At 51.8% G+C, this 57,671-nt stretch carries 43 protein-coding genes and 12 pseudogenes (2 of these 55 only partly in view); 18 read left to right on the top strand and 37 right to left on the bottom strand.

What is annotated here, in order from left to right:
• From rseP to rpsB, 8 genes and pseudogenes are all read right to left on the bottom strand, one after another.
• Window positions 1-124: the start of an RIP metalloprotease RseP gene (rseP, locus tag L1889_RS05855; protein WP_238664338.1), read on the bottom strand. Its footprint begins 1,211 nt before the window's first position; only the first 124 of its 1,335 coding nucleotides appear in the window; the start codon lies at window positions 122-124; its stop codon lies off the left edge, out of view.
• Window positions 125-143: 19 nt separating this feature from the next.
• Window positions 144-1,343, bottom strand: a complete 1,200-nt coding sequence (locus tag L1889_RS05850) for a 1-deoxy-D-xylulose-5-phosphate reductoisomerase (protein WP_238664337.1) — start codon at window positions 1,341-1,343, stop codon at window positions 144-146.
• A gap of 59 nt (window positions 1,344-1,402) precedes the next feature.
• The gene (locus tag L1889_RS05845; RefSeq protein ID WP_238664336.1) at window positions 1,403-2,290 is read right to left on the bottom strand and encodes a phosphatidate cytidylyltransferase; all 888 of its coding nucleotides are present in this window, start codon (window positions 2,288-2,290) and stop codon (window positions 1,403-1,405) included.
• A gap of 10 nt (window positions 2,291-2,300) precedes the next feature.
• The gene (gene uppS, locus L1889_RS05840) at window positions 2,301-3,059 is read right to left on the bottom strand and encodes a polyprenyl diphosphate synthase (RefSeq protein WP_238664335.1); all 759 of its coding nucleotides are present in this window, start codon (window positions 3,057-3,059) and stop codon (window positions 2,301-2,303) included.
• A 23-nt stretch (window positions 3,060-3,082) separates the two neighbouring features.
• Window positions 3,083-3,643, bottom strand: coding sequence for a ribosome recycling factor (frr, locus tag L1889_RS05835; RefSeq protein WP_238664334.1), 561 nt, complete (start codon window positions 3,641-3,643; stop codon window positions 3,083-3,085).
• Between the two features lie 13 nt (window positions 3,644-3,656).
• Window positions 3,657-4,372 (bottom strand): annotated as a pseudogene (pyrH, locus tag L1889_RS05830) (UMP kinase).
• 106 nt (window positions 4,373-4,478) lie between these two features.
• Window positions 4,479-5,354, bottom strand: coding sequence for a translation elongation factor Ts (gene tsf / locus L1889_RS05825; RefSeq protein WP_238664333.1), 876 nt, complete (start codon window positions 5,352-5,354; stop codon window positions 4,479-4,481).
• A 125-nt stretch (window positions 5,355-5,479) separates the two neighbouring features.
• On the bottom strand, window positions 5,480-6,256 hold the full coding sequence (gene rpsB / locus L1889_RS05820) for a 30S ribosomal protein S2 (RefSeq protein WP_238664332.1): 777 nt from the start codon (window positions 6,254-6,256) through the stop codon (window positions 5,480-5,482).
• A 474-nt stretch (window positions 6,257-6,730) separates the two neighbouring features.
• Here rpsB and map point away from each other — a divergent pair, with 474 nt between their 5' ends.
• From map to L1889_RS05795, 4 genes and pseudogenes are all read left to right on the top strand, one after another.
• Window positions 6,731-7,543 (top strand): type I methionyl aminopeptidase, encoded by an 813-nt coding sequence (map, locus tag L1889_RS05815; RefSeq protein WP_238664331.1) that lies wholly within the window; start codon window positions 6,731-6,733, stop codon window positions 7,541-7,543.
• Between the two features lie 9 nt (window positions 7,544-7,552).
• A pseudogene (locus L1889_RS05810) lies at window positions 7,553-10,110 on the top strand ([protein-PII] uridylyltransferase).
• 20 nt (window positions 10,111-10,130) lie between these two features.
• Window positions 10,131-10,834: pseudogene (locus L1889_RS05800) on the top strand (MarC family protein).
• A gap of 84 nt (window positions 10,835-10,918) precedes the next feature.
• A pseudogene (locus L1889_RS05795) lies at window positions 10,919-11,409 on the top strand (disulfide bond formation protein B).
• Window positions 11,410-11,463: 54 nt separating this feature from the next.
• Here the strand turns inward: L1889_RS05795 and purF are convergent.
• From purF to aceE, 7 genes and pseudogenes are all read right to left on the bottom strand, one after another.
• A pseudogene (purF, locus tag L1889_RS05790) lies at window positions 11,464-12,952 on the bottom strand (amidophosphoribosyltransferase).
• A gap of 24 nt (window positions 12,953-12,976) precedes the next feature.
• Window positions 12,977-13,465, bottom strand: coding sequence for a CvpA family protein (locus tag L1889_RS05785; RefSeq protein WP_238664328.1), 489 nt, complete (start codon window positions 13,463-13,465; stop codon window positions 12,977-12,979).
• Window positions 13,462-14,247, bottom strand: a complete 786-nt coding sequence (locus tag L1889_RS05780) for an SPOR domain-containing protein (protein ID WP_238664327.1) — start codon at window positions 14,245-14,247, stop codon at window positions 13,462-13,464. The genes L1889_RS05785 and L1889_RS05780 overlap by 4 nt, the downstream gene beginning before the upstream one ends.
• A 52-nt stretch (window positions 14,248-14,299) precedes the next feature.
• Window positions 14,300-15,691 carry a bifunctional tetrahydrofolate synthase/dihydrofolate synthase gene (folC, locus tag L1889_RS05775; protein WP_238664326.1) on the bottom strand — a complete coding sequence of 464 codons (1,392 nt, stop codon included), beginning with the start codon at window positions 15,689-15,691 and terminating at the stop codon, window positions 14,300-14,302.
• A gap of 89 nt (window positions 15,692-15,780) precedes the next feature.
• Window positions 15,781-17,562, bottom strand: a complete 1,782-nt coding sequence (gene lpdA / locus L1889_RS05770; protein WP_238664325.1) for a dihydrolipoyl dehydrogenase — start codon at window positions 17,560-17,562, stop codon at window positions 15,781-15,783.
• Between the two features lie 9 nt (window positions 17,563-17,571).
• Window positions 17,572-19,271, bottom strand: a pseudogene (gene aceF / locus L1889_RS05765) (dihydrolipoyllysine-residue acetyltransferase).
• Between the two features lie 11 nt (window positions 19,272-19,282).
• Window positions 19,283-21,990: pseudogene (gene aceE / locus L1889_RS05760) on the bottom strand (pyruvate dehydrogenase (acetyl-transferring), homodimeric type).
• A gap of 253 nt (window positions 21,991-22,243) precedes the next feature.
• Between aceE and L1889_RS05755 the strand changes: the two are divergent.
• From L1889_RS05755 to L1889_RS05735, 5 genes are read left to right on the top strand one after another with little or no spacing between them, the layout of a single operon-like run.
• Window positions 22,244-24,001, top strand: a complete 1,758-nt coding sequence (locus L1889_RS05755) for a PAS domain-containing sensor histidine kinase (protein ID WP_238665868.1) — start codon at window positions 22,244-22,246, stop codon at window positions 23,999-24,001.
• On the top strand, window positions 23,998-24,621 hold the full coding sequence (locus L1889_RS05750; protein ID WP_238664324.1) for a response regulator transcription factor: 624 nt from the start codon (window positions 23,998-24,000) through the stop codon (window positions 24,619-24,621). The genes L1889_RS05755 and L1889_RS05750 overlap by 4 nt, the downstream gene beginning before the upstream one ends.
• A 2-nt stretch (window positions 24,622-24,623) precedes the next feature.
• The gene (gene folD / locus L1889_RS05745) at window positions 24,624-25,490 is read left to right on the top strand and encodes a bifunctional methylenetetrahydrofolate dehydrogenase/methenyltetrahydrofolate cyclohydrolase FolD (protein ID WP_238664323.1); all 867 of its coding nucleotides are present in this window, start codon (window positions 24,624-24,626) and stop codon (window positions 25,488-25,490) included.
• 12 nt (window positions 25,491-25,502) lie between these two features.
• Window positions 25,503-27,566, top strand: coding sequence for a M3 family metallopeptidase (locus tag L1889_RS05740; RefSeq protein WP_238664322.1), 2,064 nt, complete (start codon window positions 25,503-25,505; stop codon window positions 27,564-27,566).
• An 11-nt stretch (window positions 27,567-27,577) separates the two neighbouring features.
• A complete protein-coding gene (locus L1889_RS05735) occupies window positions 27,578-28,180 on the top strand; it encodes an SCO family protein (RefSeq protein WP_372871231.1) in 603 nt (200 codons plus the stop codon).
• 8 nt (window positions 28,181-28,188) lie between these two features.
• Here L1889_RS05735 and L1889_RS05730 read toward each other — a convergent pair whose 3' ends face one another.
• The 13 genes and pseudogenes from L1889_RS05730 to L1889_RS05670 all read right to left on the bottom strand — a co-directional run bounded on the left by L1889_RS05730 (window position 28,189) and on the right by L1889_RS05670 (window position 42,658).
• Window positions 28,189-29,583, bottom strand: a complete 1,395-nt coding sequence (locus L1889_RS05730; protein ID WP_238664321.1) for a dihydrolipoyl dehydrogenase — start codon at window positions 29,581-29,583, stop codon at window positions 28,189-28,191.
• A 69-nt stretch (window positions 29,584-29,652) separates the two neighbouring features.
• The gene (locus L1889_RS05725) at window positions 29,653-29,853 is read right to left on the bottom strand and encodes a heavy-metal-associated domain-containing protein (RefSeq protein WP_238664320.1); all 201 of its coding nucleotides are present in this window, start codon (window positions 29,851-29,853) and stop codon (window positions 29,653-29,655) included.
• Between the two features lie 139 nt (window positions 29,854-29,992).
• The gene (locus L1889_RS05720; protein ID WP_238665866.1) at window positions 29,993-30,577 is read right to left on the bottom strand and encodes a nitroreductase family protein; all 585 of its coding nucleotides are present in this window, start codon (window positions 30,575-30,577) and stop codon (window positions 29,993-29,995) included.
• A gap of 67 nt (window positions 30,578-30,644) precedes the next feature.
• A complete protein-coding gene (gene pdxJ / locus L1889_RS05715; protein ID WP_238664319.1) occupies window positions 30,645-31,379 on the bottom strand; it encodes a pyridoxine 5'-phosphate synthase in 735 nt (244 codons plus the stop codon).
• Between the two features lie 46 nt (window positions 31,380-31,425).
• Complete coding sequence (locus L1889_RS05710) at window positions 31,426-32,898, bottom strand: efflux transporter outer membrane subunit (protein WP_238664318.1); 1,473 nt, start codon at window positions 32,896-32,898, stop codon at window positions 31,426-31,428.
• A pseudogene (locus L1889_RS05705) lies at window positions 32,898-36,053 on the bottom strand (multidrug efflux RND transporter permease subunit). Before L1889_RS05705 ends, L1889_RS05710 begins: the two are co-directional and overlap by 1 nt.
• 5 nt (window positions 36,054-36,058) lie before the next feature.
• On the bottom strand, window positions 36,059-37,321 hold the full coding sequence (locus tag L1889_RS05700; protein WP_238664317.1) for an efflux RND transporter periplasmic adaptor subunit: 1,263 nt from the start codon (window positions 37,319-37,321) through the stop codon (window positions 36,059-36,061).
• A gap of 176 nt (window positions 37,322-37,497) precedes the next feature.
• Entirely contained in the window at window positions 37,498-38,292 is a 795-nt protein-coding gene (locus L1889_RS05695; RefSeq protein ID WP_238664316.1) for an ABC transporter ATP-binding protein, read from the bottom strand.
• A 13-nt stretch (window positions 38,293-38,305) separates the two neighbouring features.
• Window positions 38,306-39,187: pseudogene (locus L1889_RS05690) on the bottom strand (ABC transporter permease); the annotation flags it as partial.
• Between the two features lie 66 nt (window positions 39,188-39,253).
• On the bottom strand, window positions 39,254-40,222 hold the full coding sequence (locus L1889_RS05685; protein WP_238664315.1) for an ABC transporter substrate-binding protein: 969 nt from the start codon (window positions 40,220-40,222) through the stop codon (window positions 39,254-39,256).
• Between the two features lie 97 nt (window positions 40,223-40,319).
• Window positions 40,320-41,222, bottom strand: a complete 903-nt coding sequence (locus L1889_RS05680) for a spermine/spermidine synthase domain-containing protein (RefSeq protein ID WP_308217598.1) — start codon at window positions 41,220-41,222, stop codon at window positions 40,320-40,322.
• A complete protein-coding gene (locus L1889_RS05675; protein ID WP_238664314.1) occupies window positions 41,194-42,378 on the bottom strand; it encodes an acetyl-CoA C-acyltransferase family protein in 1,185 nt (394 codons plus the stop codon). The genes L1889_RS05680 and L1889_RS05675 overlap by 29 nt, the downstream gene beginning before the upstream one ends.
• A 130-nt stretch (window positions 42,379-42,508) precedes the next feature.
• Complete coding sequence (locus tag L1889_RS05670; RefSeq protein ID WP_238664313.1) at window positions 42,509-42,658, bottom strand: hypothetical protein; 150 nt, start codon at window positions 42,656-42,658, stop codon at window positions 42,509-42,511.
• 298 nt (window positions 42,659-42,956) lie between these two features.
• On the opposite strand from L1889_RS05670, the gene xth reads away from it, so the two are divergent.
• From xth to L1889_RS05645, 5 genes and pseudogenes are all read left to right on the top strand, one after another.
• Complete coding sequence (gene xth, locus L1889_RS05665; protein ID WP_238664312.1) at window positions 42,957-43,721, top strand: exodeoxyribonuclease III; 765 nt, start codon at window positions 42,957-42,959, stop codon at window positions 43,719-43,721.
• 43 nt (window positions 43,722-43,764) lie between these two features.
• Window positions 43,765-44,100, top strand: a complete 336-nt coding sequence (locus L1889_RS05660; RefSeq protein ID WP_238664311.1) for a hypothetical protein — start codon at window positions 43,765-43,767, stop codon at window positions 44,098-44,100.
• An 83-nt stretch (window positions 44,101-44,183) separates the two neighbouring features.
• A complete protein-coding gene (gmk, locus tag L1889_RS05655; RefSeq protein ID WP_238664310.1) occupies window positions 44,184-44,834 on the top strand; it encodes a guanylate kinase in 651 nt (216 codons plus the stop codon).
• A 31-nt stretch (window positions 44,835-44,865) separates the two neighbouring features.
• Window positions 44,866-45,069 (top strand): DNA-directed RNA polymerase subunit omega, encoded by a 204-nt coding sequence (gene rpoZ / locus L1889_RS05650; RefSeq protein ID WP_238664309.1) that lies wholly within the window; start codon window positions 44,866-44,868, stop codon window positions 45,067-45,069.
• A gap of 19 nt (window positions 45,070-45,088) precedes the next feature.
• A pseudogene (locus L1889_RS05645) lies at window positions 45,089-47,357 on the top strand (RelA/SpoT family protein).
• A gap of 96 nt (window positions 47,358-47,453) precedes the next feature.
• On the opposite strand, the gene L1889_RS05640 reads toward L1889_RS05645, so the two are convergent.
• The 4 genes and pseudogenes from L1889_RS05640 to L1889_RS05625 form a co-directional block, all read right to left on the bottom strand.
• The gene (locus L1889_RS05640) at window positions 47,454-47,636 is read right to left on the bottom strand and encodes a hypothetical protein (protein ID WP_238664308.1); all 183 of its coding nucleotides are present in this window, start codon (window positions 47,634-47,636) and stop codon (window positions 47,454-47,456) included.
• 67 nt (window positions 47,637-47,703) lie between these two features.
• The gene (locus L1889_RS05635) at window positions 47,704-48,390 is read right to left on the bottom strand and encodes an AzlC family ABC transporter permease (protein ID WP_238664307.1); all 687 of its coding nucleotides are present in this window, start codon (window positions 48,388-48,390) and stop codon (window positions 47,704-47,706) included.
• Window positions 48,391-48,409: 19 nt separating this feature from the next.
• A pseudogene (locus L1889_RS05630) lies at window positions 48,410-49,257 on the bottom strand (peptidoglycan DD-metalloendopeptidase family protein).
• Between the two features lie 68 nt (window positions 49,258-49,325).
• Window positions 49,326-51,287 (bottom strand): SurA N-terminal domain-containing protein, encoded by a 1,962-nt coding sequence (locus tag L1889_RS05625; protein WP_238664306.1) that lies wholly within the window; start codon window positions 51,285-51,287, stop codon window positions 49,326-49,328.
• A 224-nt stretch (window positions 51,288-51,511) separates the two neighbouring features.
• Here L1889_RS05625 and ugpQ point away from each other — a divergent pair, with 224 nt between their 5' ends.
• Both ugpQ and L1889_RS05615 read left to right on the top strand, forming a co-directional pair.
• Window positions 51,512-52,270, top strand: coding sequence for a glycerophosphodiester phosphodiesterase (ugpQ, locus tag L1889_RS05620; RefSeq protein WP_238664305.1), 759 nt, complete (start codon window positions 51,512-51,514; stop codon window positions 52,268-52,270).
• 20 nt (window positions 52,271-52,290) lie between these two features.
• Window positions 52,291-53,145 (top strand): 23S rRNA (adenine(2030)-N(6))-methyltransferase RlmJ, encoded by an 855-nt coding sequence (locus tag L1889_RS05615; protein ID WP_238664304.1) that lies wholly within the window; start codon window positions 52,291-52,293, stop codon window positions 53,143-53,145.
• A gap of 113 nt (window positions 53,146-53,258) precedes the next feature.
• On the opposite strand, the gene L1889_RS05610 is transcribed toward L1889_RS05615, so the two are convergent.
• Complete coding sequence (locus tag L1889_RS05610) at window positions 53,259-53,990, bottom strand: pseudouridine synthase (protein WP_238665864.1); 732 nt, start codon at window positions 53,988-53,990, stop codon at window positions 53,259-53,261.
• 35 nt (window positions 53,991-54,025) lie between these two features.
• On the opposite strand from L1889_RS05610, the gene L1889_RS05605 reads away from it, so the two are divergent.
• Window positions 54,026-54,586, top strand: a complete 561-nt coding sequence (locus tag L1889_RS05605) for a chorismate--pyruvate lyase family protein (protein WP_238664303.1) — start codon at window positions 54,026-54,028, stop codon at window positions 54,584-54,586.
• A 152-nt stretch (window positions 54,587-54,738) separates the two neighbouring features.
• Here L1889_RS05605 and L1889_RS05600 read toward each other — a convergent pair.
• The 4 genes and pseudogenes from L1889_RS05600 to L1889_RS05585 form a co-directional block, all read right to left on the bottom strand.
• Window positions 54,739-55,541: pseudogene (locus L1889_RS05600) on the bottom strand (aldo/keto reductase).
• Between the two features lie 54 nt (window positions 55,542-55,595).
• A complete protein-coding gene (locus L1889_RS05595; protein WP_238664302.1) occupies window positions 55,596-55,934 on the bottom strand; it encodes a P-II family nitrogen regulator in 339 nt (112 codons plus the stop codon).
• A 50-nt stretch (window positions 55,935-55,984) separates the two neighbouring features.
• Window positions 55,985-57,121, bottom strand: a complete 1,137-nt coding sequence (locus L1889_RS05590) for a mechanosensitive ion channel family protein (protein ID WP_238664301.1) — start codon at window positions 57,119-57,121, stop codon at window positions 55,985-55,987.
• A gap of 11 nt (window positions 57,122-57,132) precedes the next feature.
• On the bottom strand, window positions 57,133-57,339 hold the full coding sequence (locus tag L1889_RS05585) for a hypothetical protein (protein WP_238664300.1): 207 nt from the start codon (window positions 57,337-57,339) through the stop codon (window positions 57,133-57,135).
• A gap of 149 nt (window positions 57,340-57,488) precedes the next feature.
• On the opposite strand from L1889_RS05585, the gene argH reads away from it, so the two are divergent.
• A protein-coding gene (argH, locus tag L1889_RS05580; RefSeq protein ID WP_238664299.1) for an argininosuccinate lyase crosses the window boundary here: on the top strand, window positions 57,489-57,671 show its start. 1,233 nt of this gene lie beyond the right edge of the window; the window shows 183 of its 1,416 coding nt (coding positions 1-183); the start codon lies at window positions 57,489-57,491; the stop codon falls past the right edge of the window.

Genomic DNA, 57,671 nt, shown 5'->3' with positions numbered 1-57,671 from the left:
CAAATCCAAAAGAAAAACGCTCGATGTGAACGCCACAACGGCGGGCTATCCAGTAATGGCCAAGCTCGTGAATTGTAACTAACAGACCAATGGCAACAGCAAACGCCAATAAGGTAAATAACATGAACTATGCCCTTAAGAAATCAAGCCGCAGAGCTGCAGAGGCCACGGGCGATGATGCGCGATTCGTGATCAACACCCAGCACGGATTCCAGGCAGTCTAATGCAGGAGTATTCATGCCTACCACTCTTTCAATGCTGTTTGAGATAACACGCGGAATATCGTTATATGAAATTTTACGCTTTAAAAACAGATCCACTGCAACCTCGTTGGCCGCATTCAGGGTAATACATGCCGCCTGTGACGTTGCCAGAGCTTCAAAAGACAGCTTCAGACAAGGAAAGCGCTCGAAATCAGGCTCTTCGAAGTCTAGCCGGCCCATGGCAGTGAGACCCAGCAGCCCAACGCCGCTTTCTATACGTTCAGGAAAGCCCAGGCCATAGGCAATGGAAGTGCGCATATCGGGCTGGCCGAGCTGAGCGAGCACCGAGCCATCTATATATTCGACCATCGAATGAATCAGACTTTGGGGATGGATGACCACATCAATTTTGTCAGCCGGCATCGCAAACAGCCAATGAGCCTCGATGACTTCTAGCCCCTTATTCAGCATAGTCGCGGAATCGACCGAGATTTTTTTGCCCATGCTCCAGTTAGGATGCGCACAGGCCTGCTCTGGAGTGACGCTGGCCAGGTCATTAAGATCAAGAGTGCGAAATGGCCCGCCGGAAGCAGTTAGCAATAACCGACGTATGCTTTTGGGCGCTTCGCTAATAATGTGATGACGCGACGCTTCGGGCAGACACTGAAAAATGGCATTGTGTTCGCTGTCTATAGGAATCAGGCTGGCATTTCCTTGGCGAACCGCGTCCATGAATAAGCCACCAGCAGCAACCAGTGCTTCCTTATTCGCCAGCAGAATACGCTTGCCTGCCCTTGCAGCCGCCAGAACTGGCGCAAGGCAGGCGGCCCCCACAATAGCTGCCATGACAGTATCAACAGCTGAATCGGAAGCGGTTTCAATTAAGCCTGGTTCGCCTATACGAATTTCGGGCAAAGAGCCCTTGCCGTAGGCCTGTATAAATTGCGTGGCGGCGTCACCGTCGGGCACCACCACAACTTGCACCTGGTACTGCAGCGCTTGTTCGGCGAGCTTTTCCATGCGGCTGTATGCCGATAATGCGTAGACCGCCATTGTTTGAGAATGGCGGGCAATAACATCAAGGGTGCTACAGCCGATGGAGCCGGTAGAACCCAATATACATACGCGTTGAAAACTCATTAATACGCTTCTTTAATAAAGACTGGCTAGCGCCATGCGAATTCGACCGGCGAAGCCGCTTAGTTTGCTGCGACGCTGAGCATTTCGAGGAATGGACCACCAAGGACCAATGCAACAGGCGCGACAGGAAGGAGTGCGTCGATACGATCGAATACACCGCCATGGCCAGGAAGCAGGTTACTTGAATCCTTGACGCCAGCGCGCCTTTTCAGCAGTGACTCAAATAGGTCGCCCATGACCGAAAGTGCAGCCAGCCCTGCAGCTATTGCCACCACACCAAACCATGGCCAACGCATGGCTAAATCATGTGCATAGCTACCCTCGATCCGGCCCGTTAGAAACACGTAGGCAATAACGCCTAGCATTCCACCAAAAAAACCAGCCCATGTTTTCCCGGGGCTTATACGAGGAGCCAGCTTCTTCTTGCCCCACGCCTTTCCGGCAAAATACGCCGCAATATCAGCAACCCAGACAATGGCCATCATCGATAACAGGTAGATGCCACCACGATACATCAGCATTTCGTTCAACGAAGCCCATGCTATAAAAACCGCGAAAACACCAAAAATACTTAAAGCCACCTTGGAGGCCTGCTTCTGGGTCTGGGCAAAGCCGAGCATCAAGCTCACCCCTATGGCCCAATAAAGAACCACCAAAGGCAAAAACACAAGAAACACATGTGCCCTGGCTTCTTTGGCCCACACCTGCATATCCAATGACGGCTGCCAGCCATAAGCTAGGTACAGCATGCCGACAAACAGCAGCAGGCCTATCAGGGGAGCCATAAATCCGGATGAGCCAGACCATGTTAGTCTGAGCCACTCCCAAAGCGCACAGGCGGCGGCAAGCGCAAGCAAGACCGTCATGGGCCACAGCGAAGGCAGGAACATGGCCAAAACAAGAACTGCAATGAGCACAACGGCAGTGATAATACGCTGTCCAAGCATGGTCGCCTCGTTAGGGTTGGAGTGCGATCTGAGCGCTGGTACGCCCAAAGCGACGTTCGCGGTTGGCATACCATTGAAATGCAGCTTGCAGGTCTTTGGCGCCAAAATCAGGCCAATAGCTTTCTGTGAAATAAAGCTCAGTGTAGGCCAATTGCCAAATTAAAAAATTAGAAATTCGCTGCTCGCCACCTGTACGAATGAAAAGATCGGGTTCGGGGGCATAGGCCATCGACAGATAAGGCGATAGAGCGTTTTCATCGAGCAGCTCAGGCTGAGTGAGTAACTCTGGTCTGGATAGCAACAGTTGACGAGTGGCCTGCAAGATATCCCAGCGTCCACCATAATTAGCGGCAATCGTCAGCTGCAATGCCGAGTTGTGCTGGGTACGGTCTTCGGCGGCACGGATAAGATCACGCAGACGGGGTTCAAAGGCTCTTAGATCGCCCACCACACGCAAACGCACGCCCTGATCACTTAACTTGCCAACCTCTTTTTCTAAGGTCTGGACAAAAAGACGCATCAGCAACGAGACTTCTTCTTGGGGGCGTCGCCAGTTTTCAGAGCTAAAAGCAAACAAGGTCAGGTATTCAACACCCTGACGGCCGCAAGCCTCGACAACACGTCGAACGGCCTGCACGCCCCGCATATGCCCCGCTGTGCGCGGAAGCATTCGGCGTGTTGCCCAACGGCCGTTGCCATCCATAATGATGGCCAGGTGGCGCGGGATATCACTGCACACAGGGATTGATTGTGTCGAGCTAACAGACATCGCGTCCACCTGTATTGACGGTATTAAACCGTCATGACCTCAGCTTCTTTTACCGAAACTATTTTGTCGATTTCAGCAACAAATTTATCGGTAAGGCGCTGGATTTCATCTTGAAAACGACGTTCATCGTCTTCAGAGATCTCTTTGTCTTTAAGCATACGCTTAGCTGTGTCGTTGGCATCGCGGCGCAGGTTACGTACAGCAACCTTGGCGTCCTCGCCTTCAGAGCGCACTAAACGCGTAAGATCACGTCGTCGCTCTTCGGTAAGAGCGGGCATTGGCACACGTATGGTCTCGCCAAGGGAAATAGGGTTCAAGCCCAGGTCGGACTCACGAATGGCCTTGTCTACGACCTGGGCCATTTGCTTTTCCCATACCTGCAGGCTCAGGGTGCGTGCATCAAGAACACTCACGTTAGCCACCTGACTTACTGGCACGGGCGAACCGTAGTAGTCGACAGTGACGTGATCGAGCAAACCCGCATGAGCGCGACCGGTCCGGATCTTCCCCAAGCTGGTTTGCAAGGCTTCTATAGAACGATTCATCCGGCTCTCGGCCGATGTACGAATTTCTGACAGACTCATGTTTATTCCTGTATCAAACGTGTACCAAGGTACCTTCGTCTTCGCCACATACAGCACGGGTAAGCGCGCCGAGCTTGTTGATAGAGAAGACTTTAATCGGTAACTTCTGATCGCGACAAAGCGCAAAGGCTGTCGCGTCCATTACCTCAAGGCGACGAACAATGGCTTCATCGAAACTAATGCGCGAGTAGCGTGTGGCGCCTGGGTCTTTATTGGGATCAGCGCTGTAGATTCCGTCGACCTTAGTGGCCTTGAGGACGATTTCTGCCCCGACCTCTGCACCACGCAACGCAGCGGCGGTATCGGTGGTGAAAAAGGATTACCGGTTCCGGCTGCAAAGACCACCACCTTGCCTTCTTCGAGGTAACGCAAAGCCTTGGGACGGATATAGGGTTCGACGACCTGCTCGATATTCAAAGCTGACTGCACACGAGCATCCAAACCACGGTTTTTCAATGCATCTTGCAGAGCCAAAGCGTTCATCACGGTTGCCATCATACCCATGTAATCGGCGGTTGCGCGATCCATACCTTGGGCACCCGCAGCAATGCCACGAAAGATATTACCGCCACCAATCACGATCGCGACCTGTACTCCGAGCGCCGCGACGTCTGAGATTTCTTCTGTCATGCGCATGATGGTGGCACGATTGATGCCGAAAGCATCATCGCCCATTAGCGCTTCGCCGGACAGCTTAAGCAGTACTCGCTTATAAAGTGGGGTATTCATGGCAAGGGTTCCGAAATTAGGTACTGAAGAAATGTAAGACAGTCATGCGCAATGGCAGGTGCCATATTAAGGCACCTGCCAAGGTAAAACCAGATAACAGCAACGTTTAGTTGCCAGACTGTGCGGCAGCAACCTCAGCGGCAAAGTCTTCGGTACGACGCTCGATACCCTCACCAACCACATATAATGCGTAGCCGGAAATTTTGGCGCCTTGCTCTTTCAACATCTGTTCGACGCTAAGCTTGTCGTTTTTAACAAAAGGCTGAGAAAGCAATGTGACTTCTTTCAAGAACTTGGCGACGGAACCTTCAACCATTTTCTTGACGATCTCTTCTGGCTTACCGGATTCTGCTGCTTTTTGCGAAGCCACAGAACGCTCGGCTTCAATGTCGGCCGGGTTGACACCACTAGCGTCTAAAGCTTTAGGACGTGTAGCCGCGATGTGCATCGCCAGATCTTTACCGACGTCTTCGGAACCAGAAAAATCGACTAAGGAAGCAATGCGGCCACCGTGTACGTATTGAGCCAACTGATCATTGGTCTCAAAACGCTGGAAGCGACGAACCGAGATGTTTTCGCCGATACGTCCCACCAATTCGGCACGCACGCTTTCTACTGTGCCGCCAGCCAATGGCTTCTGAGCCAAATCTGCTACATCAGCCGGGTTGTTTTCGGTAACCAGCTTGGCGATTTGGTCAACAAAGTTGATGAAGTCTTCGTTTTTGGCTACGAAGTCTGTTTCACAGTTGATTTCAACAATCGCACCAACCTTATTGCCTTCAGCAATATATACCCCGACCAGGCCTTCGGCAGTAATGCGAGAAGCGGCTTTACTAGCTTTGCTTCCCAGCTTAACGCGTAAAAGCTCTTCGGCTTTAGCAAGGTCGCCATCCGTTTCAACCAATGCCTTTTTGCATTCCATCATGGGCGCGTCAGTTTTCTCGCGCAGTTCTTTAACCATCGATGCTGTGATTTGGGCCACGATTTTCTCCAATTCTGTAAAACACGCCCCGGCTGAACCGGGGCTGATGCGAAATCATAAGCGATGGCTGTTTAGGGATCATGACAACAACAGCCACCACCTGCATAAAGCAGGGTTTTAGCGAATTACTCTTCGCTGCCAGCTTCTTCCTGCTGAGCTTCAGCTGGAGCTTCAACTTCAACGAACTCTTCGCCTTCACGAATTTCTTCAACCAAGCCGCTAAGCGCCTGGTTGCGACCTTCGAGTACAGCATCAGCCATGCCGCGTGCGTACAACGCAATGGCTTTGGCCGAGTCATCGTTACCAGGAATCACTTTAGCCAAGCCTTCTGGGGAGTGGTTGGTATCGACAACAGCAACGACTGGAATGCCCAGGGTGCGTGCTTCTGCAATAGCAATTTTGTGGTAGCCGACGTCAATAACAAACAGGGCGTCTGGCAGTTTGCCCATGTTTTTGATACCACCAATGGATTTATTCAGCTTTTCCATTTCGCGCTCGAACAGCAGACCTTCTTTTTTGGTCATGCGCTCAAGGCCGCCATCGGCAAGCTGAACTTCCATGTCTTTTAGACGTTTAATGGAGGTTTTTACGGTTTTGAAGTTAGTCATCATGCCGCCCAACCAGCGACTGTCGACGTAAGGCATGCCGCAACGCTCGGCTTCGGCTGCAACGAGTTCGCGAGCAGCACGCTTTGTACCAACAAACAGCACATTGCCACCACGACCAGCCAACTGGCTGATGAATTTCTGTGCATCCAGATAATTAACAACGGTTTTCTCGAGGTTAATAATATGAATACGGTTACGCTGGCCAAAGATGTATTGCTCCATCTTTGGGTTCCAGAAACGGGTCTGGTGACCAAAGTGGACACCGGCTTCTAACATTTCACGCATTAAAGACATGGTTTTCTCCGAGGGTTTTTTCTTGCACCTGCTCTGTATCCGGTAAGGACCCTACACACTGTGTATGTTCCCAGACACCCCGAGACGAGTGGCGCGCGATTTACTACTATTAAATAGTCAGGGCTGATTGCAATTGCGACTGCTTCACAACCCGGATCTACGATCTGGCGGCTACGACCGCCATACTAATTTGGTACTTTAGTACCTAAAGCCGAGCGCAAGGTTTACACTAAACAGAACCTTGGGCTTAAGCTAAACCTGCCAGGCAGCCAACTCTACTGTTGCTGCCTTCTTTATGTTGCAGTCTTTTACGCTGTGTCTCAATACAGACATTAAGCACTATTAAGCACATTAAACTACTACAACCAGCTATCCCTAATCCCCTAACCTAGAGCATAAAGATCCAAAAGCTATAGCTAGAATTTAGGAAAGCCTATAATTCTACTATTCTTTAACCTATATATTCAAGTCACTATGAGCATTATTGTCACAGACCCTACAGATTTAGACAAAATGCGTGCAGCATGTCAGGCTGCCGCAGCTACCCTGGATTTTCTCAGTGAGCATATCAAGGCTGGAATCAGCACCGCCGAACTTGACCGTCTATGTATGGATTTCATCACCAACACTTTAAACGTCAAGTCGGCCACTGTAGGTTATGCGCCTCCGGGCTACCCGCCGTTTCCTGGTTCAATCTGCACATCAATCAACCACGTTATTTGTCACGGTATTCCTAGCGACAAGGTATTGAAAAACGGCGATATCATGAACATCGACGTCACTGTAATCAAAGATGGATGGTTCGGCGATACCAGCCGTATGTATTACGTAGGCGAGCCTTCAATTTTGGCTCGCAGGCTAGTCGAAACCACTTACGAATGCATGTGGCTGGGTATAGAGCAGGTCAAACCCGGTGCCCGTCTGGGCGACGTGGCGCATGCTATTCAGCAGCATGCTGAAGGTCGAAATTATTCTGTGGTGCGCGAATACTGCGGGCACGGCGTAGGCCAGCAGTTTCACCAGGACCCCCAGGTCTTGCATTACGGAAAGGCCGGCACTGGCGAAGTCTTGAAGCCAGGCATGATTTTTACCATCGAGCCTATGATCAACGCCGGACGCCGTGATATCCGTACACTTCCCGATCAGTGGACCGTCGTCACCCGGGACCGCAGTCTTTCTGCACAGTGGGAGCACTCTATCTTAGTTACCGAAACCGGTTACGAAGTATTGACGGTGTCGCCCGAAATGCCTGAACCGCCGGCTTTCGTAGAAGGCTTCAAGCGCTAAAGGCCTCCAATGAGCTCGCCTGAAACTTACCGGAACAACTATCTAAAACATAGGCAGCGCGCACTCAGCCGCTATGAGAGAAACCGGCGTCCCGATTTGCTGCTGCGTCGGCTCAGCCATGTTGTAGACCGCTCCCTCCGGGCGTTACTAATGAGCTACTCCCTGCCCGCCCACGCAGCCTTATGTGCCGTGGGCGGGTATGGCCGTCAAGAGCTCTACCCCGAATCAGATATTGATATTCTGATTTTACTCAAGGAAGAGCCCGGGCAGGCTGATACCCAGCTTATCGAACGTTTGCTGGCGGCCATGTGGGATATCGGCCTCAAGCCCGCCCATGCTGTGCGTACACTGGGGCAATGCCTCGACGAAGCACAGACCGACATCGCTACCCAGACCTCCTTGCTAGAGCTACGCTGCATCGCCGGATTTCCAGGGGCCGCTGAAGAACTTAGTCAATGCCTTCATGATCAAATCGACCCCCAGGCATTCTATCTGGCCAAACGGGTCGAGATGCGGCAACGGCACCATCGCTATCATGACACCCCCTACGCCCTTGAACCGAATTGCAAAGAATCTCCCGGAGGCCTGCGCGACCTGCAGGTTTTGCAGTGGCTTGCCCAGGCTGCCGGTCTGGGACGAACCTGGAGTGACATTGCGGCCAGCAAATTACTGACCGAGGCAGAACTGCGCGCCCTACGACGCGTCAGCCTGGCTTTTATGCGTGTACGCATCGAACTTCATTTGCTCTGCGGACGAGCGGAAGACCGCCTGTTGTTCGACCTGCAGCCCAGGCTGGCTGAAGTCTACGGCTTTCAGCCCTCGCCCGGACGCCTGGCAAGCGAACACTTGATGCAGCGTTACTATTGGGCTGCCCGGGTGGTTTCACAGTTAAACACCATTTTGATGCAGGGCCTTGAGGAACGTTTGTTTTTTTCCAGCGAGCGACTTCCTACGACCATTGATAATGATTTCGAGATCACCAACAATCGGCTCGAACTAAAAGACGAACAGGCCATACAGCACAATCCTGGCCTGATTTTCACCGCATTCCTGCACTTGCAGCAACATCCTCAACTACAAGGCATGAGCGCGAGAACCTTAAGAGCACTGTGGCATGCCCGCCGCTTGATTGATGAAAATTTCCGTCTTAGTGCAAAAAACAGATCATTATTCATACAGGTTTTCAAGCAGCCCAGAGGAGTCGTTCAGGCCTTGCGCCTAATGACCATGCTTAATATTCTGCCTCGCTATCTGCCTGTTTTCCGGCGAATCGTAGGTCAGATGCAGCATGATTTGTTTCATGCCTATACCGTTGATCAACATACGTTGATGGTCATACGTAATTTACGTCGTTTTACAATGGCCGAACATGCGCACGATCACAGTCTGGCAACCCAGCTAGCTACTGACTTTGATAAGTACTGGCTGCTTTATATTGCCGCCTTATTTCACGATATAGCAAAAGGCCGTGGCGGAAACCATTCAGCCTTGGGCGCCGTCGATGCCGAACGCTTTTGCCATCAACATGGACTAAGTCTCGAAGACACCGCATTGGTCGTGTATTTAGTAAAAGATCACTTAAGTATGTCGCTCGTGGCGCAAAAACGTGACATCAGCAATCCGGAAGTTGTTGCTGAATTTGCAAGGCATGTAAAAAGCACAAAAAACCTAACCGCATTATATTTACTGACGGTAGCCGACATACGGGGCACAAGCCCAACAATATGGAACTCGTGGAAAGCCAAGCTTCTTGACGATCTCTATCATCTTAGCCGACGTGCCTTAGGCGACGATAACTTTCAGACCAGTACAGTCTTGGCCCAACGAAAAAGCGTAGCAATAACTTCACTCTTGAAGAAGGGCATTAACCAAGGCGATATTGACAACTTCTGGTCAGTCCTTAATCTTGATTATTTCTTACGCCATGACAGCAGCGATATTATCTGGCATACCGCCTCGTTATACGGTGCGTTGCTCAACCCTGCGCCTGTCGTCTACTCTCGCCCTTTGGGCCGGGGGAAACTCGTCAAGTACTGGTATACACCCAGGACCGCCCTGATCTTTTCATGGAAATCTGTGCGTTCTTTGACCAGTACTCACTTAGCATTCAAGATGCCCGCATCTATACAACCACCCACGGATGGGCACTTGATAGCTTTGTGGTCCTGGTGCCACAGATATTATTGAACGATGCCAAGCTGGATCACAAGCTTAAAATCGATTTTGAACGCGCCTTGGTAGCTCCTGCAGACGAGCCCGCATCTCTGGATAAGCAGTACGTAGGAGCAAGCTCAACACAGGCTCGTACATTTCCCATTACCCCCTCTTTTGAGCTGAGTCCGTACCAAGATGGCCACATTTGGCGTTTAAGCATCGTTACCGCCGACCGCAAGGGCTTATTGTTTAACTTGGCTCGCGTATTCGTACATCATCAGATAGACTTGAAATCCGCAAAAATCATGACCCTGGGCGAACGCGTTGAAGATAGCTTCCTGCTCCAGAGCGAACGCTTGCACAATGCAGCGATTTTGCGTCAATTCGAACGTCAAATCAGTGACGCCATTTAACGCCTTACGCGTGCCCCACCATGAATAGCTCAACCTTATTTTTCGATTTTGGTCGCAGTTTTCTGTTTACCGTCGCCACCTTGCTGCCGATGCTGAATCCGCCGGCGGCTGCTCCTATTTTTCTGACTCTCACTGAAGGGGCGACCACCTCGGCACGCACTGAGCTGGCCAAACGGGTGTCGATCAATATTTTCATCATGCTTGCCGTGGCTACGGTGGCTGGCAATATCGTGTTGAATTTTTTGGTATATCGCTTCCCATTATCCGGGTCGGTGGCGGGCTGCTGGTTATTGCAACGGCATGGAGGCTCGTCAGTGCCACTGACTTCGATGCCAGTCATGCGCAGGACATGGCCGGGCAATACTCGTGGGAGCAGGTACGATCCAAAGCCTTTTACCCCCTGACCTTCCCTATGCTGTGTGGCCCGGGGTCGATTTCTGCCGCTCTGACCGTAGGCGTGACCCTGCACGACAATTCGGCAGTAGTGAGTGCCACCAAACTGGCAGGCGCCCTGCCAGGGCTCGCCGCAGCTGCATTTGTGGTGTATTTGTGTTTACGTTTTGCATCGCAGTTTTTATACAAGCTGGGTTCAAACGGAACCGCTGTCGTCATGCGTCTTTCGGCTTTTATACTATTGTGCCTAGGCGTACAAATTGTCTGGGATGGTTTGCACGAACTAATTCTCAACCTGCTAATCCAAGTATCCAACACAACCGGCCGCTAGCTTGCGGCCAGGCGGATACTAAAAGCAGCTTACTCTCAAACACTACAACGCCTTTGCCCTTCTTCATTTTAATAACAGCAGATCATGACTTTCAATCCCCGATTTAACTACTTTCTCGTCGCTATCCTGTGTTTTAGTGCGGTGATTATTGCATTGATTTCACAGCATGGCTTTGGGATGCGGCCGTGCGCCTGGTGCGTGTTGCAGCGCCTGTTGCTGTTAGTTGTTGGTGGCTGCGCCTTGGCGGCGGCACTGCTTACGGGCGGCTTGAAGGCAGTGGCAGCTAAGCTGCTGGCCGGCCTAGGAAGTGTTGCAGCACTCGGGGGGATAGTAGCGGCATGGTATCAATATAGCGTGGCGTCAAACAGCTTCTCATGCGACCTGAGCCTGGCAGATGCCATTATGAGCAAATCTGGCCTGGAGTCAGGTCTGCCTTTTTGTTTGGTATTTACGCAACTTGCATTGATGCCCGCGTACACTTGCTAGGTCTTGAGTACGCGCTATGGGGGATGGCAATATTTGTCCTTACCCTTGCGCTGCTGCTTTATACCAGCATTCGTCAGCGCTCAAACTAAATAAAAAAAGCGACAGCAATTTGCTGTCGCTTTTTAGATAGCCGCTACCCGCTTTTAATCGTCCAGTGCCGCTTGCTGCTGCCTCTTGACGGCTTCATTCGCATGAAACAAGGACTCTAGATACGCCTCGTCGATATCGCCCGTAACATACTGGCCATTAAAGCAAGAGGAATCAAATTGTCCTATCTTCGGGTTGATGTCACGCAAGGACTGCTCCAGATCGCTTAAGTCTTGGTAGACCAAGCCATCAACACCTATTTCTTTGGCTATTTGCTCTACATCCCGGCCTGAGGCAATAAGCTCACGATGCGTAGGCATGTCGATCCCATATACGTTAGGAAAGCGTACCGGCGGCGCCGCCGAGGCAAAGAACACCTTGTTTGCACCCGCCGAGCGCGCCATTTCCACGATTTCCCGACTGGTGGTCCCCCGAACGATAGAATCATCAACAAGAAGCACATTCTTGCCCTTGAACTCCATTGGTATAGCACTCAGCTTTTGTCGAACTGATTTTTCCGTACCGCTTGGCCGGGCATGATAAATGTACGGCCAATGTATCTATTCTTGATAAATCCTTCACGATAGCTCAGGTTCAAGCGAGATGCCAGCTGCATCGCAGAGGGGCGTGATGAATCAGGAATCGGCATGACAACATCAATATCGCCAAGCCTCAAGGTCTTGGCAAGTTTGTCCCCTAGATATTCGCCCATGTTCAGACGGGCGTCGTAGACAGAGATTTGATCTAAGGTTGAATCGGGACGTGCAAAATATACGTATTCGAATACACAAGGCACCAGACGCGGCTGGTCGGCGCATTGCCGACTGCTCAGGTTTCCGTCTAAATCAATGAAAATGGCTTCGCCCGGGTTGATGTCGCGCACCAGATCAAACTCGCAGCCTGTTAAAGCGACAGACTCTGAGGCGACCATCCACTCTACTCCCAGATCAGTTTCGCGCTTGCCTAAGCATAGCGGGCGTATTCCATTTGGATCCCTGAACGCAACCATGCCGAAACTCGCAACCTGAGCAATAACAGCATAGGCACCCTTGGCCCTTCGGTGCACGGAACTTACCGCTTTGAAAACCGCGTCATCAGTCAAATCGGCCTGGGCTGCAGCTAGCTGTAGCTCGTGGGCGAAGACGTTCAGCAAAACTTCGGAATCGGAGTTGGTGTTGATGTGCCTGCGATCCACACTGAAAAGCTCTTCACGTAAACTACGCCAGTTGGTCAGATTGCCGTTATGCACAAAGCTGATGCCAAAAGGAGCATTTACGTAAAAAGGCTGGGCCTCTTCAATGTTATCGGCCTCACCAGCTGTGGGGTATCTTACGTGACCAAGTCCGGCATTGCCAGACAAGCCACGCATGTTTCGGGTTCTGAATACGTCTCGGACCAGGCCCGGGCCACGGTGAGTGTGAAAAAGCTTTCGTTAAAGGTGCTGATACCAGCTGCGTCCTGGCCGCGGTGCTGCAAAAGCAGCAAGCTGTCATAGATCAGCTGATTGACGGGACCACGACCTGCGACCCCAACGACTCCACACATAATAAATATTCCCCTGCTAGGTGCTTAATAAGGTAGCCATGACGCCAAAGATGGCGGTATAAACTGTTTTAAATTCTGTACACCCTTGACTGCCGCACCCGAAAGCCTGGCTTCTTTCCACCAGGGCTCTTCTGGCAATTGGGTGTAACCTGCCAGGATAACCAGCAACAACGAGAAGACCAGTCCGCGCAGTAAGCCAAAAATAGCGCCAAAGCCATGATCAGCCAGACCCAGGCCAGTGTGCTCGATCAAAGCGGACAAGGTCATGTTGAGCAGGCCGAAAAGCAGTAAGGTGATGATAAACACTGCAGCGTAGGCAACGCCTGTACGCACAAGGGAGTTCTCAATAAAGCCGGACATCCAGCTCGCCGCCGTTGGACTCCACCAAATGGCGGCCATGAACGCCACTACGTAAGCAATCAGCGACAGAAGCTCTTTGAGCAGGCCGCGTGCCAAGCCCACCAGGCTTGATGCGGCCAGTATGCCCAGGATTAGATAATCAAAACTTGTCACTTAGTCGATATAAAACTGTTCTCGTAACCTAGGGACCGCAGACGCGTTTGCGCAGCCTGCGCGGCCTCGCGAGTTGGGAAAGGCCCCACGCGTAAACGATAAGTCGCTTTCCCGCCGGAGTTTGCGGTTTCTACATACGCATTGGTTACACCCGCTGACACCAGTTGGTTGCGTCGAGACTGGGCTTCAGTTTCGGAAGAGTAAGCCACAATCTGCAGAATGAAATTACCTTTTGGCGCAGCTGCTGGTGTGGCTCGTGCGGTTGTCGGCGGTGTACGTCCTTCGAGCAGGGCCAAAGCTACGGCGCCATCATCGGTACGCTCTGTAGCGCTGGGGCGCTTGGGCTCGGCAGGCTTTTCTGCTGCTGGCTTCGGAGCAGGCGTTGGCGCTGGCTTGGGCTCGGGTACTTTCGGTGGGGGCGATTCCTCTGGCTCAGGTAGCGGCGCAGTTACCTCGGGTTCGAGAATGGCAGGAGAGTCAATAAGCGTATCCGCTTCGTCCTGTACCGGGTCAAGAGGCTGAGGATTCGGAGCAGCCGGAGCTTGTGCCAGCTGCTCCGGAGGCTGGATTGCAGGAGGCGTAGGTATTACCGCGAGCATCTGATTTTGTTCAGGTTCCGGCTCATTTGAGGTCAGGAAAGGAACGACTAGAATCGCCCCTAACACCAAGACCAATGCGCCGATAAGCCGCCGACGGGCGCGACTACGCATTTCACGTATTTGAGCATCACTCGAAGTGCGGCGATTGGCACTGGACGACTCTTTGGTTGAAAACAGTCCCATTTAACTGAAATCCATTAAAAAAAACGACGCACCCCACAGGATGCAAGCAATATCATGCCGGATCACGCCCTAGATGCTCTAGCACCGGGCCTACCGTAGCAAATGATCCGAAAACCAGAATTCTATCATTGGGCTGAGCATCTTTTAGGGCTTGCTCGTATGCCTCTACCGAACTGTTAAAAACGAGTATATCGCTATCAAAATAGTTGATGCGACGGCCAGCAGCGGGTTTGACTGTAGGTTTATGCTCTTTTCCGGGAGCTCCGGAACGATCCACAATACTACGCTGGGTAGGCCCTAACTGTGTGGCGGCCTTAACCAAGGCTGACAGTTCTTGACCTTTGAGCCCACGGTTGCCTGTGAGCGAGGCACAATACCAAGCATCAATACGATCAATCAGTAGCCGAAGCACACCTGCCACATCTTTATCGTTAAGCATGCCAACCACTGCTAGTGTACGCCCGGTTGACGGCATTTGGTCCAGATTTTGTGCCAAGGCTCCTGCCGCGTGAGGGTTATGGGCCACGTCCAGCACAGTAGTCGGTTCGCCAGGCAATATCTGTAGTCGCCCTGCTACCGCTGCACGATGCAGCCCTTCCCGAACGGCTTGAGCCGGAACCAGTAATTTCAGACGCAAGGCTTCGAGTGCAGCGAGCGCAGCGGAAGCATTCAGCAACTGATTTATGCCACGTAACGACGGATAGGCAAGACCTGCACGCCGATGATCACGGCCGCCAAATGCCCATTGCTGTGCATCGCCGGAATAATTAAAGTCAGTACCAAACTGCCAGAAATCGGCACCAATTTTATCAGCATAGGCTTTTACTGAATCTGGCGGCAATGGATCGGCGCAGATAGCCGGTACCCCCGCCCTGAAGATATGCGCTTTCTCGAAACCCACCTGCTCACGTGAATCGCCTAGATAGGCTATATGATCAATATCGATACTGGTAATGATGGCGCAATCGGTATCCACCATATTGACAGCATCCAGTCTGCCTCCGAGTCCGACTTCCAGCACGCCGACATCGACGCCCTCTTGCTGGAACAGTAAAAGTGCACTAAGAGTGGCAAACTCGAAATAGCTAAGGCTGGTTGTTCCGCGAGCCTGTTCAATACGATGAAACTGCTCAACAATTTGAGCGTCGGTCGCCATCGCCCCATTAACCCGGATTCGTTCGTTGTAATGAACCAGGTGAGGAGAGGTATACACACCCGTCTTATAGCCTGCCGCCTGCAGGATTGCTTCCAATATGGCGCACGTTGATCCCTTGCCGTTAGTGCCACCTACCGTAATTTTGAGATATGGCGTCCGCAGATCAAGCTCCTTCGCGACGTCCTTAATGCGGGCCAAGCCCAAGTCAATTTCGCTGGGGTGCAAGGTTTCCAGATAATGAAGCCACTGATCAAGTGGACTGCTGGCATTCAAGTTGGGGTTAGGCATTTTATAGACTTCAATAAACAAAACGGCAGGTGCTGATAATAGCACCTGCCGTTAGGTTGCGTCAGATCAAACGTGGTTTCAATACGTGTTTACTTGCGACGCACAGGCGGTATGTCGGTGCATGCACCCAAGGCTGCAGCGGCCGCCATTCCCACCGACTCGCCCAGCGTAGGATGCGGATGAATGGTTTTGGCAATATCCACCGAATCTGCTCCCATTTCTATGGCCAAGGCCACTTCACTGATCAGATCTCCAGCCCCGGTTCCGACGATAGAGCCACCCAGGATGCGTTTGGTTTCAGCATCAAACAACAGCTTGGTGAAGCCCTCGTCGCGGGCATTGGCAATCGCACGGCCTGAAGCCTGCCAGGGGAAGAAGCCTTTTTCGACAGCTATACCATCAGCCTTGGCTTCTTCTTCGGTAATGCCGACCCACGCAATCTCTGGATCAACATAAGCTACCGAAGGAATCACACGGGCATCAAAGAAACTTTTCTGACCGGCGATAACCTCGGCGGCCACGTGAGCTTCATGTACCGCTTTATGAGCCAACATGGGTTGACCCACAATGTCACCAATAGCGTAGATATGAGCCACATTCGTGCGCTGCTGCTTATCAACATTAATAAAGCCGCGATCAGTAATAGCAACGCCGGCTTTATCAGCATCAATTTTGTTACCGTTTGGTGAACGGCCTACAGCTTGTAGAACCAAATCATAACGCTGAGGCTCTGCCGGGGCCTTGTCACCCTCGAAGCTTACCCAAATACCGTCATCCTTAGCCTCTGCAGAAACCGTGCGGGTGTTCAGCATAATGTGATCAAATCGATGGGCGTTCATTTTATCCCATACCTTGACCGCCTCACGGTCAGCACCTTGCATGAGATTGGACTGCATTTCAACCACATCAAGACGTGTGCCCAATGCTGAGTACACGGTGCCCATTTCCAGGCCGATAATACCGCCGCCAATGATCAGCATCTTGCCGGGAATATTGGCAAGCTCTAATGCACCGGTTGAATCGACAACCCGTGGATCCTTAGGCAGAAAAGGCAACTTAACCGACTCACTGCCTGCGGCGATAATCGCAGATTTGAACTTCAGCACCTGCTCGTCATCGCCCTCGGTACGCACTGCAAGATGATGAGGGTCAAGAAAGCGTCCGACGCCATTGACCACCGTCACCTTACGCGCGCGGGCCATGCCGGCCAAGCCAGTAGTCAGCTTGCCGATGACCTTCTCTTTGTATCCACGCATGGCGTCGATATCAATTTTGGCCTCGCCGAAGCTGATGCCTTGCGTGGTCATTTCCTTAGCAGCTTCGTACACCCCCACTGTATGCAACAGCGCTTTAGAAGGAATGCAGCCAACGTTCAGGCAAACGCCACCCAACGTTGGATAACGCTCTACCAAAGCGACTTTCAGCCCCAGGTCGGCAGCTCGAAACGCCGCTGAGTATCCACCAGGGCCCGAGCCCAAAACGACCACGTCGTACTCAGCATCGACATCCCCACTGTGAGTGGACGCAGACGGGGCCTCAACCGCTTTAGCCGCTGCAGGCGCCGCAGATGTCTGGACCTCAGGAGCGGGTTCAGTTTGCTTGGCTGGCTCTGATTGCTTGGTCTGCACGGTCTCCTGCGCTTCGATACGAACAATGGGCGAACCTTCGGAAACCTTGTCACCAAGCTTAACGAGCAGTTCTTTAACGACACCTGCTTGTTCGGCTGGAATCTCCATGGAGGCTTTATCGGACTCTACAGTGATCAGGCTTTGCTCAACGTCGATAGAGTCACCGACGTTGACCAGTAGCTCGATGACCGTAACGTCGCCGGAATCACCTATATCCGGAACCTTAAGATCTACTACGCTCATGTTTGCTCCTTAAAGCACGATTCGACGATAGTCGGCCAGCAGCTCTGCCAGGAAGGCATTGAAACGGGCAGCCGCAGCCCCATCAATAACACGGTGATCGTATGACAACGATAACGGTAGCATCAAACGCGGCTCGAACTCTTTACCGTTCCAGACCGGCTGCATCGACGAACGCGAGACACCCATAATGGCCACTTCAGGGGCATTGATGATCGGGGTAAAGTCGGTGCCGCCAATACCGCCCAATGAAGAGATAGTAAAACACCCTCCCTGCATTTGCGCGGCAGATAACTTCCCGTCGCGCGCAAGGCCCGCCAGTTCGTTCATTTCCTGACCAATTTCGAGAATGCCTTTCTTGTCAGCATCGCGAATAACCGGTACGACCAGACCGTTGGGTGTGTCGGCAGCAAAGCCAATATTGAAGTATTTCTTCAGAATCAGGTTATCGCCATCCAGCGAAGCATTAAATTCCGGAAATTTCTTCAGGGCAGCGACTACTGCCTTGATCAGGAAAGCCAGCATGGTGACGCGCGTACCGGCCTTTTTACCTTCTTCATTTAGCTGCTTTCGGAACGCCTCAAGGCTAGTGATATCTGCCTGTTCGTTATTGGTGACATGGGGAATCATGACCCAGTTACGATGCAGGTTAGCGCCTGAAATTTTCTTGATACGCGAAAGCGGTTTCGCCTCGAACTCACCAAAACGGCTGAAATCGACCTTAGGCCACGCCAGTACCTCGAGCCCACCCCCACGCCACCAGTTGGGGCTGCACTTGCGGAGCCGGCACCTTTAGCCAAGGCTTCTTTAACGTACTTGCGCACGTCGTCTGGAGTGATACGCCCCTTCGCACCTGACCCACTGACCAGACTGAGGTTAACGCCCAGTTCGCGAGCAAACAGTCGCACTGAAGGAGAGGCGTGAGGTAAATTGCGTAGCGGCACGTCGGCTTCAGCAAATGCCGAGGTTGGAGATTCGCGAACAGGAGACTCCGAAGCCGCAACACCCGCTTCAGAACTCACAACAGCAGGGGCGGCTTTTTCAGTTTTGGGTGCAGCAGCCACATCGTCAGACTGCTTTTCCGGGGCTGGCGCTGCTGAGGCGCTAACCCGTAGCTCAAGAATATCAGAACCCTGACTTACCGTATCGCCGACTTTGACACTAATGGCAGTGATCACGCCCGCATGCGAAGACGGGACTTCCATAGACGCTTTTTCGGTTTCCAGTGTGATCAGGCTTTGATCAGCCTCAACGGTATCACCTACCGAGACCAGCACTTCGATAACGTCTACATCGTGCGCATCGCCAATATCGGGTACGCGTACAGTGACCGGCTCTTCAGTAGCGGCCGGCGCTGCTTTTGCTTCTTTGGCCGGAGCCTGTTCCGCCTTTTCAGTGTCGGCCTCTGCAACTTTAGCCTCTTTTGCCGCTTCGTTTTCAGCCGGCTCTTCCTGCTTGGCTGAGTCTTGTGCAGCGGCATCGATTTCCAGAATTAACGAGCCTTGCTTAACTTTATCGCCAATATTGACCTTTAGTGCTGTCACGACACCTGCATGGGAGGATGGGATTTCCATCGACGCCTTGTCGGACTCAACAGTAATCAAGCTCTGGTCTACCTCGACGGTGTCACCGACAGCAACCAGCAGCTCAATAACATCGACTTCGCCATCATCGCCAATGTCAGGAACGACAACTTCAATAATATTACTCATTTATCTGGCCCTCAAGCGTGGTGCGGATTGGCTTTGTTCGGGTTGATACCATATTTTTTAATGGCGTCCGTCACTTTGCTCATGGGCAATTTGCCTTCGTCGGCCAAAGCGCGCAAAGCGCTCAGCACCACAAAATGACGATCAACTTCGAAGTGTTCACGTAGCTTGTAACGGTAATCGGAGCGACCATAGCCGTCGGTACCCAAGACACGGTAAGTGCGATCTTTAGGAACGAAAGAACGGATCTGATCGGCAAAGGCTTTAACGTAGTCGGTAGAAGCAACAATAGGACCGCTGGTTTCCAACAGCTTCTGAGTAACATACGGCACAGGCGCTTTCTTGTCTTCAGGGTTCAGCAGCGAGTGACGCTCGCAGTCCAAACCATCGCGGCGCAGTTCGGTGAAACTGGTAACACTCCAGACATCAGAACCTACCCCCAGTCTTTTTCAAGCAATTCCTGAGCGGCAATGACTTCGCGCAAAATGGTACCTGAACCCATCAACTGTACACGCAGATCGTCTTTTCCTACAGACTTGAACTTGTACATTCCACGCAGAATACCCTCTTCATCGCCCTCTTTGAGCCCCGGCTGAGCGTAGTTTTCGTTCATCAGCGTGATGTAGTAGTAGACATCTTCCTGGTTCTCGACCATCCGACGTAAACCATCCCGGATAACGACTGCCACTTCGTGCGCGAAAGTAGGATCGTAGGACACGCAATTAGGAATTAAAGATGACTGGATATGACTATGGCCATCTTCGTGCTGCAGGCCTTCGCCGTTTAGCGTGGTACGCCCCGCTGTGCCACCCAATACAAAACCACGAGCCTGCATATCACCTGCTGCCCAAGCCAGGTCGCCAAATCGCTGGAAACCAAACATGGAGTAGTAGATGAAGAAAGGAATCATGATTTTATTGTTGCTGGAGTATGACGTCGCAGCCGCAATCCATGAACTGAATGCACCTAGCTCATTGATGCCTTCTTGCAGCAATTGGCCTTTTTTGTCTTCGCGGTAATACATCACCTGGTCTTTATCGACCGGCGTGTACTTTTGTCCTACCGGAGAATAGATACCAATTTGGCGGAATAACCCTTCCATACCAAAGGTACGGGACTCGTCGGCCAGAATAGGCACAATACGCGGACCCAGGTTTTTATCACGCAGCAACTGGTTCAATACCCGCACGAATGCCTGGGTCGTTGAAATTTCACGGCCTTCAGCGGTTGCGTCCAGCGTAGCCTTGAACACTTCCAAAGCGGGTGTGGGTAGCGTTTCGTCAGCTTTCACACGGCGCTTGGGCAAATAGCCACCCAGGGCCTGACGGCGCGCATGCAGGTATTTCATCTCGGGCGAATCTTCGGCCGGTTTGAAGTACGGTAATTCTGCCAATTTATCATCAGGAATCGGGATATTGAAGCGATCACGGAATTCGCGAATGGCCTCTACATCAAGACTCTTTTGCTGATGACTCGGGTTTTTCGCCTGTCCTACGTGCCCCATGCCATAACCCTTGATGGTTTTCGCAAGAATCACGGTAGGCTGTCCCTCGTGCTTCACCGCCGCGTCAAAAGCAGCAAACACCTTGTTGGGATCATGACCACCACGGTTCAGACGCCAAATATCCTGATCGCTCATGCGACTGACCATTTCGAGCAGCTTGGGATGTTTGCCGAAGAAATGCTCGCGCACATAGGCGCCATCATTAGCTTTATACGCCTGGTATTCGCCATCGATGGTTTCTTCCATGACTTTGCGCAAGATGCCTTCTTTGTCACGCGCCAGTAGAGGATCCCAGTAACCACCCCAAATAAGCTTGAGGACATTCCACCCTGCTCCACGGAAAGTACCTTCCAGCTCCTGGATGATTTTGCTGTTGCCACGCACTGGTCCGTCCAGCCGCTGCAAATTACAATTAACCACAAAGATTAAGTTGTCCAGACCTTCTCGAGCTGCAACACCAATGGCCCCCAGGGATTCGGGCTCGTCCATTTCACCGTCGCCCAGGAACACCCACACTTTACGGCCGGCGGTATCCTGAATGCCACGAGCGTGCAAATACTTAAGGAATCGTGCCTGATAAATACCCATCAGCGGGCCCAGGCCCATGGAGACGGTCGGGAATTGCCAGAACTCGGGCATCAGCTTGGGATGCGGATAAGACGGCAGGCCTTTACCATCGACTTCCTGACGGAAATTATCAAGCTGATCGTCGCTGATGCGGCCCTCTAGAAACGCACGTGCATACATGCCAGGAGAAGTATGACCTTGGAAATACACAAGATCACCCCCATGGTCTTCGCTTTCAGCGTGCCAGAAGTGATTCTGGCCGCAGCCAATCATGGTTGCAAGCGAGGCGAAGGAAGCAATATGTCCACCTAGGCCACCACCATCCGGCGGAGTCTCTTCGTTAGCCTTAACGACCATCGCCATTGAGTTCCAGCGAATATAAGAACGAATGCGCTCTTCAATTGCCAAATCGCCTGGATGAGCTGGCTCGAGGCCAGCGGGAATTGTATTTAAATAGGCAGTATGTGGGCTGTAAGGGATGTTTGATCCCGAACGCCGCGCTAGGTCTGTAAGGCGCTCGATCAGAAAGTGTGCCCGGTCAGGGCCTTCACGATCGAGAACCGCTTCTAGCGCCTCGAGCCATTCTTGGGTTTCAAGGGCAGCGTCGCTGTCGACATTTGCCGCATTACTGACTTGGTCAAGAGAGGACATATGGCGTCTCCAATTATTGAATATGAGTCCGCTTCGACAACGCTGTGGCTTTCTAATCTTTGCTTATCAGACGATGTCAGGGTATTCGGACCGCAAACGGTTTAGGCAGATCTTGCCCTTAACTCAACCCATTCTAGGAAATTACCGGGGTGCACTCAAGCAAAATTTCATTTTATGATAATAGTTTTTATAATGTGAAAAATCATAGTGAGCGTTAGCGCTTACAATGCTTCCAGACCTTATTGATGATGTCATGGCAAATCCTACTAAAAAGTCACTGATTCCTACAACCTTTTACGACCAGGCGCGGCAAAACCGTCGTGGACTGTATTGGCTTACTCCAGTCATCGTACTGGGCCTTTATTTGTGCGTAATGGGTGTTTTTATCTGGTTGCAACGCTTGCAAAGCGACAGCGTCATGTTTGTAACCATCGACCAAGAGACCCGTCAGCAACGCCTGATGATGGTTATTGTCGCCCTGTCCTTTGTCATTGTCTTCAGCTTGTTGGCGCTATGGCGCTATACACGTTTCAGAACACGGGCCGAGGCGGCGGTTATTGCCGAAACCAGTTTTCGCCGTGCCATGGAAAACTCGATGTCTACCGGCATGCGCGTCTTCGACATGCATGGACGCATTGCTTATGTAAACCCGGCGTTCTGTCGCATGATAGGCTGGAATGAAGCTGATCTTATTGGCCGAACCGCGCCCTTTCCCTATTGGCTGCCCGGACGACATCCTCATCATCAAGAGATCCTCGATCTTTTGATGTCCGGCCGTACCCCTGGAAGCGGCCTCGAGGTCGAGGCCCAGCGGCGCGATGGATCCCGCTTTACGGCCCGTATGTATGTGTCGCCGTTACGCGATCCAAATGGTGAGCAAATTGGCTGGATGACCTCCATGACTGATATCACCGAGCCCAAACGCATACGCGAAGCCCTGACCGCAGCGCATGAGCGCTTCATGACTGTGCTCGAAGGCCTTGACGATGCGATCTCCGTGGTGGCCGACACCCCTGAAGGTTTGGAACTATTGTTTGCGAACCGAACCTACAGGCGGTTTTTTGGTGCTCAGTCTACGGGGCATGCTGAATTATTAGGCGGGCGCATGGGACGGTTTACCGATGAGACCGTCGAAAACTTCTCGAATTCAGCGCAGCGCTGGTTCGAAGTGCATCATCGCATGTTAGCCTGGACAGACGGTCGGCGGGTTCGCCTGCAAGTCGCACGGGACATCACCGAACGACGCAAACATGAAGAGGCCTCACGCGTGCAACAGGAAAAGGTGCAGTTGACCAGCCGCTTGACCACTATGGGCGAAATGGCTTCGTCGCTAGCCCACGAGCTAAACCAGCCTCTCACTGCCATCAGCAACTACAGCATGGGTGCGGTAGCGATGGTGCGTAGCGGCAGAGCACAGCCCGAGCAGCTAATTGAGGCGCTTGAAAAAGCTGCCAGCCAGGCCGAGCGTGCCGGAAAAATCATCAGCCGTATCCGCGAATTCGTAAAGCGTAGCGAACCTCGCCGCCAGTCAGTAGGCATTCTGCAGATTATCGAGAATGCCGTAAGCTTTGCCGATATCGACGCACGCAAGCGCCAGATTGATATTCAGGTAAGCCTACCGGCCGAGCTCCCCGAAGTCATGGCAGATCCGATTCTGATTGAACAGGTATTATTGAATCTATTAAAAAATGGCGTGGAAGCCATGGAAGGAAGCGACTATCATATTTTGCATGTAAATATTACCGCTTATGAAGACATGCTAGAGGTTGCTGTTATCGATAGAGGCTACGGCCTGAAATATCCAGAACGTCTTTTCGAGCCTTTCTACAGTACCAAATCTGAAGGCTTGGGAATGGGTTTGAATATTTGTAGGACTATTATCGAGTCACACCACGGTCGCTTGTGGGCAAGCGAGAACCCCGAAGGTGGCACGATATTTCGCTTCACTTTACCGTGTGCGGCGTCACAAACGCCTCCCGCTACCAATGAACCCAAGGAGATACAAGCATGAGCAGCACCCAGACTCCCTGCACAATTTTTATCGTAGATGATGATGAAGCCGTACGCGATTCCTTGCGCTGGCTACTCGAAGCTAACGGGTACCGCGTGAAGTGCTATCCAGCGGCAGAAGAGTTCCTTAGTGCTTATGATCCTGCTCAGGTTGGCGTGTTGATTGTTGACGTGCGTATGCCAGGCATGAGCGGCCTGGAACTGCAAGAAGCCTTAATTGCACGCAAAGCCCCTATCCCAATCGTCTTTATCACTGGCCATGGTGATGTGCCTATGGCCGTCACCACCATGAAAAAAGGCGCTATTGATTTTCTTGAGAAGCCCTTCAACGAAGCCGACCTTCGTGCCATCGTGGCACGCATGATGGATCAAGCCACTGAGCGCGCCAGCCAGGCACAGGCAAAGCGCACTCACGACGAGGTACTTGCCCGCCTTACAGCCCGCGAACAGCAGGTGCTTGAGCGCATCGTTGCCGGACGCCTCAATAAGCAAATTGCAGGCGACCTTAACATCAGCATCAAAACGGTAGAGGCGCATCGCGCCAATATCATGGAAAAACTTGAAGTCACCACAGTCGCCGATCTCATGAAAATCGCGCTGACTAAAACCGGAGAAGCCTAATCATGTGTAGTACGAGCGCAAGGATCATTTCAGGTAACGCACTGGCGCAAACCGTGCGTGAAGATGTCGCCTTACGAGTTCAGGCTTTGACTCAGCGCGGCATTCGCCCTGGTTTAACCGTAGTATTGGTAGGTGATGATCCTGCCTCGCACGTGTATGTCCGAAATAAAGCGATAGCCTGCGAAAAAGCGGGGATCAAATCCGATGTTATTCGTCTTGAGGAGCAGACTTCCGAGCACGATCTGCTATCACTCATTAGCCGCCTGAATAGCGATGAAACAGTAGATGGTATTCTGGTTCAGTTACCGTTGCCGTCTCATCTCGATGAACATAAAGTCATTGAGACCATCTCTCCATCTAAAGATGTAGACGGTTTTCACATCAGCAATGCAGGCCTGCTCATGACAGGAAAACCTTTATTTCGTCCATGCACACCCTACGGAATCATGAAAATGCTCGAATCAGAGCAAATCAATTTGCGAGGAGCTGAAGCGGTCGTTGTAGGCGCGAGCAACATCGTAGGAAAACCGATGGCAATGCTGCTATTGGCGGCTGGCGCTACAGTCACCCTTTGCAACTCCAAAACCCGTGATTTGGCGGCACAGACCCGGCGAGCTGACGTGCTGGTGGCTGCCGTGGGTCGCCCCAATATGATTACTGCAGACATGATCAAGCCAGGGGCAGTCGTCATTGACGTGGGTATTAATCGTCTCGAAACCGGAAAACTGGCTGGTGACGTCGACTTTGCCGGCGCCCTTGGCGTTGCCGGCGCAATCACTCCAGTACCCGGAGGCGTTGGACCCATGACTATTGCAATGTTGCTGGTCAACACCCTTGAAGCCGCCGAACGTCGGGCAGCACAAAGCTAACACTAGAGATCAATGAGCAATCCATTACTTACACCTATAGATCAACTGGTCGCTTATGCCGATATCAAAGCCGAGCATGTAGCCCCAGCCATTGAGCAGCTATTGGATCAGGCCAAAGTAGCCGTCGATCAGATCGCACATCAGCCCCATAGCACCTGGGACTCTGTTGTAGCAGCCCTGGACGACGCAACGGAAGAGCTTTGGCGTTCGTGGACCATTGTCGGCCATTTGAACTCGGTCATCAACACACCTGAGCTTCGCGACGCGTACAATGACTGTCTGCCCAAGGTTACCGAGTTTTCCACCTGGGTTGGCTTGAATGAAGCCCTTTATCGGCACTATAAAGCACTGGTTGCGAGCCCGGAATACGAAACCTTAAAGCCAGTTCAGCAACGTGTATTGAATCTGGCTTTACGCGACTTCCGTTTAAGTGGCGTCGAGCTGCAAGGAAATGACCGCGAACGCTATGCAGAGCTTTCTGAACAACAGGCTGCAGCATCACAGCGTTTTTCCGAAAATGTACTCGATAGCATTGATAGCTGGACATTGCTGGTTGAAGACCACGGTACACTTAAAGGTATTCCTGAAGATGTGCAGAACGCCGCCCGCGATGCCGCTGAAGCCGCCGGTAAAAAAGGCTGGTTGCTGAACTTGAAAATGCCCTGCTATCTGCCGGTGATGCAATATGCAGAAAGCAGCGAACTTCGTGCCCAGCTTTATAAAGCTTACGCAACGGTTGCCTCTGATCAGGCAGATAAGCCCAAGCTCGATAACTCGGCGTCCATTGAAGAACTTTTAAGTCTAAGGGCTGAAGAAGCGCAGCTACTCGGCTTCGCTAGCTATGCTCATATGCGCCTTGAAACCCGTATGGCTGACAGCCCCGAGCAGGTTCTGGCTTTTTTGCGCACCTTGGCCTCCAAAGCGATCAGCTTCGCCCAGGCCGATTTAACGCAATTACGTGAATTCGCTCAGAAGCAACTGGGCATAGCCGATCTTCAGCCCTGGGACATGGCTTTTGCTGCCGAACGATTGCGTCAAGAGCGTTACGCCTATTCTGAAGACGAGGTTAAACAATACTTTACTGAACCACAGGTATTGAACGGCTTGTTTCATGTCGTTAATCGGCTGTTCAATGTCAGCTTTGAAGCTACAACAGCATCGGTCTGGCACCCCAGCGTTACTGCCTACGACGTGAAAGACCCAACCGGAAAAACCCTGGGTCATCTATACATTGATCTCTATGCGCGTACCGGCAAGCAAGGCGGTGCCTGGGTTAACGGTGAGCGCAGCCGTCGACTCAGCGCCGATGGCTTAATTTTGCCCGTGGTTTACCTGGTCTGCAACTTCAGTGCGCCCCAGGCCGATAACCCTGCGCTGCTTACGCACGACGATGTCATTACGCTTTTCCACGAAAGCGGACACGCCTTGCACGCCTTGCTCTCCACCGTCGACGAGCCCAGTGCGTCTGCGTTCTCTGCTGTAGAGTGGGATGCCATTGAACTCCCCTCCCAGTTCATGGAAAACTTCTGCTGGGAATGGCCTGTAGTACAGCAGCTGTCCAGCCATGTCGTTAGCGCTGAACCGCTGCCGTATGCGCTTTACGAAAAGCTGCTTGCTGCGAAGAATTTCCAGAGTGGCATGCAAATGGTCAGACAGCTTGAGTTTTCACTGTTCGATATGCTGATTCATGACCAGCCTCAAGGCCTGAACATCTCCGAGGTGCTTAAAATATTAGATACGGTACGTAAAGAAGTCGCCGTCATCACTCCGCCCGAATGGCACCGCTTCCCACATGCCTTTTCGCATTTATTTGCTGGTGGCTACGGAGCTGGTTATTACAGCTACAAATGGGCAGAAGTCCTCTCATCCGATGCCTATGAAGCCTTCGAAGAAGACGCCCTTACGTCGGATGACGGCACCAGAGACACACTGGTAAGTGCCACTGGAAAGCGTTTTCTGGACGAGGTTCTCGCCATCGGTGGCGAGCGACCCGCCGCAGAGTCGTTTTTAGCATTCCGTGGTCGCGAGCCTTCCATCGACGCGTTATTGCGTCATAGCGGCATGCACATTCGTTAAAGGAAATTGCCATGCAGGAACAATGCAGCGTATGGATCAAACGTGTAATAGCAGGCGGGCTGCTTGCCTCATCTGCCATGTTCTCTGCACTGGCGCTGGCTGAATCCAGCTTACATCCAGTTCGTGGTTTCTTACCTGACTTGCGCTTTGAACTGACTACAGCCGAGAATGCAACGGTTACCCAGGACGACTTCTCAGGCAAGATCGTTCTGATGTTCTTTGGTTATGCAAGCTGTCCGGACATTTGCCCCACCACCATGGCGCAGCTATCGGAGGTCGTAAACCAGCTTGGCGATGACGGAGATAAGGTAAGGGTTCTATTTGTCAGCGTGGATCCTCACCGCGACACCCCTGAAATTTTACAGAGTTACGTCGATGCTTTTGACACCAACGCTATTGGCCTGACCGGTACCGAACGCAATATCGCGAATCTGGCACGCCGCTATCGGGTTGCTTATCAAATTGAAAAACCAAAAACCGATAACATCGAACATTACGATGTCGCACACAGTCGCGGTATATATATCTTTGATGACAAAGGCAAGGCCCAGATACTGGCCTCAGACTCTGAATCGGTTGAACGACTGGCTGAGGCAGTACGCGAGCTGCTGTAAGCCTAGGCTTAGTCTTTTTTACGCGCTCCTCGTAGCGCTGTTCGCAACCCTTCCTCGGTTACAGGATGATAGAATGGCATCGCCAGCATTTGGCTGATAGTCAGCTTCTGCTGCAGGCACCAGGCCAGTAAATGTGCCGTGTGCTCTGCTGCAGGCCCCGCCATTTCAGCGCCTAAAAACTGCTCTGTCCGCGCATCAGCATACACACGAAGCATGCCAGTGTTTTTAAGCATCACTCGTGCCCGACCCTGATTAACATAGCTGACTTCGCCAATCAGCACATCGCCGGGCAACTGCTTAAACCTCGTACCTACGCTCATTATTTGCGGATCGCTAAATACGATACCCATAGGCGCACGACGTTCATGGGCAATAGCTGGCTCGGGCCAGCGGACTGCATTTTCACCCGCAAAACGGCCGTCATCAGCCGCCTCATGCAAAACGGGGCTTAGGCCGTTAACATCACCGGCGAAAAATAGGGCTGAAGAGGAAGAATCTGTTTTAATTTGCAGTGTTGCAGGATCAAATTCAGGCATGCCCTTTTCATCCAATGCTGCAGAGGTGCGCTCTAAAGAAAGCGCAGATAAATTAGCCTGGCGTCCGGTGGCACACAGCACGAGATCTGCCTGCAGCGCGAATTCGCTATCACCGTTCTTAAGCTGTAGCTCTACACCTTTAGTCAGGCGAGTAGCGGTCTGTACTGTGGTCGAAGACATCATCGTAAACTCAGGCTCGAAAGCCTCGCGGGCAGCCTTCCTGACGGCTGGATCCTGCATACCTGCCAGATTTTCGCTTCGGTTAATGACGGTGACCTCTACACCCAGTCTGGCCAACGCCTGGCCCAGCTCTATCCCGACTACCCCGGAACCCAATATAGCGATGCTCCGTGGCAGGTCATCCCAGTAAAAGACATCATCATTGACGATTGCTCTATCACCCAGCGCCGTTAATTCGCCCGGAATGACAGGCGATGAACCGGTAGCAATCACAAATGCCTTGGCCCGAACCCGCGTATGGCCACCCACACCAAGATGCTCTCCGTCGATGAAACTGGCTGTACCCCGCAAACGGTATTTTTCATCAATCGCTTCCACATCATCAAGTACAAAGCTTACAAAGCGATCACGTTCGCGCTTAACACGCTGCATTACTTCAGCCCCGTCAATTCGTACTTTGCCATCGATGTGGACCCCGAACGCGCTTGCCGATGCGACTGCATGTGCTGCATCGGCAGCAGCAATCAATAGTTTCGATGGCATGCACCCTACCCGGGCGCAAGTTGTACCATAAGGTCCGTCTTCAATAAGTAATGCGGTTTTTCCAGCCCTGACTACTGAACGATAGGCTGTCATTCCTGCTGTTCCTGCACCGATAATCGCTACATCGACCTGTACGTCTTTCATAATACCCCTCGTAATGCGAAACTGTCACCAGCATGATTTAAGGCTGAAGGTCTATTCTGAACAGTGCCGCTACACCCACTGCGGCGAATAGCCCGCCGCCTGAATCGTCATCATCACGGACTGGGCATCGTCAACGGCCTCGACGGTAAGCCAGTGAGTCGCCGGATCGGCGCTGACCACGGCTTGTGGGGCTACTGAATGGATCGCTTCGGTTATGGTTTTTACACAATGACCACATGTCATGTCCGGAATAATAAATTCATACTTCATGTGATACCTTTTCTCTGCAGACTAAAAAAGCGATGCGCTTTTGCCCCACTGTACGGAACATTCCCGTGGCGGTGGGCAACGGAGACAGCCGCCTGGACTGCCCTATTCTTGGCAGCCCGAGTGAAGAGAGTAGAAAGCTTTACAGATCGGAGCCAGGCTTCCACTCGGATACAAACTCTTCAAATGACGGACGCTCTTTTGTGGGGACTCGTTCTGGCAACGTTCCCAGCGCGACAAAGCCCATAAAACGATAATCAAGCTCGTCAAAACCCAGCTCTTCAGGCACGGTATGTGAGTACGTACCCAAACCAGTACTCCAGTAGGCTCCATAGCCAAGTGCATGAGCTGCATTAAGAATATTCATCACCCCTGCCCCGGTGGCCAGCAAACGCTCGGACTCGGGAATTTTTTCATCGCTGTGATCGATTTGGCATGCAACCGCCACCAGTAGCGGTACGTTTTTTAACCACATGCGCACCGAGGCGGCTTTTTGATCGGTAAGCGGCTTACCATCGGCTTCAGCCGTGCGGATAGCCAGTTCGCCCAAAGCTTGTACCGATTCATCACGAATCAGTTTAAAACGCCACGGACGCAAGCGGCCATGATCAGGAGCCACCATGGCCGCTTGCAGAATCTGCTCAAGATCAGCCTGCTTTGGGGCAGGGCCTTTGACGAATTTAACCGAGTTACGGCTAAGTAAGGTAGAAACTACGGACATATAAATCCTTAACAATAAAACGTGAACACTCGTCTAAGCGAGTGTGAGCTCTGCCCATTTTAATAATAGAACGCTAAACGTACTGTTTAGTCGCAGTGACGATAAGGGCTTTCATGTCGCGTACTGCTTTTTCCCATCCGTCAAAGACCGCCTGTGCGACGATAGCGTGTCCGATGTTCAACTCAGCGATGCCAGGTACAGATGCCACGGCTTGCACATTGCCATAATGCAGACCGTGTCCTGCGTTCACTCGCATGCCTAATGAAACACCGGCAGCAGCGCCCGCTGTGATGCGCGCTAATTTGGCTTCGGCGTCCTCAGGAGTCTGTGCATCAGCATAGCAACCCGTATGCAACTCGATGACTGTAGCACCGACTTTATGGGCCGCTTCAATTTGGGCAGGATCAGCATCAATAAAAAGCGAGACTCGTATCCCTGCATTGGCCAGTTGCGATACAGCCCGTTTTACCTCATCAAAATGCCCGAGTACATCCAGGCCGCCTTCAGTGGTTAGCTCGTGACGGCTTTCAGGCACGAGACACACATCTTGTGGCTTAACCTGACAAGCGATATCCAGCATTTCATGGGTAATAGCACATTCCAGATTCATGCGTGTACGCAGGAGCGGCCGCATGGCGAAGACATCGGCGTCCTGAATATGACGTCGGTCTTCGCGTAAGTGCAAAGTAATCAGATCGGCACCCGCTTCCTCTGCGCGCTGCGCAGCAACCAGCGGGTCGGGATAGACTGTCAGCCTTTGCTGACGTAATGTGGCGACGTGGTCAATATTAACGCCTAGTTCAATCATTCCCTGTAACCCTCCAGTAAAATCACTAAAGGGCCTATTATCGCATTTATTGCTCTACAGGAGCCGAAGCCTGCTTCACCTCGTCGGCCGTTTCGGGTAGTTTCCAGCCTCCACCGAGGGCTTTATAGAGTTCAATGCGATTTAACAATGACTCCAGTCCCACCTGAATTCCGATTTGCTGGGCGCTGTACAAATTGATTTCAGCCGTTTGCACCTGGAGAAAACTGTCTATCCCGGTTTCATAACGTAAATTGGCGGTATTCAGGCTTCCATTGGCCGAGCTGATCATCGCGCGCAATGCATCCAGCTGCTGGCTGTAAGTGGCTTCGCCCGCCAAGGCATCGGCTACTTCTCTGAATGCATTCTGTATGCTTTGCTCATACTGGGCCACCGCGATATTGTTACGGGCTTCTGCAATGTCCAGTCCGGACTGTACGCTTCCACCGGTAAAGATAGGCATGGAGATTTGCGGGGAATATTGCCAAAACCGGTGTGATGAGCCAAACAGATTCGTGAGCGACGGACTGGCAAAACCCAGCAAACCCGTAATGGAGATAGAGGGGAAGAAAGCCGCGCGTGCCGCACCGATATTGGCATTGGAAGCACGTAAGGCATGCTCGGCCGTTATCAGATCTGGACGGCGCTGCAACAGATCGGAAGGCAGTCCCACGGGAATGTCATTAACCAGCTGCTCAGGACCAAACGATTGTGGTTCAGGCAGATCGGTGGGCAATTCGGTACCGGTAAGCAAGGTCAAGGCATTTAATGCCCGCATTTCATTGCGTCGCGCTTGTTCAAGATCAGCACGTACAGTCTGTAATTGCAAGGTTGCCTGATTCAGCTCCAAAGATGACGCTGTACCAACGTCGTAAGTCAGTTGAACCAAACGCAAGGTCTCACTGCGGCTTTTCTCGGTGTTACGCATCAGCGTCTGCATTTCCTGAGCAGTGCGCAATCGGAAGTAAGCTTCTGCCACCTGCGAAACCACATTGATACGCACGGCGCGTTGAGCTGACTCGGTGGCCAAGTACTGCTCCAAGGCAGCAGCACTTAAATTGCGCAGACGTCCGAAAAGGTCGATTTCAAAGGAGGTCAGACCAATACCCGCCTGGAAGCTCTTACTGACGGATTCAGAATCAGGGCCGCCCACTCGCAAGTCTTCCGGGTAGCGGGTTACTTGCCCGGTAGCACCCAAGCCAATGGACGGGAACTGATCACTACGTACCACTCCGTATTGGGCCCGGGCTTCTTGCACCCGCTCAACCGCAATACGCATATCACGATTATTGTCGAGTGCCAGGGCAATAATGGCCTGCAGCCGCGCATCTTTAAAGAAGTCGGACCAGCCCAACTCCTCAACCACACCTTCGGTATTCGCCGTGACACCATCTGAATAGAGAGGGAAACTTGATGGGATCGGTGCAGCCGGACGCTCATAAGTAGGAGCGAATGAGCACGCACTTAGCAACACAGCCGCACATACGCTGGACAGACTAAATTTCATCGTTGCATTAACCATTATTTCGCCTCGGACGAGGTGGCATGCGCAGCCTTGGCCTGAGCACCGAGCAACTTAGGCTGAACTTTAAACAAGCGCAATATCACCACAAAAAATGTAGGTACAAAAAGTACTGCTAGCGGGGTGGCCGCCAGCATTCCGCCCAGCACACCAATACCCACGGCGTTCTGGCTGGCCGCACCCGCTCCAGAGGAGAGAGCCAAAGGTAGCACACCCAATATAAAGGCAAATGATGTCATCAAAATAGGCCTGAAACGCATACGTGCCGCATCAATAGTTGCTGCGTAAAGATCATCGCCGCGGGCATAAGCGTCCTTGGCGAACTCAACAATTAAAATGGCATTTTTCGCTGACAGACCTATAACCGTAACGATACCGACCTGAAAGTAAACATCGTTAGCCATGCCATTGAATGAGGCCAGCAATACAGCCCCAAGCACGCCCAGCGGTACTGCCAGAATGACAGAAAACGGTATGGCCCAGCTTTCGTACAAAGCAGCCAGCACCATAAACACAATCAAAACCGACAACGCCATCAGAATCGTACTTTGACCCGTCGCCTCTATCTCTTGGTATGAAAGGCCAGTCCACTCAAGTCCGAAACCATTGGGAAGTTCACCTACCAGTCGCTCCATTTCAGCCATGGCCTCACCCGTGGTGTAGCCTGCTGCAGCCTCACCGCCAAGGCGAACGGAAGGGTAACTGTTATAGCGCACCACCTGCACAGGCGCCTGCTCCGGAGCCGCTGTGACGACAGTGCTCAGAGGAACCATCTCGCCTTGCCGGTTTTTTGCGTTAAGCCGCATGACATCTTCTATGTTCATGCGGAACTTATCCTCTGCCTGAACCCAGATATTTTCCACCCAGCCGCTATTGGTGTATTTACCAATGTAAGCCGAACCCAAGGCAGTACTGATAAGTTGAGCTACCTCGTTGAAGTCCAAGCCCTGAATGGCCGCCTTTTCACGATCAATCGTGAGACTCCATTGCTTGCCCGGGCCTAAACCTGTAACACGAGTCTGGTTGAGAATTTCACTTTCATTAGCCAGCCCCAGCAACTGCTGTGTTGCAGCTGACAGCGCATCCTGCCCCAGTCCGCCGCGGTCTTCAAGACGCATATCAAAGCCGGCCGCATTACCCAGCGAAGAAATTGCGGGCGGCACAATGGAAAACACCATAGCATCCGGAAGGCCGAAAAACAGAGCTTTGCTTGCCTCGCCGGAAATGAACTGTGCCGAATCCTCAGGCCCTCGACGATCTTTGAAATCGTTGAGGGTTACAAAGGCAATGGCAGAGTTCAAACCGTTACCGTTAAAGCTAAACCCTTGAACTGTGATCAAATCTTTGACCTGTGGCTTGCTGCCGAAATACCCCTCTACCTGCTGAATGATTTCCAGGGTTCGGTTCGCCGTTGAGCCAGCTGGCAGTTCGATGTTGGCCAGCGCAAAACCCTGATCCTCTTCGGGCAGGAAGGCGGTAGGCATGCGCATATACATGAAGCCCAGCAGGGCGACCATCAAGGCATAGACGAGCATCATACGGCCGGTGGCTTTCAGGCTTTTGGTGATCCAGCCCTCATAGCCATTGGTGATACGTCCAAAAACCCGATTAAACCAGCCAAAGAAGCCGCGCCGTTCTTGAGTGTGCATCCCTTTGGGAATGGGTTTCAGAATGGTCGCGCACAGTGCCGGCGTGAAACTCAGTGCAAGGAACGCAGAGAATGCAATTGAAACGGCCATGGCGACAGAGAACTGCCGATAGATAACCCCCACTGAACCGGACATAAATGCCAAGGGTAGAAACACCACCGTCAACACCAGCGTAATCCCGACAATGGCGCCTGTAATCTGAGGCATCGCCTTTCGCGTAGCCTCTTTAGGAGACAGCCCTTCTTCAGCCATGATCCGCTCGACGTTCTCAACCACCACAATGGCGTCATCGACCAAAATACCGATTGCCAATACCATGGCAAACATGGTGAGCACGTTGACAGAGAACCCCATCGCGTTCATAACGCCGAGAGCTCCCAAGATAGCGACAGGAACAACCAGGGCAGGAATAATCGTATAACGTATATTCTGCAAGAATACATACATGACGATAAACACCAGCACCATCGCTTCCAGCAAGGTCGCTACCACCTGCTCGATAGAGGTTTGGATGTAGGGCGATGTATCATACGGAATGGAGTAACTGACCCCGGGGGAAAAACTCAGCCAGCTCGTCCATCTGAGATTTAATGCCTTCAGCCGTGGCCAGCGCGTTGGCATCGGGCGCCAGGGAAATAGCGAAGGCGGCAGTTGTCTTACCATTCAGACGTGCGCCAAACTGGTAGTTATCGGCCCCTACTTCCACCCGCGCCACATCAGAAACCCTGACCATAGACCCGTCGGGGTTCGAGCGCAGAATAATATTTTCAAATTCGCCTGCCGTACGCAACTGCCCGTTCACGACTATAGGCGCCGTGACACGTTGACTGCCCGGATTAGGCGGCGACCCCAGGATCCCCCTGAAATCAAGACGTTTTGATTGGCAACCGCGGCATTAACTTCGGCCATGCTGATCTTATAGCTAACCAGCTTTTCAGGATCCACCCAAATACGCATCGCCCGTCCTGCGGCGAACAGTTGGAACTTACCTACGCCGGGAACCCGTGAAATGGTGTTTTGAACGTTGCGCTTGATATAGTCGGCCAATTCAGTTTGATCGCGACTTCCATCCTCGGAGGACATGGCCACGACCAGCAAGAAGCCAGTGTTGGCCTGCTCGATTTTCAAGCCCTGCTGCACAACCGCGGCCGGCAACGTGGCCTGCACATTAGCAACACGGTTCTGTACATCCACCTGAGCCAAGTCTGGATCGGTGCCGGGTTCGAAGGTGGCCGTAATCTGAGTCTGCCCATAGGAATCGCTGACCGACTCATAATAGAGCAGGCCCTTGGCTCCGTTCAGCTCGTTCTCGATAACACTGGCGACAGAACTCGCCACGTCATCAGCCGAAGCACCAGGATAGGTTGCAGAAATAGTAACCGAGGGTGGCGCTACCTCTGGGTATTGTGAAACGGGCATCGTCGGTAACGAGATGAGCCCCAATAACGTAATACCTAGCGCTACCACCCATGCAAAAATGGGACGTTCAATAAAAAACTGTGGCATCGTATCTACTCGGTTGCAGAAGCGTTGGCGGCATCAGAGCTGGAGTCAGCGGCCTCTGGTACGTCGGCAGCTGCTGAAGGGTCAGCACTTCCAGGCGCCCCGTCCTGTCCCTGGGCCGCTTCATCATCTTTCCAGGGCTTGGGCTCTACCGGAGATCCAGGACCAATTTTCTGAAAGCCTTCGACAATAACCTGGGCACCAGACTCCAGACCCTGTGTAACGATGATACGGTCACCATAATTGGCACCGACCTGTACCGGTACGGCCGCCACAACCCCTTCATTGACCACCATTACCGAAGTGGCCCCTGAACTTGAGTACTGAATTGCCTGTGTAGGTACCAACAGGGCATTTTCATCCACGCCCTGGTCAATGCGTACACGTACAAACATTCCTGGCAACAACAGATGATCCGGGTTCGGGAACTCGGCGCGCAGGCTAACTTGCCCTGTACCCGGGTCTACTGCCACACCCGAGAATAGCAGGCTGCCAATTTCGTCATAGGTTGTGCCGTCGTCGAGCAAGGCGCGTACTTTTGCCCCGTCAGCGTCTTGCTTGATTTTTCCTTCAGCTACGGCTTTGCGAAGGCTGTGCAATTCGCTTGCAGGACGGGTCACATCAACATAGACGCGATCGAGTTGCTGGACAGTAGCCAAGTGAGTGCCTTCAGTGGAGCTGACCAGTGCACCCTCGGTAATTTCCGAGCGGCCAATACGTCCGGAAATAGGCGATACAACTTTGGTGTAGCTTAAATTGATTTCAGCCGCTTTCAAATTGGCGCGCGCCGCTGTAATTGCCGCTTGCGCCTGGGCATTTCGCGCCATCGCATTTTCGTACTCCTGTCGGCTCACAGCATTTTCCTTGATCAAGCGTGTATAACGCTCTGATAAGGATGCTGATACTTTGGAGTCGGCTATTGCATTTTCTACCTGGGCTGCCAATTGATCGCGCTGAGCTTCATATGTATCCGGGTCAATGCTGAAAAGCAGCTCTCCCTCTTTAACATCACTGCCTTGCTGAAAATTGATTTCATCTACAATGCCGGTGACACGAGCACGAATTTGTGCCTCTTTAATGGCTTCGACACGGCCTGGCAATTCCGCAAACAACGTAGTTGGCTGCGACTGTACGGTTACTACACTCACAGGGAAGCCTGGTGCTTGGGCTTGCTGCTCATCGGGCTTATCGCTGCATGCCACGAGTAAGACCACACTAGATAACAGTACAACTCGTAGCGGGTGCCACGCCTTGGGGCGGGAAATAGGCATGAAAAACTCCTGGGATTTCAATATTCAGCAAAGACTGTAATTTTAATACTGCACCATACCGTACCGCACAGTCACAAGGCGCAGCTTTAAATTAATTAAATAAAATTAATAGAAGCTAATAACGATTAATAAAACGACAACAGCGAATCTTCAAGAAGCGGGTAATCAAATGGGAATCAACTAAGCAATAGCGCATCGTCATCGATTTGCTCTCCCCGAACTTTCTCGAACATGTGTAATAAGTCAGTGACTTCCATGCCTTTACGCTCGTCGCCGCTAACATCCAGTACGACCTGACCCTGATGCAGCATTACTGTACGCTCGCCAACATCAAGGGCCTGGCGCATACTGTGGGTCACCATCATAGTGGTTAAGTGACCTTCAGCCACGACTCTAGCCGTCAATTTCAACACAAAATCAGCCGTTCGTGGATCCAGCGCAGCGGTGTGTTCATCTAACAACAGGATGCGTGAAGGCCGCATTGCCGCCATCAGCAGGCTGACTGCCTGTCTTTGTCCGCCAGAAAGTAAGCCAATGCGGTCGGTAAGGCGGTTTTCCAGGCCTAAGCCCAGTGTCTCCAGCCTGGACTTAAACTCGTCGCGCATTGCCGTTTGTACCGCCCGTCGCAAGCCCCGGCGCTGACCCCGATTTGAGGCCAAAGCCAGATTTTCTTCAATAGTCAGATCTTCACACGTACCAGCCATTGGGTCCTGAAATACGCGCGCAACCAAATCGGCTCGTTTCCAGACGGATTGCCTGGTGACATCGTTGCCATCAATAACAATGGCCCCTTCGTCGACCTCCTGATCGCCAGAGACGGCATTCAAAAAGGTGGATTTTCCCGCGCCGTTAGACCCAATGACAGTTACAAACTGCCCTTTGGGAATCGACAGAGACATGCCGCGCAATGCCCGTGTCTCGATCGGCGTGCCAGGGTTGAATGTAAGATGAAGGTTTTGTGCATTCAACATAATCAGTTCTTGATTTTTTGGGCCGTAGCCTACGCTTAATTAATGGAATGACCAGCGCGAACGTAACCAGTAACGCCGTGACCAGATTCAGGTCTTGAGCCCCTAAACCGATGAAATCGGCATTCAATGCCAGGGCAATGAAAAAACGGTAGAGAATCGCACCAATAATTACAGCCAAGGTTGCATAGATCAAACGACGCGAGGGCAATATGCTCTCGCCTACAATCACAGCGGCCAGGCCTATTACGATGGTTCCAATGCCCATAGAGATATCTGCGTTGCCGTTGGATTGCGCATACAGAGCACCACCCAGTGCCACCAATGCGTTCGAAATACCCATGCCCAGCAAGGTCATTGCACCTGTAGCCACCCCTTGCGAGCGAGCCATGCGCGGATTCGAACCCGTTGCGCGCATAGCGAGGCCTTTTTCGGTTGAGAAAAACCAGTCAAGCAGCAGTTTTGCCACCACAACCACTACCAGCATGACTATAACCTTGAATTTGTAGTCTTCCAGGCCGTCCGGCTGCAATATCGAGAATACTGTGGGTTCGGAGATTAACGGAACGTTCGGTTTGCCCATGATCCGCAAGTTGATGGAATATAAGGCGATCATCATCAAAATGCTCGCAAGCAAATCCATGATTTTCAGCTTTACATTCAGCCAGCCCGTTATCATACCGGCTATGGCCCCGGCGCCCGTTGCGACTATCGTAGCCAGAAACGGATCAGTACCATTGCTAATCAGAACAGCCGCACAGGCACCGCCCAGAGGGAAGCTGCCATCAACAGTTAAATCGGGAAAGCGCAGTATTCTAAAAGAAATCAATACGCCGAGCGCTACCAGAGCAAATATCAAACCTAGCTCTAGTGCGCCATAAAGTGAATATTCAGACATACAGGGTCGGGATAAGAAAACCACGAGCGGTGCCATTACAGCACCGCGAAATTCGCCTTTTGAGCGTTATTGAATAACTTTAGCTGCCGTTTCTATAAAGGCATCGTCAAGTTTGACCCCCTGCTTCTCGGCGGCGCCGGGATTCACGTATAACTCGAGCTTATCGCTGGTTTCAGAGGCAATATCACCAGGCTTCTCTCCTTTCAGGATACGCACCACGATGTTACCCGTTTGCAGCCCCAGATCGAAATAGTTGACGCCCAATGCTGCAATGGCCCCGCGGCTAACGCTGTCGGTGTCAGAGGCAATTAAGGGAATCTTGGCGTCATTGCCTACTTTAACCAGCGACTCGTATGCGGACACTACGTTGTTGTCGGTGTTGGTGTAGATGACATCGACTTTACCCACTAGGCTACGGGCCGCTGCACCTACGTCTACCGTGCGGGCCGCGGTCGCTTCAATCAGGTTCATGTCCTGGGCAGAAAGCAACTCGCGCATACGTTCCACCACCACCGCCGAGTTTGCTTCACCCGGGTTATATACCATGCCTACATTTTTGGCGGCAGGCACAATTTGCCTGATGAGCTCTACCTGCTTTTCGAGGGCAAGCGCATCAGATACGCCAGTGACATTGGTTCCGCTCGCTTCAAAGCTGCTGACTAACTGCGCAGCAACTGGATCGGTTACTGCCGAGTAAACCACCGGAATGGACTTGGTTGAAGCAACCACAGCCTGCGCCGAAGGTGTAGATATGGCTACGATAACGTCGGATTTATCGCCTACAAACTTGCGCGCTATCTGTGTGGCAATGGCTGTGTTTCCCTGGGCTGTCTGAAATTGCCACTTGAAATCCTGGGTATCGGTATAACCCGCATCTTCAAGCGATTTTTTAACGCCGTCCCGTATGGAGTCTAGTGCCGGATGTTCGACAATGGACGAGACTGACACCGTCTGGGCGCCTACAAGTGTAGAAGCCAGCAAACTGACCGAAGTAAGCAGCCCCGCCAACAGCTTAGTAGTATTCGTTAACTTCATTCGAAGCTCCTGGGAATATTTGAGTGCAATCATCATTGCATCGAGTTGTTAGTCTAACTATTCGCTTGAAGGGATTCGCCAAGGGATATCCCTGTTACTACCGGGCGATTGTAATCGCAGTAGGACCAGATCGTGTAGATAATAGCGTTTTTACCCAGCGACGGGCGGGGAGCTTGAAATCGCGCTGCACGGAATCCGCCCTATCCAATAACTGCTGAGTGGTGGTTTCCAGGCCGCGGCCTTTAAAGGCAAGCACCACCGTATTTCCCTCTTCTATCTCGGGCAATACCAATACCTGGCCTTTAAAAATTTCGCGAATATTCGTCAGATTACGCTCGAAGCTTGGGTGAGAACCAAATAAGTTGATGCTGGCAATCCCGTGGTCCCCCAGAGTGCGGTAACAGCCCTGGTAAAACTCAAGCGAGGAACAGACAGGCCCCTGCGCCCGGGCGTCGTAGAGATCAATCATCATTATCTGGAACTGATCGTAGTTTTGCGGGTTTTGCACCCACTCTTGCGCATCAGCCTGCTCCACACAGGACCTTTCATTTTCCGGAAGCCGGAAAAATGCCCTGCACATCGCTATAACCTGCGAGTTGATTTCCACCGATGTTAACTGGCTGGGTGTATTACGCATGCAGAATCTGAGCAAAGAGGCAGAGCCCAGCCCTAGAAAGGCTATGTGATCAGATTCATGTGCTTCATGAAACAATAGCCAGCTCATCATTTGCTGAGTGTAGGTCAGCACAAGGTCATGTGGCTTGGAAAGACGCATTGCCCCTTGAATCCAGGGCGTACCAAAATGCAAATAGCGTATTCCATCTTGCTCGGAAAGCGTCACATCATCAGCCTCATATAAGGCATCTTCATCGTCATCTGGATACATAAGGTACAAAAAATAGCGCAGCTGCCGAGCTGACTTTGCTCTCAGCAACTGCATGCAAAAATAGAAAAACTCAAGCAATGCGTATTTACGCAACACGCTCGAAAATAGCAGCAATACCCTGGCCACCGCCAATACACATGGTTACCAACGCATGTCGTCCACCTATACGCTTGAGTTCGTGCAAGGCCTTAACAGTAATGACGCATCCTGTCGCACCAATAGGATGGCCCAGACTGATACCACTTCCGTTAACGTTCACTTTGCCGGGGTCCAGACCCAATTCTTGATTAACCGCACAAGCCTGAGCAGCAAAGGCTTCGTTGGCTTCGATAACATCAATATCATTAAGATCTAGCTGAGCCCTGATAAGCGCTGCCCTTACTGCCGGAACCGGTCCTATACCCATGTACTTTGGGTCAACCCCGGCATGAGCATAAGCCACCAATCTGGCCATAGGCGTGAAGCCACGCTTTTCAGCCTCAGTGGCGGACATCAGCAACACGGCTGCTGCCGCGTCATTCAAGCCCGAGGCATTTCCGGCCGTAACTGTACCATTCTCTTTTATGAATATGGGTGATAACGACTTCAAAGACTCAGCCGTGGCACCAAAACGCACGTGCTCGTCCACATTAAATACATCTTCGCCCTTACGCGTCTTACGCAATACAGGCACAATTTGGCCCGCAAACAGCCCGTTCTTTATTGCATTCTCAGCTCGTAGCTGTGACTCCAGGGCGAGTGCATCCTGTGCTTCGCGACTAATGGAAAACTTCCTGGCGACATTTTCAGCAGTAACGCCCATATGGATTTTATCGAAGGGGTCTGCCAAGGCACCGGTCATCATATCAACCAGCACACTATCGCCCATTCTGGCTCCCCAGCGATGACTACTACTTATATAGGGGGCACGGCTCATGGACTCTGCCCCGGCAGCAATCGCAATGGTAGTGTCTCCCACCATGATGGCCTGTGCGGAAGAAACAATCGCCTGCAGCCCTGAGCCGCACAGTCGATTGACATTAAACGCCGGTGTTGCAAAGGGAATGCCAGCCTGCACCGCCGCTACCCGTGACAGATACATATCCCGGGCTTCGGTATGAATCACTTGCCCCATTACCACATGTCCAACCTGATTAGCCTCAAGCCCCGAGCGATCCAGTACGCCTCTGATTACCGTTGCACCCAGGTCAGCAGGCGGGACGTCTTTTAGCGACCCTCCAAACGTTCCTATTGCAGTTCTGCATGCCTCCACCACTACAACCTGTTCCATAACGATGCTCCTTTACGCCTGTGGATTGACCATAATGCGATAATAGCAGGCCTGGAAGTAGCGATATGCATCGTCCAAAACAAAACGCGCAGCCAAATGGCTGCGCGTTGAGTAATCGAGTGTCCTGACCTTAGCTTTTAGCAGTTTCCTTTTTACGATCTTGCTGATCTTCTGCTTCAGGGCGCTCTTCCGACTTCGCTTCGCGAGTTTCGGGGGCGACCCAGTTTAATGGTTCAATATCAAGGACCTGTCTACGACGAGTTGGTCGTTTAGTGGCCATGTCAACATTCTCCTGCTGGCATCGACTAAGGGGCACCCCACGCGCCCCACACCAGAACCACCATACACGCATAAAACAAAAAAGTCAATAGTGACAATAACTTAGCCTCAAAATCCAGAATCCCCATGCATAGTAAGCAGTAGGGAACTCCGGGCAATCGCTATCCACACGCGCTCTTAACACTGCATAGGGTGAGTTATGATAGAGAGCTAAATTCGGTTCGCTAATGCGGCATAACGCTTATATGCCCCACTGTTGCTAACGAACTCCGACTAAATTCTGATGTTGAGTATTGGCTGTGAAATTAACCACCTGGAATGTAAATTCTCTACGTGTTCGCCTCCCGCAAGTTTTGGACTGGTTAGAAGCGAATCCTGTCGATGTATTGTGCTTACAGGAGCTCAAGCTGGCTCACGACAAATTTCCTCTCGATGCTTTCGCAGAGGCCGGATGGAAAGCAGAATGGGCGGGACAGGCAACGTATAATGGCGTTGCTCTGATCAGTAAGCTTGATGCCAGCCACGTACAGCGAAATCTGCCTAATTACGATGACCATCAGCAGCGCATCATTGCCGCCACTTATCAAACTGATGCAGGGCCAGTGCGTGTCATCAATGCCTACTGCCCCAATGGACAGGCTTTAGATAGTGACAAATACGTCTATAAACTTGAATGGTTTATGGCTTTACACGATTGGTTAAAACTCGAACTGGAAACTTACCCCCAACTGGTCATTTTGGGAGACTATAATATTGCACCAGCCGATGAAGACGTACACGACCCGAAGCGCTGGGAAGGAGAAGTTCATGTCTCGGAGCCTGAACGCGCAGCGCTTAGCAAGCTCATCAATCTAGGCTTGCATGATTCGTTCAGACTGTTTGAACAGCCCGAAAAATCATATACGTGGTGGGATTATCGCCGGATGGCCTTTCGCCGAAACGCTGGCCTGCGTATTGATCACGCTCTTGTTTCCAGCGCTCTTCTTCCATCGGTACTGGCATGCGACATCGATAAGGCTCCCCGCTCCAACGAGCAGCCTTCGGACCATACCCCCTTACGGTAACCCTAGATCTTTCTCGTCTTAAACAACCCAACTCAAATCTGCTATGACTACGCGAAGCCAGCTTATTGAAATCGTAGAAAACGGTGCTGTTCTTGACATCAACATCGAAGAACACACGGTACGTGCTTATGTCGTCATCAGTGCGCCCGATGTCGATGCGGTGGCCGATATTGTTCCCGAAGAGCGCTTTGAGCACGCCGGAGACATACACGTCATGGCTGTAGCGCACCCCGATGATGCCGCAGCTATCGTAGGCGATGCCCTCTTCAATGTCAGCCCCGACGATACGGTGGTCTTTCTGTGTCATGATGCTGGCACTAAAGATGCCGTGCTGCACGAATTCCTGGGCGCCGACGGCTTGAAGAAACTGCTTAATTAAATCGTTATGCCAGCTTGCTCCCCTTGTGGGCGAGTACGGCTTCTTGCTATGCTCTCAAGCCACCCACTTTTAATAATAAAATCATGACTACGTCATATCCCGGTAATATTTTTATGGTGGTTGCACCCAGCGGCGCTGGAAAATCCAGCCTCGTGAATGCACTACTTGAGAAAGACGACGACATTCTATTGTCGATCTCATGCACGACGCGCTCGCCCCGGCCTGGTGAAACCGCCAATAAACACTACCATTTTGTCTCTGTGGACGAGTTCAAGCAGCTGCGTGACGAAAATAATTTATTGGAGTGGGCAGAGGTGCACGGCAATTTCTACGGTACGCCAGCACCACCTATTCGGGCAGCGTTAAACGAAGGTAGAGATGTGCTGCTTGAAATCGACTGGCAAGGCGCACGGAAAGTGCGCGGGTTTTTTCCTAAGGCTATAGGCATTTTTATCTTGCCGCCGTCAATTGAAGCCTTGGAAAGCCGACTAAAAAGCCGGGGGCAGGACGATCACCAGGTGATTGCCCGTCGCTTACTTGCGGCCGGAGGCGAGATGTCTCATGTATCAGAATGTCAATATGTTATTATTAACAAAGATTTTAACACCGCACTCGCCGAATTAGCATCGGTTGTTCAGTCCAGTCGCCTGGGCATTCGTGAACAAGCTATACGCCATACCGATTTATTCTCTCAACTCGGCATCAGCGCATCCGTTGCAGCTGGTCTGGAATAACCCGTCCTTTTACATCACACAGGTCTTATATATGGCACGTATCACTGTCGAAGATTGCTTAGCACAAATCCCGAACCGTTTTAATCTTACCCTGGCTGCTGCCTACCGCGCGCGCGAACTGGCCCAAGGCCACGAACCACGTCTGGAAAGCCGTAACAAGCCTACTGTTACCGCTTTGCGTGAAATTGCTAGCGGTGATACCGGCCTGGAAATGTTGCGTAAAGTACCTACCTAATTAAGCAATAAAGGGCGTTATTTATGGCTTTCTCTGGGTTAAGGGGGCATCCTCCGGTTTACTCGCCGTCCTGAAAAAAGGATCTAGGCTAGGCCGCCGCAACAAGGCAGCAAATGCTCCCGCGCTTGAACCCGCTAAAGCCACAATCGCGTCCCTGGCGCCGCTAACGAAAATAATCAGCAGCTATCTCGACACTAAAGATATTGAGCGCGTCCGAGAAGCCTACCGTCTGGCCGACAATGCTCATCTAGGTCAATTTCGTTCTAGCGGCGAACCCTATATTACCCACCCTATTGCTGTCACTGAGATCTGTGCCGGCTGGAAACTCGATGCCGACTCGCTGGTAGCCGCACTGCTCCACGATGTGATCGAAGACCAGGATGTCTCCAAGCAAGAACTGGCCGAGAAATTCGGCACCGATGTTGCCGACATTGTGGATGGTGTCTCTAAACTAGAACGCCTTGAATTCCAGACCAAAAGCCAGCAACAAGCCGAAAGCTTCAGGAAGATGCTGCTGGCAATGTCGCGCGACGTGCGCGTCATTCTTATCAAGCTGGCCGACCGTTTGCACAATATGCGTACCCTCGAGGCTGTCAGCCCCGAAAAACGCCGCCGGGTTGCCCAGGAAACCCTGGATATCTACGCTCCCATTGCACACCGCCTGGGACTGAACGCCTTGTTTCGCGAATTGCAAGACCGGTGCTTCAAAGCCATACACCCTAACCGGTATCGCGTACTCTATAAGGCACTGATGGCCGCCAGGGGTAATCGCCGGGAAGTGCTCAGCAAAATTACCGACGCGGTCAAGATTTCATTACCTGCAGCCGGCATCGAAGCTGAGGTCAGTGGCCGAGAGAAATCGCTCTACAGCATTTTTTGTAAAATGCAGGAGCAAAAAAGTCGTTTTCAGATGTGCTTGATATCTATGGCTTCAGGGTCATCGTCCATACCTTGCCTGAATGCTATTTGGCATTAGGTACATTACATCAGCTTTATCGCCCTGTTCCAGGCAAGTTTAAAGATTACATAGCCATCCCCAAGATCAATGGCTATCAGTCGCTGCATACGACACTCATCGGGCCGTATGGCACCCCGGTCGAGTTTCAGTTTCGCACACACGAAATGGATCATGTTGCCGAAGAAGGAGTAGCGTCGCACTGGCTATACAAAGACGAAAGTGTCTCGCTCAACGAACTACAAAAGCGCACACACCATTGGTTGCAGTCCCTGCTCGACATCCAGAGCCAAACCGGCGACTCCAGCGAGTTTCTGGATCACGTCAAGGTGGATCTGTTCCCTGACGCTGTTTACGTTTACACCCCACGCGGGAAAATCATTTCCCTGCCACGCGGTGCCACTCCGGTAGACTTTGCCTACACTATTCATACCGATATCGGCAACCATGCTGTGGCGGCAAAAATCAACGGTGAATTTGCTGCTTTGCGTACAGAACTTAAAAGCGGCGATTCGGTTGAAATCGTAACCTCCCTGCTGCACGTCCTAGCGCTCAATGGCTTAATTATGTACGTACCGGACGGGCGAGGTCTGAAATTCGCCACTATCTGCGTACCGTTAAATACGAAGAGTCTGTCGCCTTTGGCCGCCGCCTGTTAAAGCAGGCTTTCGAGCCGCTTAATATTGCCTTCCCTGACGAAACCGATCCTGCCTGGGAAAAACTGGCCAAAAGCTCCGGTGCCGCTTCGCGCGACGAAATTCTTGCCGATATTGGCCTGGGCAAGCGCCTGGCAGCCGTTGTAGCCAGGCGTTTCGCCCCAGAATATTCGATGCTGGCCACCACAGCCGCTCAAGTTGACGAATTCACGTCCAACGGATCTGCGCCTATTGTTATTCATGGCAACGAAGGTCAGGCTGTACAGCTGGCTCCTTGCTGCGGTCCACTTCCGGGCGATGCCATTATTGGCGGGATACGCCTTGGTCATGGCCTGGTCGTCCACATGTCTGAGTGCGCCGTAGCTCAACGTCAGCAGGTTAAAGAGCCGGAACGCTGGATCCCGGTTGTCTGGGACAGCAATACGGCACGGCACCTGTCTACACGTCTTGACGTAACAGTGCTCAACGAGCGAGGCGTACTTGGCCGCCTGGCAGCTGCCATTAACGATGCCGACTCGAACATACTCCACCTCAGCATGCCCGACGAGGGCTCCGCTACAGGCTTGCTCCACCTTACGGTACAGGTAGATAGCCGGACCCATCTGGCTCGGGTCATACGAGCGCTAAGGCATGTTCCTCAGGTGCAAAAAATCGTACGTATCAAAGGTACGAATTAAGTCACGGCACTATAAGGGCGGTAACCACGGCGTAGGCCAACACACCCGCTAATGTGGCCACGGCAATACTGCCTTTGCTTAGCTTGCGCCCCAGCATCACGCCGCCCAGCCCCCCACGATGGGCACCACCGTTTCAAATAAACGCTCACTCCGGGTTTCTCCGGCAAGCGATACCACCAGCAGCGCAACAATAGCGGCGGGTCCGATTGCAGCCAAACCCCGGTGTAATGCGCGATTATAGGGCGTGGATTTCTTCCCTTTCTCTTGCTTTAACAACAAGGGAAGAAATCGTATTAAAAGGTGCCTGCACCCGCTATCGCGGCAATAGCAGCTAATTGGTATGTACTCATTTTTTTGTCAACGCAACAGAAGCAACGCCACCAGCCAGCATGCCGACAATAATGGCAACGTAAGCCGGTAGCCAAGCCAAAGCAATTGCAGCTGCAGCCATAGAAGTAACTAGCACCACTCTGGGTACAGCGGGCGCTATTTCCAGTAATAAGGCAAAAAACAGTGCGGGCAACACAAAGCCCAAACTTTGATCCAGCACCGCCGAGCGACCTAGCCAGTCTGCTCCAAAATAGGCTCCGATGGCGGTACCACCAACCCAAGAAAGATAAGCGCCCAGCTGCAGACCCAGATACCAACCCTCCTTCTCGTGATCAGGCTGTTGGGAAAAACGTCCAATCGCGGCCGCGAAAACCTCGTCTGTCAGACCCGCAGCCCAAAATACCAAGGGATAGCGGCGATTGACTGGTACCGCCGCTTTAAGCAAAGCCGGGCCATAAAAAAGATGTCTGAGATTCATTAGGCAGATTATGGCGACCACGCTCAGAAACCAGGTCTGCTGGGCGATAAGTGCAACCAGAATAAACTGGCTGGCACCCGCATAGATCATCAGCGAAAACAAGACAGCCATAAAAGGCGCTATATCAGCGTGAATAGCTGCCAGACCAAACGAGATGGCTACTGGAACATAACCTATGGCAATCGAAAGGCTGTCTCGCAAACCCCGAACAAAACCGGCTGTCATATCATGTCTACAATAAGGCTTATGGCTGGAATGCGCCGATAAAGATGGCCGGATCGACTCGCGTATTATTCAGGCTGACGTTCCAATGCAGATGGGGCCCTGTGGCACGGCCAGTGGCACCTACCTTGGCAATGATATCTCCGCGCTTCACTGTGTCTCCCACAGCCACGCTGCTGCTGGACAAGTGACAATACATCGTAACTAAACCTTGACCGTGATCTATGAATACGGTCTTGCCGTTAAAAAAGTAATCGGCCACGATTGTGACAACACCATTGGCGGGCGCGGCAATAGGTGTTCCGGCCGAAGCGGCAATATCCAGACCGGAATGCGCATTTCTCTCTTCACCGTTAAAAAAACGCTTCAAACCAAAGGGACTGGAGAAACGCCCTTTGACAGGGGCCTCAAACAAAACATTGCCCGGCACACCGGGAGCAAAGTTCTGATAAGCAGCAATTTGCTCGTCATACTCTCGCTTATAGCGCGCTTGCTGTGCCGCACTGGGCGTGACGTACTGTTGGTTTTTTAAGCTGATGTGCTGCTCTTTGTATTTCTTTGCTCGAACGGTGAATGCCAGCTTCTGCCCCCATGACTGGTGACAACATGCTCACCTGGCTTAGCTTTTAAATCTATTCCTACAATTGCAATCCATTGCTCATTACTGTCTTTCACTACAAGGACGGGGTTGCCAAGGTAGGTCGCAGTAGGATCCATCAGCGAGTCCGTCCCTGGCAGGGGCACCACAGCGACCCCACCCGGTACAGGGTAATCAAGTTTACGGGCGATATAGCCACTGGGCTCGGCATACGCGCCCACGCTAAGAAACATCAGCAGGCTCAAGAAAAACGTGATTATTTTACGAATCATGATGATCATCCAAAAAACCCCACTGCACCAATTCAGTCCAGTGGGGTTGAGAAGAGAACACGTTGTGCTTAGATTTCAGTGTCGTCGCCGGTTTCTATTACCCGCTGCAGAGCTGGAAGCTCATTAACGCTGAGGGAGTCTCGCAGTGCTTTAAGCGTAGCTTGTTCTTCTGCGTCTGCCCACAGTTGCTGTAGCTGCTGCGAAATGAAACCCATTAGTGCCGGATCTACCTGCCCATGCTCTTCGCCTACGACTTTCGCAATCGTGTAGCCTGTTTCGTTCTTGATGCCTACATAGGCGGGAAGAGTTTCTAGCGACAGAGCCATAATCGCATCAACTGCGTTCTTATCCAGACCTGCATTATCCAGACGATTAACTGACTGAATCTCAGTGAAGTCAGCCTCGCTCTCTGGATTTTTCTGTAGTTCGGCTAAGGTAGCTTCTCCCTCTTCCACTGCTTTCCTGGCCGCCGCCTCTTGCGTCAGCACAGCAACGATTCTACCTTTGACTTTATCGAGTTCGGGCAACTGGGACTCGTGAACCTCGGAGGCGCGCAAGGCAATCAGCTTGTCGGAAGCGAGTTCAATTACGCCTGCATTCTGACGCTGGGCAATAGACTGGGAACTGAACAGTGCCCGTCGGACACTCGCCTCGCTGAGATCCTGGGCGTCTTCGGAGGTAGCCGCTGCGCCCTCTCCTACATCGTCGGCAGCTAATACGCCTTCGCGGGACACACCTTTGGCATGACGAATCGTCAGCCCCAATGCATCCGCTGCCGCATTCAAGGAGTCAGAGTTTTCATAAACCAGATTGGTCAATTGGGTGGCCATTTCTGCAAAGCGATCAGCAGCCAACTGTTGTCGGACCTCGGCTTCAACCTCGTCTTTGATTTCAGCAAATGAAGGCCCACTTTCAGCGACATAGTCGTCGGCCTTAAAAATATGAAAACCGTCGGGGCCTTCGATGACGTCAGACACATCACCTTTAGCAAGTGCAAAAATACCGTCTTCAAGCACTGCGGGCCAGGAGCCTTTAGTGACCCAGCCTAGGCTTCCGCCGTCGCGCGAACTGCCCTTGTCATCGGACTCAGCCTGGGCGATTGCAGCGAACTCTTGGGGATCAGCCTTGACCTGCCTTTGAGTCTCACGCGCTTTAACACGGATCGCATCACGCTCTTCGTCTGAGTCACCCGCCTTTGTGGCGAATAATATATGACTAAGCTGCACACGAGCAGGAGAAACAAAGCGCGTACGATTTTGCTCGTAATACTGCTGGAGCTGCGCTTCGTCAACCGCCGGCACACTGGCAACGGCAGCAGCTTCATCAAGCAAAATGTAGTCGACATCTACGTACTGCGGCAAGCGAAGATCGTCGTGATGTCCCTCGTACCAAGCTTGTATATCTTCAGTGCTTATATTGGCGTCGTCCGCATACTTAAGCGTATTGAAATTAAGCAGCTGCACGGTACGGGTAGTGGTTAACGCATCTTCAAGCGCAGCCAGAACCTGTTTGGGTAACTGAACGGTATCGCTTACAGGCCCTAAAACACGGGATACTGAAAGTTCGGCACGTTGAGACTGCTCAAAATCTTTGACGCTAATACCTGATGACAGCAATATTTGATTGTAGCGTTCGGGGGAAAACACACCGTCGACTTGCAGTTCAGGCATGGAAGCAATCTGGTTACGAAGGGCTGCATCGGAAACACTAAAGCCTTCGCCGGTGGCGACCTGAATCAACACGCGACGATCGATTAGCGAATCGATCAAGGCACGGCGGGCTTCAGGCGTATTGACAACGGATGGGTCAAAGGCACCTTCATATTGGCGTTGCAGATTATCGAGCTGATTACGACGAGCCCGGTCAAACTCTTGTTCGGTTAACGCCGTGTCACCGATTTTAACGAGCTCATTGTCGTTGGCAGTGAAGTTGGTGTAGCTACTTACGCCAATCAATACAAATGACGGCAAAATCAAAATAAGTAGCACCACCTGCATAAAGCGTTGATGCGAACGGATAAAATTGAACATTAAACACCTACTCTCGCGTGCTTCGATGGCTTAACGGCTCGCTCTTAAACAAAAAACGGCGTTAGCACGCCACCCTCTGCAACAAACCCGATTAAGGCCTAAAATTTCAGGCAGTGTAACACTACACTTCAGTATGCGGTGCCCGCACTGCCTCTCTGGATGAGTAAAATATGGCTAATTCTACTGGAGTTTTACTCGTCTTTCATTTTTTACAATACTGTCTCATGAACCCAGTCATATCTTCCTGGAAGTACCCGGCATTAATTGCCCATCGCGGTGCCGGAAAACACGCGCCCGAAAACACCTTGGCTGCTATGCGCGAAGGCGCAAAGTGCGGCTATACAATGTTCGAATACGACGTGAAATTAAGTAAGGATGGCGTGGCCATTTTACTGCACGACGATACGCTGGACCGGACGTCGACAGGCACAGGCCTGGCCGGTGAACACACCTTGGCTGAATTGATGGAACTGGATTTCGGAAGCTGGCACAGCCCCGCATTTATTGCAGAACCCATTTTAACCTTAAATGGCGTGGCGCGATTCACCATTTCAAACAACATCCACAGCAATATCGAAATTAAGCCCACCACAGGGCGCGAAGCCGAAACCGGTGCACACATAGCCAGGCTCGCCGCGAAACTTTGGCAAGAGGCTACATTGCCCCCGCTGCTCTCGTCATTTTCAACCATTGCCCTGAAAGCTGCACGCCTGGCGGCCCCCGAGATGCCACGCGCCTGGCTCATTGACAACGAACTGCCAACCGACTGGCTTACTGTCGCAGCAGACCTTAACTGTAGCAGCATAAATTTAAATAACAAATATGCCAGCGCTGACACAGTGCGCGCTATCACTGCCGAGGGTTATGCCGTGTGCGTCTGGACGGCAAACGAGCCCGACCGCATCCGGGAATTACTCCAATGGGGGTGCCACAGTGTAATTACCGACGCCATTCATGCGGTCCCTCCTGATTTCGCACAGTAGTCTGTGCAGAGGAATATATTTTGTTCAGTTATAGACACGCTTTCCATGCCGGCAATCACGCCGACGTTTTAAAACACGCTATTTACCTGCACATACTTGATTATTATGGCCGTAAAGAAGCACCCTATACCGTCATTGATACCCATGCGGGCGCCGGTCTCTATGACCTTGATGGTGAGTGGGCACAAACCAAAGGCGAGTGCGAACAAGGCTTAGACCTGGTAATTGAAGCCGAACGGCCACCGCCGATGATTGCTCGATACCTGGAAGCCGTGGCTGAGCTCAATCCCGATGGCAATGCCCATTATTATCCTGGCTCACCCTGGTTAGCGTTAACTTCTATGCGCGCTCAAGACAGCTTTCATGGCTTCGAACTGCACCCCACTGAATTCCCTGCGTTAAACCAGAACATTTCCCAGCTCTTCGCTCGGCCTAACAGACGGGTAAAAACCCATAACGACGATGGCTTCCATGGGACTTCACGTTTTCTGCCACCAGTTTCCAGACGCGGCATTGTGATGATGGACCCCTCTTATGAAGCTAAAAGCGACTATAAAAAGGCCATAGACAGCATAGAGGCCGCATTAAAACGCTTTGCGCAATGCTGCTTCATTCTTTGGTACCCCTTGGTACAGCGTCAGGAAGTAAAAAACCTGCAACGCCAACTCGAAAAACTTCAGGTTTCGTGGCTGCAGGCCAGTTTGCAAGTCAAGGAGCCATCCAGTGATGGTTTCGGGCTACATGGAAGCTCCATGTTTATTATTAATCCACCGTGGACCCTTGCTACCGAGTTAAAAACCACCCTACCCTGGCTAAAAACCACCCTTGCACAAGATGACAAGGCCACGTTCAGGTTAAAAGAACACCAAGGCTAACCACATAAACAGTAAATCGGTTCTGAACTGGGCGCAAAAGGCTGGATGAGTGTCCAGCCCTTTGCGCCCAGTTCATCGATATCAGGAATTTTTCACGTGTATTGCCATGAGCCTTAGAAGTGCTCACCGGGCTTAAGGTAGCGCCATTTTCCTTGAGGAAGATCACCGAGCACTACATTGCCCATGCGTACTCGCTTTAAACCAATAACCTTAACGCCAACCGCTTCGCACATGCGGCGAATCTGACGCTTTTTACCTTCGCGCAGCACAATATGCAGCTGGTCGGTATTTTGCCAGCGAACCTCGGCGGGTAACAAGGGTTTGCCGTCCAGGCTTAAACCGTGGCGCAATAAAGCCAGACCGCGCTCTTCAAGATTGCCACTGACGCGCACCAGATATTCTTTATCAAGATCCGAATCTTCGCCTATAAGCTGGCGGGCAATTCGGCCATCTTGCGTCAGTACCAATAACCCTTGCGAATCAATATCCAATCGACCTGCAGGTGCCAAACCACGCAAATGTGCAGGATTAAAGCGCGGTTGTCCCGATAGGCCACCACGGTATTGAGTAGAGGCCTGAATTAAAGAAGCGGCGTTGCGGTAGCCTTTCTCAGCCTGTCCTGACACATAGCCTATAGGCTTATGAAGAATAATGGTTGCTCGTTCGGTTTGTCTCTTTTGTGCTACTTTATCCAGTACAATTTTTGCATCGGACGTTGCTTTTTGCCCTAGCTCGGCAACTTTGCCGTTTACCCGTACCCAGCCACGCTCGATAAAAGCATCCGCTTCCCGGCGTGAACACATGCCGCGTTCCGACATTAATTTAGAAATTCGTATAGTATCCATAACCGCCATTTTACGGCTTCATTGCGCAACACACTATGGAATTAATTCCCCCAACTGACTCCTCTTGGTCTACTGACTTTCTCAATGGTCTGACTGATGCTCAAAAGCACTGGTTAGTCCGGCCTAATGCGCTGACCGATGGTCTACGCACTTTAGGTGAACTGCACCTGGAAGTTCTTGACGAATATGAAGCGGCATCTGATTCCAGCGAAAGCTGGATGGTTGGCTCACCCTCGTCTCCATGCCGGCTCTGGGTTCGGGAAATTGTCATGAGTCTGAATGATATTCCTGCTGTCGCAGCACGCAGCCTGTGCCCTCTACCTGCGTCGCAGGGCGAATGGGCCCGAATTCGGGGGCTATCCAGCCGCCCACTTGCTGATTTGCTATATTCAGACTCTCGTGTAACCCGTTCTAATTTTTTCCATGTAGATGCCAGCAAAAGTAGCCATTTAACCCGACTTTGCCATACCGCATTCGATATTGCTTCCGTCCCTGAAGGTGAGTATTTGGTTCGTGCATCCCGTTTTCTACGTGGTGGCGAGCCCTTGATCGTTATGGAGTGTTTTGCGCCTGCATTTTGGGATCATTTCGTGTAAGAACGGCTGCTAATCTGCCCCGGCCCCACATAGTTGTAAACCGGGTGTAACGGTAGTACTTATGGGTTAAAAAGTTTACTTCCGTTAGTTGCATTATTTAAATGATGAGCAGTCTGCTTTTTCTTTCTTGCAGACACTGCTCTTTCGGCAGCTTAGATCATGGGTAGATAACCCGGATTCTCTTGTAGCGGAAAGCTATCGCTAATGCTCGCAATATCGTCAGCACTTAACTGCAGCGACAGCGCCTGTGCGTTATCCAGTGTATGCTCGGACCTGGCTGATTTAGGAATAGCCAGTACATGATCATGACGGCACAAATACGCCAAGGCAACCTGGCGGATGCTAACTTCGTGATGGTAAGCAATTTCGGCTAAGGCTTCGCCTTCTGAACTCCCCTCCCAGGGAAACTGATCATGGCCAAAGGGGCTATACGCCACTATCTTAATCTCATTTCTAGCGCACCACGGTATGATCTCGTGCTCGATGCTGCGTTCTTCAAGATGATACAAGACCTGGTTACAGGCGATACGTCCTGGACCTGCTATGGCCAGGGCTTCCTCAAGGTCTGAGACATCGAAATTGCTTACCCCCAGGTTCTGATCTTTCCGGTCTGGCACAGGTGTTCCAAGGCATCTATGGTTTCAAGCAAGGGAATGGAGCCACGCCAATGCAGCAGATAGGAATCGAGGTAGTCAGTGCCCAGACGCTGCAAGCTGGCATTGCAGGCAGCAAGAGTTGCCTCGTAACTGGCATTGGAAGGCAGCACCTTGGACACAAGAAAAACATCGGAACGCCGCCCCCTTATCGCCTCGCCAACCATCAGTTCAGCCTCGCCATCTCCGTACATTTCTGCTGTGTCAATGTGGCTTAAGCCTGCGTCTATGCCCTGCTGTAGCGCGTAGATGGCTTCCCTTTTATCGGCGGCATCAATATACCAGGAACCCTGCCCTATCATTGAAACCGGTTTTTCATAATCCAGGAAATAGCGTGCGTTCATGATGGCTCCTGATTACAAGGCCGAACGGCCAATTTCGCCCGTCCGGATCCGTATAACCTGCTCTACGTTAGTGACAAAAATCTTGCCATCACCGATCTTTCCAGTGTGAGCAGCGTTGACAATAGCTTCGATGATGCAGTCACAGCGTTCGGCAGGCACCACCACGTCGACACGAATTTTAGGTAGAAAATCAACCACATACTCGGCACCACGATAGAGTTCAGTATGGCCTTTTTGACGCCCAAATCCTTTAACCTCAGTAACGGTTAAACCATTGACGTCCAGTTCGCCTAATACCTCGCGTACCTCGTCCAGTTTGAATGGTTTGATAATTGCTGTAATTTGTTTCATTGTTTTTACGGTAAGAAAAAAGGTATGGCAAGGCGCGCGTACAAAAAACGTCAGGCACGCAAATCCTGTTTTGCATCGGCTTGGGTACTGGCTGCGGTTTTATCCTGAGCCGGGAATTTCTCAAACTCAGGGACATGAGACAACTGAGCCGGGTAGCCAAAAGCTGATTGTAAATCGCTTCCCGATGGCGCCTGATATAAGCGCAGTCCCATTTCTGGCAATATCGATAGAAAGTGATCGAAAATGTCTCCCTGGACTTGTTCGTAATTGACCCATGCCGTGTCGTCGCTAAAACAGTAGATTTCAATTGGTATGCCATCAGAGCCAGGTTCCATCATGCGAACCATCATCAACATATCTTGATGCACGCCTTTTTTCTGTTGCAGGTATCGCATGGCATAAGCCCGGAAGGTTCCTATGTTGCTCAAGCGGCGCAGATTGACCGGGTCGATGGCCGGGTCACGAAGCTCGCGATTGCTTTCGTCCAGTTCATTCTGTTTTTCATCGAGGTAATCGTGCAGCAAGGCAAAGCGCCGCAACCCGTCTATTTCAGCCTCTGTCAGAAAGCGCACTGACGACGCATCAATACGCAAGGTACGCTTGATACGCCTGCCGCCGGACTCAAACATATGGCGCCAGTTTCTATAGCTTTCAGAAAACAGCTTATAGGTAGGAACCGTAGTCACGGTTTTATCAAAGTTCTGAATCTTGACCGTATGCAGGGCGATATCAATAACAAAGCCATCTGCATTGGCCTGCGGCATTTCTACCCAATCACCGATACGCAGCATATCGTTACTACCAATCTGGGCACTTGCCACCATGGACAGCAAGGTGTCTTTAAAGACCAGCAGCAATACTGCTGAGATCGCCCCCAGTCCGGAAAGCATCAGAAAGGGGGATCGGTCGAACATCAGTGAAATCGCCACAACCAGCGCCAGTGCCCAGACACAGCCTCGAGCCACTTCAACATAGCTCTTGATCGATCGGGTACGGCCTCTCGAACTCAGCGCATAGATATCCTGAAGGCTGGACAGCAATGCGCTTAATGTAAGCACCACATAGAGCAAGGCAACAACAGCCAGAAGACGTCCTATGCCCTCAGCCAGTTCGGAGCCAAGTGGCAACAAGCCTAAATTGGCCGCAATTACGAACAGCGGTACAGCGTTACTTATATAATGGATCACCTTGTGCTTTTTCAGCGGTTCCACCCAGTGTGGTTTCCCCCGGCCACCAGCGTACGCCGGATCACGCCGCTGAATCCGTACGAGACCAGCCAGCTAGTCAGGCGATAAAGCACCGCCAGCACTAAGACACCAGCCACAATCTGCATCCAGACCTCGGGCAAATATCGTACGAACAGGTTGGTGTCGATCCAGTCGCCCAAAAAAGTATTGTTATCCATTTTCTTCTATCAATGCTGCGTTCGCTGCCATTTTAGCCGTGATTTCGACGTCGCACTTGCTATTAGGTTGAGAACAACCGTCTAATATAGCTTAAATATAGATTGAGCCGTGCGCTGCTCAATGCCACTAATCTCTATTCATTATCTTTATGTCCAACAACTCCAACACTGCCAGTCAAGATCAATTTGCCAATAAATCCCAAGCATGGTCGGCCCGTTTTTCAGAGCCTGTCTCTGACCTGGTAAAGCGCTACACCGCCTCGGTAAGCTTTGACAAGCGTCTGGCCCTCTATGACATTCAGGGATCCTTGGCCCACGCCGCGATGCTCGCT

It is taken from the genome of Paenalcaligenes niemegkensis (assembly GCF_022230885.1).
In the GTDB taxonomy this organism is placed as follows: domain Bacteria; phylum Pseudomonadota; class Gammaproteobacteria; order Burkholderiales; family Burkholderiaceae_B; genus Paenalcaligenes; species Paenalcaligenes niemegkensis.
This window is presented reverse-complemented; position numbering and strand designations above follow the sequence as displayed.

What these genes read in the sequence shown, in the direction of transcription:
- L1889_RS05695 (WP_238664316.1), bottom strand. Translation starts at nt 38,292, where the DNA reads ATGTTGAATGCACAAAACCTTCATCTTACATTCAACCCTGGCACGCCG.
- L1889_RS05635 (WP_238664307.1), bottom strand. Translation starts at nt 48,390, where the DNA reads ATGACAGCCGGTTTTGTTCGGGGTTTGCGAGACAGCCTTTCGATTGCC.
- L1889_RS05850 (WP_238664337.1), bottom strand. Translation starts at nt 1,343, where the DNA reads ATGAGTTTTCAACGCGTATGTATATTGGGTTCTACCGGCTCCATCGGC.
- L1889_RS05610 (WP_238665864.1), bottom strand. Translation starts at nt 53,990, where the DNA reads ATGGATACTATACGAATTTCTAAATTAATGTCGGAACGCGGCATGTGT.
- folC (WP_238664326.1), bottom strand. Translation starts at nt 15,691, where the DNA reads ATGCCTAACCCCAACTTGAATGCCAGCAGTCCACTTGATCAGTGGCTT.
- frr (WP_238664334.1), bottom strand. Translation starts at nt 3,643, where the DNA reads ATGAGTCTGTCAGAAATTCGTACATCGGCCGAGAGCCGGATGAATCGT.
- map (WP_238664331.1), top strand. Translation starts at nt 6,731, where the DNA reads ATGAGCATTATTGTCACAGACCCTACAGATTTAGACAAAATGCGTGCA.
- L1889_RS05725 (WP_238664320.1), bottom strand. Translation starts at nt 29,853, where the DNA reads ATGAAGTATGAATTTATTATTCCGGACATGACATGTGGTCATTGTGTA.
- L1889_RS05585 (WP_238664300.1), bottom strand. Translation starts at nt 57,339, where the DNA reads ATGGATAACAATACTTTTTTGGGCGACTGGATCGACACCAACCTGTTC.
- L1889_RS05605 (WP_238664303.1), top strand. Translation starts at nt 54,026, where the DNA reads ATGGAATTAATTCCCCCAACTGACTCCTCTTGGTCTACTGACTTTCTC.
- L1889_RS05750 (WP_238664324.1), top strand. Translation starts at nt 23,998, where the DNA reads ATGAGCAGCACCCAGACTCCCTGCACAATTTTTATCGTAGATGATGAT.
- L1889_RS05755 (WP_238665868.1), top strand. Translation starts at nt 22,244, where the DNA reads ATGGCAAATCCTACTAAAAAGTCACTGATTCCTACAACCTTTTACGAC.
- L1889_RS05700 (WP_238664317.1), bottom strand. Translation starts at nt 37,321, where the DNA reads ATGCCTATTTCCCGCCCCAAGGCGTGGCACCCGCTACGAGTTGTACTG.
- L1889_RS05685 (WP_238664315.1), bottom strand. Translation starts at nt 40,222, where the DNA reads ATGAAGTTAACGAATACTACTAAGCTGTTGGCGGGGCTGCTTACTTCG.
- L1889_RS05625 (WP_238664306.1), bottom strand. Translation starts at nt 51,287, where the DNA reads ATGTTCAATTTTATCCGTTCGCATCAACGCTTTATGCAGGTGGTGCTA.
- L1889_RS05675 (WP_238664314.1), bottom strand. Translation starts at nt 42,378, where the DNA reads ATGGAACAGGTTGTAGTGGTGGAGGCATGCAGAACTGCAATAGGAACG.
- rpsB (WP_238664332.1), bottom strand. Translation starts at nt 6,256, where the DNA reads ATGTCTTTAATGCGTGAAATGTTAGAAGCCGGTGTCCACTTTGGTCAC.
- pdxJ (WP_238664319.1), bottom strand. Translation starts at nt 31,379, where the DNA reads ATGATTGAACTAGGCGTTAATATTGACCACGTCGCCACATTACGTCAG.
- L1889_RS05660 (WP_238664311.1), top strand. Translation starts at nt 43,765, where the DNA reads ATGACTACGCGAAGCCAGCTTATTGAAATCGTAGAAAACGGTGCTGTT.
- L1889_RS05735 (WP_372871231.1), top strand. Translation starts at nt 27,578, where the DNA reads ATGCAGGAACAATGCAGCGTATGGATCAAACGTGTAATAGCAGGCGGG.
- lpdA (WP_238664325.1), bottom strand. Translation starts at nt 17,562, where the DNA reads ATGAGCGTAGTAGATCTTAAGGTTCCGGATATAGGTGATTCCGGCGAC.
- L1889_RS05845 (WP_238664336.1), bottom strand. Translation starts at nt 2,290, where the DNA reads ATGCTTGGACAGCGTATTATCACTGCCGTTGTGCTCATTGCAGTTCTT.
- L1889_RS05780 (WP_238664327.1), bottom strand. Translation starts at nt 14,247, where the DNA reads ATGGGACTGTTTTCAACCAAAGAGTCGTCCAGTGCCAATCGCCGCACT.
- L1889_RS05595 (WP_238664302.1), bottom strand. Translation starts at nt 55,934, where the DNA reads ATGAAACAAATTACAGCAATTATCAAACCATTCAAACTGGACGAGGTA.
- folD (WP_238664323.1), top strand. Translation starts at nt 24,624, where the DNA reads ATGTGTAGTACGAGCGCAAGGATCATTTCAGGTAACGCACTGGCGCAA.
- rpoZ (WP_238664309.1), top strand. Translation starts at nt 44,866, where the DNA reads ATGGCACGTATCACTGTCGAAGATTGCTTAGCACAAATCCCGAACCGT.
- L1889_RS05740 (WP_238664322.1), top strand. Translation starts at nt 25,503, where the DNA reads ATGAGCAATCCATTACTTACACCTATAGATCAACTGGTCGCTTATGCC.
- L1889_RS05710 (WP_238664318.1), bottom strand. Translation starts at nt 32,898, where the DNA reads ATGGTTAATGCAACGATGAAATTTAGTCTGTCCAGCGTATGTGCGGCT.
- L1889_RS05670 (WP_238664313.1), bottom strand. Translation starts at nt 42,658, where the DNA reads ATGGCCACTAAACGACCAACTCGTCGTAGACAGGTCCTTGATATTGAA.
- ugpQ (WP_238664305.1), top strand. Translation starts at nt 51,512, where the DNA reads ATGAACCCAGTCATATCTTCCTGGAAGTACCCGGCATTAATTGCCCAT.
- uppS (WP_238664335.1), bottom strand. Translation starts at nt 3,059, where the DNA reads ATGTCTGTTAGCTCGACACAATCAATCCCTGTGTGCAGTGATATCCCG.
- L1889_RS05730 (WP_238664321.1), bottom strand. Translation starts at nt 29,583, where the DNA reads ATGAAAGACGTACAGGTCGATGTAGCGATTATCGGTGCAGGAACAGCA.
- gmk (WP_238664310.1), top strand. Translation starts at nt 44,184, where the DNA reads ATGACTACGTCATATCCCGGTAATATTTTTATGGTGGTTGCACCCAGC.